Annotated in this window: 50 protein-coding genes (2 of these 50 only partly in view); 21 read left to right on the forward strand and 29 right to left on the reverse strand. The window is 63.2% G+C overall.

Going from position 1 to position 57,109, the window contains the following annotated elements:
* From gltB to AC07T0_RS22740, 16 genes are all read left to right on the forward strand, one after another.
* Positions 1-3,822: the 3' portion of a glutamate synthase large subunit gene (gene gltB / locus AC07T0_RS22665; RefSeq protein ID WP_495003282.1), read on the forward strand. Its footprint begins 627 nt before the window's first position; 3,822 of the gene's 4,449 nt are visible here — the last part of the coding sequence; its start codon lies beyond the left edge, outside the window; its stop codon occupies positions 3,820-3,822.
* Positions 3,823-3,853: 31 nt separating this feature from the next.
* Positions 3,854-5,272, forward strand: coding sequence for an FAD-dependent oxidoreductase (locus tag AC07T0_RS22670; RefSeq protein WP_495003283.1), 1,419 nt, complete (start codon positions 3,854-3,856; stop codon positions 5,270-5,272).
* 216 nt (positions 5,273-5,488) lie between these two features.
* Positions 5,489-6,556: a uroporphyrinogen decarboxylase gene (gene hemE, locus AC07T0_RS22675; protein ID WP_495003284.1), complete on the forward strand. Its 1,068-nt coding sequence runs from the start codon at positions 5,489-5,491 to the stop codon at positions 6,554-6,556.
* Between the two features lie 544 nt (positions 6,557-7,100).
* Positions 7,101-8,558 (forward strand): lytic polysaccharide monooxygenase, encoded by a 1,458-nt coding sequence (locus AC07T0_RS22680; RefSeq protein WP_495003285.1) that lies wholly within the window; start codon positions 7,101-7,103, stop codon positions 8,556-8,558.
* Positions 8,559-8,641: 83 nt separating this feature from the next.
* Positions 8,642-9,136, forward strand: coding sequence for a cytochrome b (locus tag AC07T0_RS22685; RefSeq protein WP_495003286.1), 495 nt, complete (start codon positions 8,642-8,644; stop codon positions 9,134-9,136).
* Positions 9,133-9,669: a type II secretion system protein N gene (locus tag AC07T0_RS22690; protein WP_495003287.1), complete on the forward strand. Its 537-nt coding sequence runs from the start codon at positions 9,133-9,135 to the stop codon at positions 9,667-9,669. The genes AC07T0_RS22685 and AC07T0_RS22690 overlap by 4 nt, the downstream gene beginning before the upstream one ends.
* Positions 9,670-11,580, forward strand: coding sequence for a type II secretion system secretin GspD (gspD, locus tag AC07T0_RS22695; RefSeq protein WP_495003288.1), 1,911 nt, complete (start codon positions 9,670-9,672; stop codon positions 11,578-11,580). It begins immediately after the preceding gene.
* Positions 11,577-13,040: a type II secretion system ATPase GspE gene (gspE, locus tag AC07T0_RS22700; RefSeq protein WP_495003289.1), complete on the forward strand. Its 1,464-nt coding sequence runs from the start codon at positions 11,577-11,579 to the stop codon at positions 13,038-13,040. The genes gspD and gspE overlap by 4 nt, the downstream gene beginning before the upstream one ends.
* A gap of 2 nt (positions 13,041-13,042) precedes the next feature.
* Positions 13,043-14,254, forward strand: coding sequence for a type II secretion system inner membrane protein GspF (gene gspF, locus AC07T0_RS22705; RefSeq protein ID WP_495003290.1), 1,212 nt, complete (start codon positions 13,043-13,045; stop codon positions 14,252-14,254).
* A gap of 4 nt (positions 14,255-14,258) precedes the next feature.
* Positions 14,259-14,699, forward strand: coding sequence for a type II secretion system major pseudopilin GspG (gspG, locus tag AC07T0_RS22710; RefSeq protein WP_152737747.1), 441 nt, complete (start codon positions 14,259-14,261; stop codon positions 14,697-14,699).
* A 3-nt stretch (positions 14,700-14,702) separates the two neighbouring features.
* Complete coding sequence (gene gspH, locus AC07T0_RS22715; protein ID WP_495003291.1) at positions 14,703-15,173, forward strand: type II secretion system minor pseudopilin GspH; 471 nt, start codon at positions 14,703-14,705, stop codon at positions 15,171-15,173.
* Complete coding sequence (gspI, locus tag AC07T0_RS22720; protein ID WP_495003292.1) at positions 15,163-15,528, forward strand: type II secretion system minor pseudopilin GspI; 366 nt, start codon at positions 15,163-15,165, stop codon at positions 15,526-15,528. The genes gspH and gspI overlap by 11 nt, the downstream gene beginning before the upstream one ends.
* Positions 15,521-16,078 carry a type II secretion system minor pseudopilin GspJ gene (gene gspJ, locus AC07T0_RS22725; protein ID WP_495003293.1) on the forward strand — a complete coding sequence of 186 codons (558 nt, stop codon included), beginning with the start codon at positions 15,521-15,523 and terminating at the stop codon, positions 16,076-16,078. Before gspI ends, gspJ begins: the two co-directional genes overlap by 8 nt.
* Positions 16,075-16,935: a type II secretion system protein GspK gene (locus tag AC07T0_RS22730; protein WP_495003294.1), complete on the forward strand. Its 861-nt coding sequence runs from the start codon at positions 16,075-16,077 to the stop codon at positions 16,933-16,935. Before gspJ ends, AC07T0_RS22730 begins: the two co-directional genes overlap by 4 nt.
* Positions 16,932-18,035 (forward strand): type II secretion system protein GspL, encoded by a 1,104-nt coding sequence (gene gspL / locus AC07T0_RS22735; protein ID WP_495003295.1) that lies wholly within the window; start codon positions 16,932-16,934, stop codon positions 18,033-18,035. The genes AC07T0_RS22730 and gspL overlap by 4 nt, the downstream gene beginning before the upstream one ends.
* Positions 18,032-18,496 carry a type II secretion system protein M gene (locus AC07T0_RS22740; protein ID WP_495003296.1) on the forward strand — a complete coding sequence of 155 codons (465 nt, stop codon included), beginning with the start codon at positions 18,032-18,034 and terminating at the stop codon, positions 18,494-18,496. Before gspL ends, AC07T0_RS22740 begins: the two co-directional genes overlap by 4 nt.
* Here the strand turns inward: AC07T0_RS22740 and AC07T0_RS22745 are convergent.
* Both AC07T0_RS22745 and AC07T0_RS22750 read right to left on the reverse strand, forming a co-directional pair.
* Positions 18,493-19,281 carry an AAA family ATPase gene (locus tag AC07T0_RS22745; RefSeq protein WP_495003297.1) on the reverse strand — a complete coding sequence of 263 codons (789 nt, stop codon included), beginning with the start codon at positions 19,279-19,281 and terminating at the stop codon, positions 18,493-18,495. The genes AC07T0_RS22740 and AC07T0_RS22745 overlap by 4 nt on opposite strands.
* A gap of 77 nt (positions 19,282-19,358) precedes the next feature.
* Positions 19,359-20,636: an MFS transporter gene (locus tag AC07T0_RS22750; protein ID WP_495003298.1), complete on the reverse strand. Its 1,278-nt coding sequence runs from the start codon at positions 20,634-20,636 to the stop codon at positions 19,359-19,361.
* A gap of 118 nt (positions 20,637-20,754) precedes the next feature.
* Between AC07T0_RS22750 and AC07T0_RS22755 the strand changes: the two genes are divergently transcribed.
* On the forward strand, positions 20,755-21,654 hold the full coding sequence (locus AC07T0_RS22755; protein ID WP_495003299.1) for a LysR family transcriptional regulator: 900 nt from the start codon (positions 20,755-20,757) through the stop codon (positions 21,652-21,654).
* 234 nt (positions 21,655-21,888) lie between these two features.
* On the opposite strand, the gene AC07T0_RS22760 is transcribed toward AC07T0_RS22755, so the two are convergent.
* The 21 genes from AC07T0_RS22760 to AC07T0_RS22860 form a co-directional block, all read right to left on the reverse strand.
* Entirely contained in the window at positions 21,889-22,194 is a 306-nt protein-coding gene (locus AC07T0_RS22760) for a DUF6124 family protein (protein WP_495003300.1), read from the reverse strand.
* A 282-nt stretch (positions 22,195-22,476) separates the two neighbouring features.
* Positions 22,477-22,920, reverse strand: coding sequence for a hypothetical protein (locus AC07T0_RS22765; protein WP_495003301.1), 444 nt, complete (start codon positions 22,918-22,920; stop codon positions 22,477-22,479).
* A gap of 28 nt (positions 22,921-22,948) precedes the next feature.
* Entirely contained in the window at positions 22,949-24,175 is a 1,227-nt protein-coding gene (locus AC07T0_RS22770) for a beta-ketoacyl-ACP synthase (RefSeq protein WP_495003302.1), read from the reverse strand.
* Positions 24,175-24,903 (reverse strand): 3-ketoacyl-ACP reductase FabG2, encoded by a 729-nt coding sequence (locus AC07T0_RS22775; RefSeq protein WP_495003303.1) that lies wholly within the window; start codon positions 24,901-24,903, stop codon positions 24,175-24,177. The genes AC07T0_RS22770 and AC07T0_RS22775 overlap by 1 nt, the downstream gene beginning before the upstream one ends.
* Positions 24,896-25,360: a hotdog family protein gene (locus tag AC07T0_RS22780; protein ID WP_495003304.1), complete on the reverse strand. Its 465-nt coding sequence runs from the start codon at positions 25,358-25,360 to the stop codon at positions 24,896-24,898. The genes AC07T0_RS22775 and AC07T0_RS22780 overlap by 8 nt, the downstream gene beginning before the upstream one ends.
* Positions 25,357-26,553 carry a beta-ketoacyl-[acyl-carrier-protein] synthase family protein gene (locus AC07T0_RS22785; protein WP_495003305.1) on the reverse strand — a complete coding sequence of 399 codons (1,197 nt, stop codon included), beginning with the start codon at positions 26,551-26,553 and terminating at the stop codon, positions 25,357-25,359. Before AC07T0_RS22785 ends, AC07T0_RS22780 begins: the two co-directional genes overlap by 4 nt.
* Complete coding sequence (locus AC07T0_RS22790; RefSeq protein ID WP_495003306.1) at positions 26,550-27,032, reverse strand: DUF3261 domain-containing protein; 483 nt, start codon at positions 27,030-27,032, stop codon at positions 26,550-26,552. The genes AC07T0_RS22785 and AC07T0_RS22790 overlap by 4 nt, the downstream gene beginning before the upstream one ends.
* On the reverse strand, positions 27,029-27,763 hold the full coding sequence (locus tag AC07T0_RS22795) for a class I SAM-dependent methyltransferase (protein ID WP_495003307.1): 735 nt from the start codon (positions 27,761-27,763) through the stop codon (positions 27,029-27,031). Before AC07T0_RS22795 ends, AC07T0_RS22790 begins: the two co-directional genes overlap by 4 nt.
* On the reverse strand, positions 27,760-29,007 hold the full coding sequence (locus AC07T0_RS22800) for an NAD(P)/FAD-dependent oxidoreductase (protein WP_495003308.1): 1,248 nt from the start codon (positions 29,005-29,007) through the stop codon (positions 27,760-27,762). Before AC07T0_RS22800 ends, AC07T0_RS22795 begins: the two co-directional genes overlap by 4 nt.
* Positions 28,994-31,402 carry an MMPL family transporter gene (locus AC07T0_RS22805; protein WP_495003309.1) on the reverse strand — a complete coding sequence of 803 codons (2,409 nt, stop codon included), beginning with the start codon at positions 31,400-31,402 and terminating at the stop codon, positions 28,994-28,996. Before AC07T0_RS22805 ends, AC07T0_RS22800 begins: the two co-directional genes overlap by 14 nt.
* Positions 31,392-32,105, reverse strand: coding sequence for an outer membrane lipoprotein carrier protein LolA (locus tag AC07T0_RS22810; protein ID WP_495003310.1), 714 nt, complete (start codon positions 32,103-32,105; stop codon positions 31,392-31,394). The genes AC07T0_RS22805 and AC07T0_RS22810 overlap by 11 nt, the downstream gene beginning before the upstream one ends.
* Positions 32,102-32,527: an acyl-CoA thioesterase gene (locus AC07T0_RS22815; RefSeq protein ID WP_495003311.1), complete on the reverse strand. Its 426-nt coding sequence runs from the start codon at positions 32,525-32,527 to the stop codon at positions 32,102-32,104. Before AC07T0_RS22815 ends, AC07T0_RS22810 begins: the two co-directional genes overlap by 4 nt.
* Positions 32,520-34,064 carry an HAL/PAL/TAL family ammonia-lyase gene (locus AC07T0_RS22820; RefSeq protein WP_495003312.1) on the reverse strand — a complete coding sequence of 515 codons (1,545 nt, stop codon included), beginning with the start codon at positions 34,062-34,064 and terminating at the stop codon, positions 32,520-32,522. The genes AC07T0_RS22815 and AC07T0_RS22820 overlap by 8 nt, the downstream gene beginning before the upstream one ends.
* Positions 34,045-34,983, reverse strand: coding sequence for a lysophospholipid acyltransferase family protein (locus AC07T0_RS22825; protein ID WP_495003313.1), 939 nt, complete (start codon positions 34,981-34,983; stop codon positions 34,045-34,047). The genes AC07T0_RS22820 and AC07T0_RS22825 overlap by 20 nt, the downstream gene beginning before the upstream one ends.
* Positions 34,980-35,714 carry a glycosyltransferase family 2 protein gene (locus AC07T0_RS22830; RefSeq protein ID WP_495003314.1) on the reverse strand — a complete coding sequence of 245 codons (735 nt, stop codon included), beginning with the start codon at positions 35,712-35,714 and terminating at the stop codon, positions 34,980-34,982. The genes AC07T0_RS22825 and AC07T0_RS22830 overlap by 4 nt, the downstream gene beginning before the upstream one ends.
* Complete coding sequence (locus AC07T0_RS22835; protein WP_495003315.1) at positions 35,707-37,377, reverse strand: ApeI family dehydratase; 1,671 nt, start codon at positions 37,375-37,377, stop codon at positions 35,707-35,709. The genes AC07T0_RS22830 and AC07T0_RS22835 overlap by 8 nt, the downstream gene beginning before the upstream one ends.
* A complete protein-coding gene (locus AC07T0_RS22840) occupies positions 37,374-37,919 on the reverse strand; it encodes a COG4648 family protein (protein ID WP_495003316.1) in 546 nt (181 codons plus the stop codon). Before AC07T0_RS22840 ends, AC07T0_RS22835 begins: the two co-directional genes overlap by 4 nt.
* Complete coding sequence (locus tag AC07T0_RS22845) at positions 37,916-38,170, reverse strand: acyl carrier protein (protein ID WP_121136121.1); 255 nt, start codon at positions 38,168-38,170, stop codon at positions 37,916-37,918. Before AC07T0_RS22845 ends, AC07T0_RS22840 begins: the two co-directional genes overlap by 4 nt.
* Before the next feature lie 9 nt (positions 38,171-38,179).
* Positions 38,180-38,452, reverse strand: a complete 273-nt coding sequence (locus tag AC07T0_RS22850; protein ID WP_495003317.1) for a phosphopantetheine-binding protein — start codon at positions 38,450-38,452, stop codon at positions 38,180-38,182.
* Positions 38,421-39,239 (reverse strand): lysophospholipid acyltransferase family protein, encoded by an 819-nt coding sequence (locus tag AC07T0_RS22855; RefSeq protein WP_495003318.1) that lies wholly within the window; start codon positions 39,237-39,239, stop codon positions 38,421-38,423. Before AC07T0_RS22855 ends, AC07T0_RS22850 begins: the two co-directional genes overlap by 32 nt.
* Entirely contained in the window at positions 39,215-39,934 is a 720-nt protein-coding gene (locus tag AC07T0_RS22860) for a beta-ketoacyl synthase chain length factor (protein ID WP_495003319.1), read from the reverse strand. The genes AC07T0_RS22855 and AC07T0_RS22860 overlap by 25 nt, the downstream gene beginning before the upstream one ends.
* A gap of 361 nt (positions 39,935-40,295) precedes the next feature.
* On the opposite strand from AC07T0_RS22860, the gene AC07T0_RS22865 reads away from it, so the two are divergent.
* Entirely contained in the window at positions 40,296-41,069 is a 774-nt protein-coding gene (locus tag AC07T0_RS22865; protein ID WP_495003320.1) for a ParA family protein, read from the forward strand.
* A gap of 38 nt (positions 41,070-41,107) precedes the next feature.
* On the opposite strand, the gene trxC is transcribed toward AC07T0_RS22865, so the two are convergent.
* Complete coding sequence (gene trxC, locus AC07T0_RS22870) at positions 41,108-41,542, reverse strand: thioredoxin TrxC (protein ID WP_495003321.1); 435 nt, start codon at positions 41,540-41,542, stop codon at positions 41,108-41,110.
* 226 nt (positions 41,543-41,768) lie between these two features.
* Here trxC and AC07T0_RS22875 point away from each other — a divergent pair, with 226 nt between their 5' ends.
* Both AC07T0_RS22875 and AC07T0_RS22880 read left to right on the forward strand, forming a co-directional pair.
* On the forward strand, positions 41,769-42,062 hold the full coding sequence (locus tag AC07T0_RS22875) for a type II toxin-antitoxin system HigB family toxin (protein ID WP_495003322.1): 294 nt from the start codon (positions 41,769-41,771) through the stop codon (positions 42,060-42,062).
* Entirely contained in the window at positions 42,062-42,463 is a 402-nt protein-coding gene (locus AC07T0_RS22880) for a helix-turn-helix domain-containing protein (RefSeq protein ID WP_495003323.1), read from the forward strand. Before AC07T0_RS22875 ends, AC07T0_RS22880 begins: the two co-directional genes overlap by 1 nt.
* 6 nt (positions 42,464-42,469) lie before the next feature.
* On the opposite strand, the gene selO is transcribed toward AC07T0_RS22880, so the two are convergent.
* The 5 genes from selO to putA all read right to left on the reverse strand — a co-directional run bounded on the left by selO (position 42,470) and on the right by putA (position 55,354).
* Positions 42,470-43,933: a protein adenylyltransferase SelO gene (gene selO, locus AC07T0_RS22885; RefSeq protein WP_495003324.1), complete on the reverse strand. Its 1,464-nt coding sequence runs from the start codon at positions 43,931-43,933 to the stop codon at positions 42,470-42,472.
* A gap of 98 nt (positions 43,934-44,031) precedes the next feature.
* Positions 44,032-47,382 carry a mechanosensitive channel MscK gene (mscK, locus tag AC07T0_RS22890; protein WP_495003325.1) on the reverse strand — a complete coding sequence of 1,117 codons (3,351 nt, stop codon included), beginning with the start codon at positions 47,380-47,382 and terminating at the stop codon, positions 44,032-44,034.
* Between the two features lie 36 nt (positions 47,383-47,418).
* Positions 47,419-49,161 carry a potassium/proton antiporter gene (locus AC07T0_RS22895; protein WP_495003326.1) on the reverse strand — a complete coding sequence of 581 codons (1,743 nt, stop codon included), beginning with the start codon at positions 49,159-49,161 and terminating at the stop codon, positions 47,419-47,421.
* A gap of 102 nt (positions 49,162-49,263) precedes the next feature.
* Positions 49,264-51,066, reverse strand: coding sequence for an acyl-CoA dehydrogenase (locus tag AC07T0_RS22900; protein WP_495003327.1), 1,803 nt, complete (start codon positions 51,064-51,066; stop codon positions 49,264-49,266).
* Between the two features lie 334 nt (positions 51,067-51,400).
* Positions 51,401-55,354, reverse strand: a complete 3,954-nt coding sequence (gene putA / locus AC07T0_RS22905; protein WP_495003328.1) for a trifunctional transcriptional regulator/proline dehydrogenase/L-glutamate gamma-semialdehyde dehydrogenase — start codon at positions 55,352-55,354, stop codon at positions 51,401-51,403.
* Positions 55,355-55,808: 454 nt separating this feature from the next.
* Between putA and putP the strand changes: the two genes are divergently transcribed.
* Positions 55,809-57,109 carry the 5' portion of a sodium/proline symporter PutP gene (gene putP, locus AC07T0_RS22910; RefSeq protein WP_495003329.1) on the forward strand. The gene runs 184 nt beyond the window's last position, so 1,301 of the gene's 1,485 nt are visible here — the first part of the coding sequence; its start codon is at positions 55,809-55,811; its stop codon lies off the right edge, out of view.

Genomic DNA, 57,109 nt, shown 5'->3' on the forward strand with positions numbered 1-57,109 from the left:
CTGAAAACCGCGATCTGCGTGTTCCACCAGCGCTTTTCCACCAACACCCTGCCGAAATGGCCGTTGGCGCAACCGTTCCGCTTCCTGGCGCACAACGGCGAGATCAACACCATCACCGGCAACCGCAACTGGGCCCAGGCCCGGCGCACCAAATTCGCCAACGACCTGATCCCCGATCTCGACGAGTTGGGCCCGCTGGTCAACCGCGTCGGTTCCGACTCCTCGAGCATGGACAACATGCTCGAGCTGATGGTGACCGGCGGCATCGACCTGTTCCGTGGCGTGCGCATGCTGATTCCGCCGGCGTGGCAGAACGTCGACACCATGGACGCCGACCTGCGCGCGTTCTATGAATTCAACTCCATGCACATGGAACCGTGGGACGGCCCGGCGGGTGTGGTGATGACCGAAGGTCGTCACGCGGTCTGCCTGCTCGACCGCAACGGCCTGCGTCCGGCCCGTTGGGTAACCACCAAGAACGGCTATATCACCCTGGCGTCGGAAATCGGCGTGTGGAACTACCAGCCGGAAGACGTGATCGCCAAAGGCCGTGTCGGCCCTGGGCAGATCTTTGCCGTGGACACCGAAACCGGCCAGATCCTCGACACCGATGCCATCGATAACCGCCTGAAGTCGCGTCACCCGTACAAGCAGTGGCTGCGCAAGAACGCCTTGCGCATCCAGGCGACCATGGAAGACAACGACCACGGTTCGGCGTTCTACAACGTCGAGCAGCTCAAGCAATACATGAAGATGTACCAGGTCACGTTCGAAGAGCGCGACCAGGTGCTGCGTCCGTTGGGCGAGCAGGGCTACGAGGCGGTCGGCTCGATGGGCGATGACACGCCGATGGCCGTGCTGTCCCAGCGCGTGCGCACGCCGTACGACTATTTCCGCCAGCAGTTCGCCCAGGTGACCAACCCGCCGATCGACCCGCTGCGTGAAGCCATCGTCATGTCGCTGGAGATCTGCCTCGGTGCCGAGCGCAACATCTTCGAAGAGTCGCCGGAGCACGCCTCGCGGGTGATCCTCAGCTCGCCGGTGATCTCCCCGGCCAAGTGGCGCTCGCTGATGAACCTGGAGCGTCCGGGCTTCGGTCGCCAGGTCATCGACCTGAACTACGACGAGAGCGTCGGGCTGGAAGCGGCGGTGCGCAACATCGCCGACCAGGCTGAAGAAGCGGTACGCGCCGGTCGGACCCAGATCGTCCTCAGCGACCGCCATATCGCCCCGGGCAAGCTGCCGGTGCATGCGTCCCTGGCGACCGGTGCGGTGCACCATCGCCTGACCGAAAAAGGCCTGCGCTGCGACAGCAACATCCTCGTGGAAACCGCCACCGCGCGCGATCCGCACCACTTTGCCGTGCTGATCGGTTTCGGTGCCTCGGCGGTCTATCCGTTCCTGGCCTATGAAGTGCTGGGCGACCTGATCCGTACCGGCGAAGTGCTGGGCGATCTCTATGAAGTGTTCAAGAACTACCGCAAGGGCATCACCAAGGGCCTGCTGAAGATCCTCTCGAAAATGGGGATTTCCACCATCGCTTCGTACCGTGGTGCGCAGTTGTTCGAAGCCATTGGCCTGTCCGAGGAAGTGGTCAACCTGAGCTTCCGTGGCGTGCCGAGCCGGATCAAGGGCGCGCGTTTCGTCGACCTCGAAGCCGAACAGAAACTGCTGGCCAGCGAAGCCTGGAGCGCGCGCAAGCCGATCCAGCAAGGCGGCCTGCTGAAGTTCGTCTACGGCGGCGAATACCACGCCTACAACCCGGATGTGGTCAGCACCCTGCAAGCCGCCGTGCAGCAGGGCGACTACGCCAAGTTCAAGGAATACACCGCGCTGGTGGACAACCGTCCGGTGTCGATGATCCGCGACCTGTTCCAGGTGAAAACCCTGGAAACGCCGCTGTCGATCAGCGACATCGAACCGCTGGAGTCGATCCTCAAGCGCTTCGACTCGGCGGGTATTTCCCTGGGGGCCTTGTCGCCAGAAGCTCACGAAGCCCTGGCCGAAGCCATGAACCGCCTGGGTGCGCGTTCCAACTCCGGCGAAGGCGGCGAAGACCCGGCGCGCTACGGCACCATCAAGAGCTCGAAAATCAAGCAAGTGGCGACCGGCCGTTTCGGTGTGACCCCGGAGTATCTGGTCAACGCCGAAGTGCTGCAGATCAAGGTGGCCCAGGGTGCCAAGCCTGGTGAGGGTGGCCAGTTGCCTGGCGGCAAGGTCAACGGCCTGATCGCCAAGCTGCGTTATGCGGTACCGGGCGTGACCCTGATCTCGCCACCGCCTCACCACGACATCTACTCCATCGAAGACTTGTCGCAGCTGATCTTCGACCTGAAGCAGGTCAACCCGCTGGCGTTGGTCTCGGTGAAACTGGTGGCGGAAGCCGGCGTTGGTACCATCGCCGCCGGTGTGGCGAAAGCCTATGCCGACCTGATCACCATTTCCGGTTATGACGGCGGTACCGGTGCCTCACCGCTGACCTCGATCAAGTATGCCGGCGCGCCATGGGAACTCGGCCTGGCCGAAACCCACCAGACCCTGCGTGGCAACGACCTGCGCGGCAAGGTCCGGGTGCAGACCGACGGCGGCCTGAAAACCGGCCTCGACGTGATCAAGGCGGCCATCCTCGGCGCCGAGAGCTTCGGCTTCGGCACCGCGCCGATGATCGCCCTGGGCTGCAAGTACCTGCGCATCTGCCACCTGAACAACTGCGCCACTGGCGTCGCGACCCAGAACGAGAAGCTGCGCAAGGACCACTACATCGGCACCGTCGACATGGTGGTGAACTTCTTCACCTACGTCGCCGAGGAGACCCGTGAGTGGCTGGCCAAGCTTGGTGTGCGCACCCTTGAGGAGCTGATCGGGCGTACCGATCTGCTGGAAATCCTCAAAGGCGAAACCGCCAAGCAGAACCACTTGGACCTGACGCCGCTGTTGGGCAGCGATCACATCCCGGCGGACAAGCCGCAGTTTTGCCAGGTCGAGCGCAACCCGCCATTCGACAAGGGCCTGCTGGCCGAGAAGATGGTCGAGATGGCCCTGCCTGCGATCAACGATCTCAGCGGCGCCGAGTTCGCTTTGGATATCTGTAACTGCGACCGTTCCATCGGCGCGCGGATCTCCGGTGAAATCGCCCGTCGTCACGGCAACCAAGGCATGGCCAAGGCACCGATCACCTTCCGCTTCAAGGGCACCGCGGGTCAGAGCTTCGGCGTCTGGAACGCCGGCGGCCTGGACATGTACCTGGAAGGCGACGCCAACGACTACGTGGGCAAGGGCATGACCGGCGGCAAGCTGGTGATCGTTCCACCCAAGGGCAGCGCCTACAAGACCCAGGACAGCGCCATTATCGGCAACACCTGCCTGTACGGCGCCACGGGCGGCAAGCTGTTCGCCGCCGGCACCGCGGGCGAACGTTTCGCCGTGCGTAACTCCGGGGCCCACACCGTGGTGGAAGGCACCGGCGATCACTGCTGCGAGTACATGACCGGCGGTTTCGTCTGTGTACTGGGCAAGACCGGGTACAACTTCGGTTCGGGCATGACCGGCGGTTTCGCCTACGTGCTCGACCAGGACAATACCTTTGTCGACAAGGTGAACCACGAGTTGGTGGAGATCCAGCGGATCAGCGGCGAAGCGATGGAAGCCTATCGCAGCCATCTGCAACGTGTGCTGGACGAGTATGTTGCGGAGACCGACAGCGAGTGGGGGCGTAACCTCGCCGAGAACTTGGATGACTATCTGCGGCGCTTCTGGCTGGTCAAGCCGAAGGCGGCCACCTTGAAGTCGTTGCTGTCCAGCACCCGTGCCAATCCGCAGTGATGCGCCTGAAGAGTTTGATGAGGTTTTTGTAATGGCTGAACGTCTGAGTAACGACTTCCAGTTCATCGATGTCGGGCGCAAGGATCCGAAGAAGAAACTGTTGCGTCAGCGCAAGAAAGAGTTCGTGGAGATCTACGAACCCTTCAAACCCCAGCAGTCGGCCGACCAGGCCCACCGCTGCCTGGGTTGCGGTAACCCGTATTGCGAGTGGAAGTGCCCGGTGCACAACTTCATTCCCAACTGGCTGAAGCTGGTGGCCGAGGGCAATATCCTCGCCGCCGCCGAGCTGTCCCACCAGACCAACACCCTGCCGGAAGTCTGTGGCCGGGTGTGTCCGCAGGATCGTCTGTGCGAGGGTGCCTGCACCCTCAACGACGGTTTCGGCGCGGTGACCATCGGTTCGGTGGAGAAGTACATCACCGACACCGCGTTCGCCATGGGCTGGCGTCCGGACATGTCCAAGGTCAAGCCGACCGGCAAGCGAGTCGCGATCATCGGTGCGGGCCCTGCGGGCCTGGGTTGTGCCGACGTGCTGGTACGTGGTGGGGTGACCCCGGTGGTGTTCGACAAGAACCCGGAAATCGGTGGTCTGCTGACCTTCGGCATCCCCGAGTTCAAGCTGGAAAAGACCGTGCTGAGCAACCGTCGCGAAGTCTTCAGCGGTATGGGCATCGAGTTCCGCCTCAACACCGAGGTCGGCAAGGACGTGACCATGGAGCAGTTGCTCGCCGAATACGATGCCGTGTTCATGGGCATGGGCACCTACACCTACATGAAGGGCGGCTTTGCCGGCGAGGATCTGCCGGGCGTTTACGATGCCCTGGATTTCCTTATCGCCAACGTCAACCGCAACCTGGGCTTTGAAAAGTCGCCGGAAGATTTCGTCGACATGAAGGGCAAGAAGGTCGTGGTGCTCGGTGGTGGCGATACGGCGATGGACTGCAACCGCACCTCGATCCGCCAGGGCGCCAAGTCGGTGACCTGTGCCTATCGGCGTGACGAGGCGAACATGCCCGGCTCGCGCAAAGAGGTGAAGAACGCTAAGGAAGAAGGGGTGAAATTCCTCTACAACCGCCAGCCGATTGCGATTGTCGGTGAAGACAAGGTCGAAGGCGTGAAGGTGGTCGAGACCCGTCTCGGCGAACCGGATGCCCGTGGCCGCCGCAGCCCCGAGCCGATCCCGGGCTCCGAGGAGATCATCCCGGCTGATGCCGTGGTCATCGCCTTCGGTTTCCGTCCGAGCCCGGCGCCGTGGTTCGAGCAGTTCAGCATCCAGACCGACAACCAGGGCCGCGTGGTGGCTCCGGAACAGGCTCAGTTCAAGCACCAGACCAGCAATCCGAAGATTTTTGCCGGTGGCGATATGGTGCGCGGTTCCGACCTGGTGGTGACCGCGATCTTCGAAGGGCGCAATGCTGCTGAAGGGATCCTGGACTACCTCGGTGTCTGATCTGCGCGCCCCTCTGTAGGAGCGAGCTTGCTCGCGATGGTGGTTCAGGCGCCGTGGGGTATCAGGTGCCCCGCGTCATCGTTGACGTCCATCGCGAGCAAGCTCGCTCCTACATGTCCGCGACAAATTGACCCGATAGACAAAAGGCACGGCTCTTGCCGTGCCTTTTGCGTCGCGCTCTGAGAAAATGCCCGCACTTTTTTTCCGGATGCCGACATGACTGCCCTGAAGAACGACCGTTTCCTTCGTGCCCTGCTCAAGCAACCCGTGGACGTCACCCCTGTGTGGATGATGCGCCAGGCCGGTCGCTACCTGCCGGAATACCGCGCCAGTCGCGCCAAGGCCGGCGACTTCATGAGCCTGTGCATGAACCCGTCGTTCGCCTGCGAAGTCACGATGCAGCCCCTGGACCGCTACCCGGGCCTGGACGCCGCGATCCTGTTCTCCGATATCCTGACCATCCCCGACGCCATGGGCCAGGGCCTGTATTTCGAAACCGGTGAAGGCCCGCGTTTCAGGAAAGTCATCAGCACCCTGGCCGACATCGAGGCGCTGCCGATCCCCGATCCGCAGAAGGACCTGGGTTATGTCATGGACGCGGTCAGCACCATTCGCCGTGAGCTCAATGGCCGTGTGCCGTTGATCGGCTTCTCCGGCAGCCCCTGGACCCTGGCCACCTACATGGTCGAAGGCGGTTCGTCGAAAGACTTCCGCAAGACCAAGGCGATGCTCTACGACAATCCCCAGGCCATGCACCTGCTGTTGGACAAACTGGCGCAATCGGTTACTTCCTACCTCAACGGGCAGATCCTCGCCGGTGCCCAGGCCGTGCAGATTTTCGACACCTGGGGTGGCAACCTCTCGGCGGCGGCCTACCAGGAGTTTTCCCTGGCCTATATGCGCAAGATCGTCAGCGGCCTGCTCCGCGAGCACGAGGGGCGCAAGGTTCCGGTGATCCTGTTCACCAAGAACGGTGGCCTGTGGCTGGAAAGCATCGCCGAGTCGGGAGCCGATGCCCTGGGCCTGGACTGGACCTGCGACCTGGGCGAAGCCCGTCGTCGGGTCGGCCATCAGGTCGCCTTGCAAGGCAACATGGATCCGACCGTGCTCTATGCCAAGCCCGAGGCCATCCGTACCGAAGTGGCGCGGATTCTTGCCAGCTACGGCGAAGGTTCCGGCCATGTGTTCAACCTTGGCCACGGCATCACGCCGGAAGTCGATCCGGAACATGCCGGTGTGTTTATCAACGCCGTGCACGAATTTTCCGCGCAGTATCATCGCTGATCCTCCCTCCGCTTCCTCAATGACCCCGCCTCGGCGGGGTTTTTGCGTTTTAGCCCTTCGTAGTTTTCCTTTTCTTGATGCGACTGATTAATTCGTCGCCACATATTCGGATCGCCGTCCGGATAACCACCAGCTTGTCGAGGTGTCCGTACAGCCTTCCTCGCCTGGATGTCGGAGTATTCTTTTTCTGAACGTTAATACGGAGACATTTGCTCGATGTCTTGGGGAATGGTTGTGTCTCGTTACAAATTACTAGACAAAAATCCAGCGCTTGGATGAATAACTGAAGTGAAGAGCTGTCGCGCATCTTCACAGGACCTTTCCTACATATAAAAAAATGCAAGTTCGTACAATGCGTACTCCGAAACTCAATTGTTTTGTAAGAAGTGACGCCTTTGATGAGGCATGGAACTTTCGCGGTTGATCTTTGCGGTCAGGATGGCGGCGTAGATCGATTGAGCATCGATGGAAGTAAAAAGGGGCCGTTCATCTTGGAGGGATGTCGGGTAACCCGATAAATAGGATAAGTCTGGAGTTGAATCGAATGAAAAGAAAGATGTCGGCACTTGGCAAGGCGTCGGGGTGTGTTTCTTCCCTGGCGGTGATCGCGACGTTGGTCGCTTCGCCGCCTGTCGCCGCGCACGGTTACCTGAATGATCCACCGTCGCGGGCCTTTGCTTGTCAGAAGGGCTTGAACAAGGATTGCGGTCAAGCGCAGTACGAGCCGCAAAGTGTCGGTGAAACCACCAAGGGTTTCCCCAATGGTGGGGTGGCTGACGGCAAGATTGCCAGTGGTGCGATAGCCAGCTTCGCCGCGATGGATGTGCAGTCGGCCAGTCGCTGGTACAAGACCGAAATCCGTGATCGGACGATCAACTTTGACTGGTACTACAGGGCTACCCATCCGGCGACCAAGTATGAGTACTTCATTACCAAAAACGGCTGGAACCCCAACCTGCCCCTGGCTCGCGCGTCCTTCGACCTGACCCCGTTCTGCTTCGTCGACGCCGGCGGCCGCCTGCCCACCGACCAACCCCAGGGCAGCGACGGCGCGGCCCGTGAGAAGCATGAGTGCCAGATTCCCGCCGACAAGAGCGGACACCACGTGATTCTGGGCATGTGGACCGTGCATGACACGGGGGGGGCGTTCCATAACGTGGTCGACGTGAATATCGTCGCCGAGGAACAGGCGCCGGATGGCTGGAGAACCGTCGGTAACATCACCCCGAACCAGGCCCTGCTGGCCGGTGACAAGGTCAAGGCCCGCGCCATGACCGGCGAGGGTGAAAGCGCCGCCTACAGCACCGAAATCACCATCGCCGATAACGAGGATGGCAAGCCTGAGAACTGGTCGTTCAAGCTGGCCGAGGCGGTCAATCAGACCCAAACGCTGGTACGCGCCGGTGTCCGTGGCGAGGAGGGCGCCATCGCGCCGATCAAGGGCGTGAACAACCTGTTCGCCAAGGCCGAAAGCGCTGTGAATCGTTTCGAGCTCGATGTGCAGATGCAGGAAGACAGCGGCGCCGAGATGAAAATCTCCGCCATGGGTACCGATCTTGAACTCAAGGAAGGGCGCTTGACGATGCCGTTCCCGGTGCTTACCAACCGGAAAATGAATATCGAGGCCACGCTCTTCGATGCTGCCAACAAGCCGGTGGGTAGCATGACGCAACTCGTGGAAGCCGGTAGTACCTGGCTGAATGTGGATGTACGCAGCGAGCCGGGTGCTCATGAACTCAAGCTGGTCGGTGTGACCGTCGACGGTCGCACCACCCGTCAGGACCTGGCATCCGTGGAACTCGGCGGCGAGGGCGGCGCTCAGGAATACGATTTCGTCTATCCACAAGGCATCGCCAACTACCAGACCGGGACCAAGGTCCTGTCCAACGGTAACGTTTACGAATGCCTGCCGTTCCCCGCAGGTGCCTGGTGCAAGATCAACAGCCACCACTATGTGCCCGGTGTCGGAGCGAACTGGTCGGATGCCTGGATCGCTAAATAATTGACGTTGTGCGCCGGGCTGTTGGGCCGCCCGGCGTGTTCGGTTTATCGGCGATATTGTTGCCTGGTTTTGGGTGAGCGTAATTGTTTTACTCTAGAACACAAATTTTTCTTCACTGGTTGTCGGCCGCCGTTATTTTATGGGCGTTGCTCAGTGGCTTCTATATGGCGTTCCTTGGCACGTCACCCGTGCTTAAAGAGGCCGTCAGTTTTTTCAATGTGTCGATGACGGCACTCTTTATTCCGTTTTTTGTTATTCGGGTTTTTCTTTCTTTTTTCTCAGGGAAACAGGCTGTCCGAACGCTCGCGCAGTGGACGGTTTTTTGGGTTCATAAAGTTATCTATCTGGTGACCGCCGTGGTCTTGGCGAGCGGGGTCATGATGATGGATCGGGCGATCAATGTATTTGGCGTTCTCCTTATATCCGCGCCGATTGAAAGTGCCGGGCTCGTTGCTGTTTTCAAAAAGACCCATGATGTTTCCTGCGTTGTTCTGGCCGTCCTGGTGATTTTGCATATTGGCGCGGTTATTCGTCATGAAGTTTCCGGTTACCGAATACTCAGGCGGATGCTCTGGTGAGTGCGCGAATCCTCAGGGACGGCATGGGTTTGCCGAGCCTTGCGTTGTGTGTGTTGCCGCTGGGTTATGCGGCACTGTCGTTGTGGGGCGAATGGGGCTTTCGTCAGGCATTGCCGGTGCCGCCCACGGTGCAGGCGATTAGCCGGTCGACGGCGGCCGAGCGCACGCCGCTCAACCACGCTGCGCTGGCCACGGTGATGGGCTTGGTGGCCCAGGGGCCGTTGGCCCGCAGCGCCGAACCCTTGAAGCTGCAGGCCAGCTTTGTCTCCAGCATGGGCGACTCCCGTGCGTTGTTGGCAGGGGCCAGTGGCCAGCGGATCTACCGGGTGGGGGAAAAGCTGCCGGGTGGCAGCGTCCTGCGCCGGGTCGAGAGCGGCCGGGTGGTGCTCTGGCGCAATGGCCGCGAGGAGCTGTTGGCGCTGGAGCCGCCGGCTCGTACCACCTTGCGGGCGCTCAACGGGCCCGGCCCTGAGAGCGCCGCCGCTTCCTCCCTTTATCTTCGACCGACGGCCAGGCAACGTCAGAGTGAGTAAATGAATAGATCCTTCAAATCCGGCCGGCGCAACATGACGCTCTTGAGCCTGATCGCCAGCCTGATGCTGGCGTCGAGCCTGTGGGCCGATGAGCGGCAATGGCAGCTGGCGATGAACGATGCCGAGTTGCGTGATGTGGTGCGGGAAATGTCCTCGATTCTCGGCACCACCGTGGTGCTCGACCCCCGGGTGCAGGGACGGATCACCGTCCTCTCCGAGCAGGCCCTGGACCGCGAAGGGGTACGCCGGCTGTTCTATTCGGTGCTCGATGCGCATAACTTCACAGTGATCGACGAAGGCGACCGTATTCTCATCGCCCCCGTGGCCGATGCCCGTACCCGTGCCAGCAGTGCCGACAGCGCCAGCGCCCAGGGCGGCCAGTTCATCACCGAAGTGGTGGCGCTCGGCAGCAGCGTCGCCAGCGATATCGCCGGGCTCGTGCGGCCGCTGGTCTCGGTCAACGGCTATATCGGTCCGTCGGCGTCGGCCAATGCCCTGGTCATCACCGACAGCGCGGCCAATGTCCGGCGTATCGCGAAGATCGTCCGGCAGTTGGACCTGGGGCAGAAGAATGCCCATGACGTCATCCAGTTGCGCCACGGGCTGGCGAATGAGCTGGCGCGGATGATGGAGCAATCCCTGGGCCGGCAGGGGGCCGAGTCCGGCAGCCAGGTTATCGCCGATTCACGCAACAACCGCCTGGTGATCATCGGTACCCAGGACGTGCGCAAGCGCCTCGGCGAACTGGCTCGTTCCCTCGATACCCCGGCGGCGGCGGTGGCCGACAATGCCCGGGTGATCCACCTGCGTCACAGCGATGCCAAGCAGTTGGCCGAGGTGCTGGATGCCATGGGCCAGGGACTCGGCCAGGAAACCGCTGCCGCCGCCAGCCGGGACGCGGTTTCCAGCAAGGCGGTGGTCAAGGCCGATGAAAGCCAGAACGCCCTGGTGCTGATCGCCGAGCCGGCCCAGGTCCGCACCCTGGAAAACATTGTTCGGCAACTCGACCTGCCGCGTTCGCAGGTGTTGATCCATGCGGCCATTGTCGAGATTTCCGGGGATATCAACGAAGCCCTGGGCGTGCAGTGGGGCGGCGAGTCGGGCAGCGCCCAGGGCGGGGTGCTGTTTGCCGGCGCCGGTATTACCCTGCCCAAGCTCAGTGAGCCCAAGGCCACGCTTCCCGATGGTGCCGTGCTGCGCGTCGGTAACGATCGCTTCGGCATGCTGGTCTCCGCCCTGGCGAGCAACACCCACAACAACGTGCTGTCCACTCCCAGCCTGCTGACCCTGGACAACCAGGAGGCCGAGATCCTGGTGGGGCAGAACGTGCCGTTCCAGAGCGGCTCCTACCAGACCTCCGGCACAGGCACCGACCGGCCCTTCACCACGGTCACGCGCCATGATATCGGGATCAAGCTGAAGATCCGCCCGCATATCAACGAAGGCTCGACCCTGCGCCTGCAGGTCGAGCAGGAAAACTCCGAACTGGCCAAGAGTGCGGAGATTACCAATGACCTGATCACCAACAAGCGTTCCCTGAAGAGCACCATCCTCGCCGATGACGGCGAAATCATCGTGATTGGCGGGCTGATCAAGGACAGTGTCCGTGTTCAGGAAAGCGGCGTTCCGCTGCTGCGCGATATTCCGTACCTGGGGGCCTTGTTTCGCTGGAGCAGCGAAAAGCACGAAAAAACCAATTTGATGGTGTTCCTGCGTCCGACCATCGTCCGCTCCAGGGAGGATATCGCCGAGGTCAGCGAGAATCGCTACGACGCCCTGCGCAAGCTCAGCCAGCCCGCTGCCGGGAAGAGCAACTCACTGCTGTTGCCACGTGAGGCCCGGGAGCTGTTCGATGGTCTCGACCGCGAGCCGGCGATAGACCTGCGACGGCAGAAGGCCGGGGCGCCATGAAGCCGCGCCTGCCGTTCGGCTTTGCCCGTCGCCATGGGGTCTTGCTGGAACAGCAGGGTGAGGCGGTATGCCTGTCGATTCGCGCAGACACGCCGTTGAGCGCCGTGTCCGAGGCCCGACGGCTGGTTTCCGGAGAACCGCCGTTGCAGCTGCTCGACGAGCCGCTGTTCGCCGCGCGCCTCGCCGCCGCCTACAGCGATGGGCATAGCGCCGCGCAGCAGGTGGCCCAAGGCCTGGACGACGAACTCGACCTGATCAGCCTGGCCGAGCAATTGCCGCAGACCGCCGATCTGCTGGAGCAGGAAGGTGACGCGCCGATCATTCGGCTGATCAATGCGCTGCTCGGCGAGGCCGTGCGAGAGAAAGCCTCGGATGTCCATCTGGAGACCTTCGAGCACAGCCTCTCGGTGCGCATGCGCATCGACGGCCAGCTGCGTGAGGTACTCAAGCCCCGGCGGGAACTGGCGAACCTGTTGGTGTCGCGGATCAAGGTCATGGCCCGGCTGGATATCGCCGAGAAACGCGTGCCTCAGGACGGAAGGATCGCCTTGCGACTGGCCGGGCATGAAGTCGATGTGCGGGTCTCCACCTTGCCCTCGGCCCACGGTGAACGGGTGGTCCTGCGTCTGCTGGACAAGCAGGCCGGACGCCTGGATCTGCAACGCCTGGGCATGCCGGCGCAGACCCTGGAGCGCTTTCAGCGCATTCTCGGCAAACCCCATGGCATCTTCCTGGTCACCGGCCCCACCGGCTCGGGCAAGACCACCAGCCTGTACGCGGCGTTGAGCAGCCTCAACGACCAGACCCGCAATATCCTCACCGTCGAAGACCCTATCGAGTATCACCTGCCGGGCATCGGCCAGACGCCGGTCAATCCCAAGGTCGAGATGACCTTTGCCCGGGGTTTGCGGGCGATTTTACGACAGGACCCGGACGTGGTCATGGTCGGGGAGATCCGCGACCGCGAAACCGCCGAGATCGCCGTGCAGGCTTCGCTGACCGGGCACCTGGTGTTGTCGACCCTGCACACCAACAGTGCGGTGGGCGCAGTCACGCGGTTGTTGGACATGGGCGTGGATGCCTATCTGCTGGCGTCGTCCCTGGTCGGGGTGCTAGCCCAGCGTTTGCTGCGCACCCTGTGCCGTGAGTGCAAGAGCGCCTATGTGGCGGACGCGGCGGCCTGCCAGCGCCTGGGTGTCGAGCACGGCAACCCGCCCAGGCTGTTTCGGGCCATCGGTTGTGAACACTGCCAGCAAGGCTATCGCGGCCGTATCGGGCTCTACGAACTGATCGGCATCACCCCGGCCCTGGCGGTACTGATCCACAACGGCGCCAGCGAGCCCGAACTGGTCCGTGAAGCCCGGACGCTCTCGCCCAGCCTGTTCCAGGATGGTCAACGGCTGGTCCTCGAAGGCCACACCAGTCTCGACGAACTGCTGCGCGTCACCCAGGAGGATTGAGGATGCCGGCTTTCGATTACCAGGCCCAGGATGCCAGCGGTCGTCGCTGTCGCGGTCAGCAGGAGGCCGACAGCCCGCGTCACGCCCGCCAGTTGCTGCGTGAGCGCGGCCTGTTGCCCACGCAGCTGAAAAGCGCTCGCGGCCAGCCCGGCACAGGTCCGGGTGCCAACCGCTCCGCCCGCTTGAAGGCCAGCGAGCTGGCGTTGTTGACGCTGCAGCTCTCGACCCTGATCCAGGCCGGTTTGCCGTTGGAGGAGGCATTGCGGGCGGTGGCGGCGCAGAGTGAGAAACGCCGGGTCGGCAACCTGCTGGCGGCGCTGCGCAGCCGGGTCATGGAAGGTTATGACCTGGCCTCGGCACTGGCGAGCTATCCCAAGGCTTTTCCGGACATGTTCCGCGCGAGCATCGCCGCGGGTGAATGCTCCGGGCACCTGGGCCCGGTGCTTGAGCAGCTTGCCGAGTACACCGAGGCCCGCCAGCAGGCCCGCCAGCAGATCCAGATGGCGTTGGTCTATCCGCTGATCCTGCTGTGCTCTTCACTGGCTATCGTCGCCGGGTTGCTCGGCTATGTGGTGCCGGATGTGGTGAAAGTCTTTATCAACAATGGTCAGGCCTTGCCCCTGCTGACCCAGGGGCTGATCGGCCTGAGTAGTGGTCTGCAGCGTTACGGCTGGCTGCTGTTGCTGGGTCTGGCGGGGCTGGCTTTGTTCGTGCGCTGGGCGCTGGCTCGTCCCGCCGTGCGCTGGCGCTGGCATGCCTGGCTGCTGCGCGCACCTCTGATCGGCGGTGTGCTCAAGGCGATGGAAGCGTCCCGTTTCGCCAGCACCCTGGCGCTGCTCGGCAAGAGCGCGGTGCCCCTGGTGGATGCCCTGGAAATCGCCGCGGCGGTGATCGCCAACCTGCCGATACGCGCGCGGATGGGCGAGGTCGCGCGCTCGGTGCGCGAGGGCGGGACCCTGGCCCGTGGCCTGGAGCGCAGCGGCGATATCCCGCCGCTGATGCTGCACATGATCGCCAGCGGCGAACGCGCGGGCGAACTCGACAGCATGCTTGCCCGCGCCGCCGAGCAGCAGGAGAAAACCCTCGCGGCGCGTATCGCCCTGGTGGTGAGCTTGTTCGAGCCGGCGATGCTGGTGGTCATGGGCGCCATCGTGCTGCTGATTGTCATGGCGATTCTGTTACCGATTCTTAGCCTCAACCAACTGGTGAATTGATCTTATGAAAACCTCGGGAACACAGCGACAAGGTGGTTTCACCCTGATCGAAATCATGGTCGTGGTGGTGATTATCGGTGTGCTCGGCGCGATGGTGCTGCCGCAGTTCATGAGCCGCCCGGACCAGGCCAAGGTCACCGCGGCCCGGGCCGATATCAAGGCCATCGGCACCGCCCTGGAAATGTACCGGCTCGACAACTTCCAGTATCCCTCGACCCAGCAGGGCCTGGAGGCGTTGGTCAAGCGGCCGCTGGGGGTGCCGGAGCCGCGCAACTGGAACCCCCAGGGCTACTTGAAAAGCCTGCCGGTGGATCCCTGGGGCACGCCATACCAATACCTGAGCCCGGGTACCCGGACCAAGGGCTATGACCTGTATTCCTTTGGCTCCGACGGCGTGTCCGGTGGTGAAGAGTTTGCCGCCGATATCGGCAACTGGAGCGATTGATCCATGCCCGGACGTTCCCATGGTTTCACCTTGCTGGAGTTGCTGGTGTCCATGGTGGTGATCGGCGTGCTGGCCGGCATGATCGCCGTGGGCATGAACCCCAGCCCGGTACGTCAGGCCCGCCAGGAAGCCGCTGCCCTGGTGCACCTGCTGCAGCAGTTGCGTGAATACGCGGTGGTCAACAGCCAGGAATATGGCCTGCGGATCGGTGCCGAGGGTTATCAGGTGATGGTCTTCGAACGCCCCGACTGGCGCCCGGCGGGGGCGGCCTATCGCTTGCCCGAGGGCCTGTATTTTCGCCTGGAGCTGGAAGGCCGTCCGCTGAAACTGGGTGACCGGGTGAACCAGCCGCAACTGCTGGTGCTGAGCAGCGATGAAATGAGTGCCTTCACCCTGCATTACGAATCCGCGCAGCGGCGCTGGTTGAGTGTGTCCGGTGACGGCCTCGGTGATCCGGCCATCGATGAAAGCTGAGTCGGGGTTTACCTTGCTGGAGGTGATGATCGCCCTGGCGATCTTCGCCGTGCTGGCGGCCACGGTGCTGTCCGCCAGCCAGTTCGTGGTGCGCCAGAGTGGCACGTTGCAGGAGCGTTTGTTCGCCACCTGGCTGGCGGACAATCAGTTGAATGAACTGCGCCTGCAGGTACCTCCGGCCCAGGGACGACAAACGCAACGTCGGCGTTTCGACCAGCGTGAATGGCGTCTGGAACAGGTGGTCACGCAGGCCGCCGACTCGCGCTTGCTCAAGGTCGAGATCGAGGTGCGGTTGGCTGACGGCGGGCCGCTGCTGCACCACGCCAGTGCCTGGCTACGAGCCCGGGATGAATAGACAGATTGGCTTCACCCTGGTCGAACTGGTGATTGCCCTGGCGATTTTCAGTCTGATCGGCCTGGCCAGTTATCGTTTGTATGAAGGGGTGCTGATGACTCAGGCCCGGGTCAGCGCGCATGAACAGGGTTTGCGCAGCCTGCAGCGGGCGATAGCACTACTGGAACGCGATGTGATGCAGGCGACGATCCCGAAAGAGGGTACGGCCGTGACGCTGAGCGCGGGACAGTTGAACCTGCAACGGGGGAATGCGCGCAATCCACTGGATGAGCCCCGCAGCGAGCGCCAGGAGGTTGCCTATCGTCTCGAAGAGGGCACCTTGTGGCGCTATCACCGCAGCCTCGATCTGCCCGAGACCTACAAACAGCCGGTGCTCAAGGAGGTGCGTGCCTTGCAGTGGCGGCTGTATGTGGACAAGGTCGGTTGGCGCGGTGATGGGCCGTCGACTCCGGGGCGCTCCCCGGTACACCCGCGCGCGTTGGAAATTACCCTGTCCGCTGGCCGCTTCGCGCAGATTCGCCGTGTCATCCTGCTGCCGGAGGGGACATGAACCGCTCGGGTCAACGCGGTGTGGCGCTGATCAGCGTGCTGCTGATCATGACCCTGGCCCTGTTCGTGGTTGGCGGCTTGTTGCGCAGTCATACGCGAGCCTTGCAGAGTAGCGCGCAGCATATTCATCAGGTGCAACTGCGGCAGTGGGCGATTGCCGCGGAGAGCTGGGCGCGAGCGTTGTTGCTGTCGTCTGATCCGCTTGAGACGAAGACGATCAATCTGCTCCAGCCCTGGGCGCATCCATCGCTGCCGTTTGAGTTGTCGGGTGTCGAGGTGCGGATCGAGATCGAAGACCTCGCCGCGCGCTTCAACCTGACCCGCCTGCTCCTGCCTGGCAAGGCCGATGAAATCAGCCTGGAGCGCTGGAGCCGGCTGCTTGCGGCGCTGGAGATCCCGGCGTTCGACCTGGCGCCGCTACGTGGCACCGAGGTCACCGACACCAGCCAGTTGCGCCTGTTGCCGGGTGTCGACCAGGCTCTTTTACAACGCCTGCAACCCTTCGTCGCCTTGCTGCCGGCCGAGGCGATGCTGAACGTCAATACGGCGTCGGCCACGCTGCTGGCGACCCTGGAAGGTATGACGCCTGCCAGTGCCCGGGACGTTGTCGCCCAGCGTCCGCCAGCGGGTTATGCCGATGCCCATGAATTTACCCGTGCCCCGGGGCTGGATGGGCTGGGTATCGCCAGTCATGGCCTGGGTGTCGACAGTCGCTGGTTCCGGGTCACGGTCGAGGTCGGCGCGGGCTCGGCGCGACTGCGGCTGGTCAGCGATCTGGAGCGGCCTCGCGACAGCCGTCGGCTGCGCGTCCTGCAACGCCGCTTCCTGGCTCCGATTCAAGGTGAATCCCCGTTATGAACAACTGGCTTTATCTCACGGCCGCAGGCCTCGCGGCTTGCGACGCTACCTGGCCGGTCGGCTGCTGGCAGGCGGACGGCGAGTACCGCAACGTCACCCTGGCTGAGGCGGTGACGTTACTCTCGGGACAATCGGTGCGGGTGATTCTGCCGGTGGAAATCTGTAGCGGTTTGCGCAGCGAGCCCTGGCCCGGTCGACGCAAGCCCACGGCCCAGGCACTGGCCTATACCGTCGAGGATCGCTTGGCCGAGGAGCTTGATGGGTTGCATATTGCGGTCGGCGCGGCGGCCAGGGATTCGCGCTATCCGCTGCTGGCGATTAACAAGGAACGCTTCGAGGCGATCCTGGCGTTGTTGCGGGACTCGGGGTTGCGGGTCGTCAGCGTCAAGGTGGATGCCGACTTGTTGCCGGATGATCAGGCTTATGGCGTCTGGTGGGCTGGAAGATGGTTGTTGGGTGGAGCCTGCGAGGCTCGGCTGGCACTGTCGCCCGAAGATCTGGAGGTGCTGCGACCGAGGTTGCCGGACGAGCTGTGCTGGATGGGCGCTGATCGACAGGGCGATACCGCGGCGTTGCTGATTGCCGGTCATTCGCGCGGGCTGGACTTGTTGCAGGGTGAGTTTCGTCAGGTGCGGGCGCGTTGGCCGTGGGGAATGTTGCTGTTGTCGGTGTTGGCGCTGTTCGCGCTGTCCTGGGGCTTTACCTTGGCGCGTGCCCACTATCTGGAAAGTGCCGCCGGGCAGTTGTACGAGCAGAGCGTGCGGCGCTTTCAGAGCCTTTATCCCGAACAGACCCGCATTGTCGACCTGGCGGCCCAGCTCAAGGCCTTGCAGGGGCGCACGGACCCGCCGGGGAGTCAGATGGGCCGTCTGCTGCAACTTGTCGAGCAGGTGATTGGCGGTAGCAACGTTGAAGTTCAGCGTATTGAATATCGCGTCGGCACGGGTTGGACGCTGTTGCTGACGGCCGGCAGCTTCAGCGAGCTTGAGCGTTTGCGCGAGCGTGGTCAGGGCAGCGGCTTGCCGATCAGGTTGGGCAGTGCCAGCAAGGATCGCGAGCGGGTGCAGGCGGTACTGATGTTGGAGGAGAAAAACGGATGATCAGGTCATGGGCGTTACCGGCGGCGCTCACTCAAAGGTGGCAGGGCCTGGGGCTTCGGGAGCGACGGATGTTGGTCGGTCTGGGGATTTTCTTGTTGGTCGTGAGCTTGTTCAGCGGTGTCTGGCAACCTGTGCAACAACGTCTGGAAAAGGCCGAGCGCTTGTATCAGCAACGCTTGTTGCTGGCGGTTGAAGTCCAGCGCGCCCAGCCTGCGAGCCTGCGCTCAACCCCCTCGCAGCCCCTGTCGAGCCGGCTGAGTGAAACGGTGACGGCGGCGGGGTTGGAATTACAGCAACTGGACCAGGACGGTCAGTCGCTGCGGGTTACCCTCAGCGGCAATGCATTGGCCTTGTTGCAGTGGCTGGACCAGACCGAGCAATCGGGCGCGGTGTTGCAGTCGTTGAGCCTGGAGAAACGCGATCAGCACTTGGGGGCACAGGTAGCGTGGCGTGCTGATTAATGGGCGAGCAACTGCTCCGCGTAGCGAGCGATCAGGCCGCGCTGGCCGTCGCTGAGGTCGTTGAAGGGGATGGTTTTCCCCGAATCAATATCAACCAATAGGCGTTGTAGTCTCAGGTCGTAACGCAAATTTTCCGACTGAGGCAGGGCTATTTGAATTGCTTGGTTCACCCAGGCCAGTTCGTCATCAAAAATTAGTGGTGCTGTCCCAGCATCCAGAAGGTTCTGCATGCGTTCTAGGGTTTTTCCGATCAGCCAGCTTTCAAAGTCCTGGAGGTCGGTAACAGCCTCTGACCAGTTTGTATAACCAGCTACGCGAGAGACCTTTTGTTGTGCTGCAAACTCGGCAGAAACTCCTGCGCCTCTCCAACGACGGTTCGCGCGATAGAAGGCAAGAACGGGAAGGTCTACATGGCTTTCCACATTCAAAATGCCGAAAGACTCCTCCGATGCTCTGCTGCCAGCCTTCAATAAATGAATCATCCATTGGCTTAATCCCAGCGCATCCCCTTCTGCAGCAAGGAAGATGGGGAGACGGCGTTCTGAGCGAATCCGGCCATCGTGGTTTTCGATAACAAAACGAGTATCGTCCTCAAGAATCGGCGAACTAAAGCTAGCCATAACATCATCGCCGCTGAGGCCGTTAAAAGACGCCGCCACCGCCTGCAACAACGAAGTCTTCCCGCTCCCATTGACCCCCACCACCAGATTGAATCCCGGCTGGAAATCAAAGTGGGCATCTTCGTAGCAACGAAAATTCTGAATATGCAGGTGGTCCAGGCGCATGCCGGCTTCCTTTTGCCAACCGAACGATGCGCCCTGTGTACCTTGGCCGGCGTCAACCGCCAGCCGCTCAATCGTGACTAGGCTTTTGCATTACCTGGCAACACCTGCAACCGCGCCAGCTTCAACGCCACCAGCAAGGCCACCACCAGCAGTGCGCCGATAAACAGGCCGATGCCGTTCCAGCCGCCGTAGTGCCAGAACACCCCGCCCAGAGTCCCGGCCACGCTGGAACCGACGTAGTAGCAGAACAGATAGAGCGACGAGGCTTGGCCCTTGGCCTTCAGCGCCCGACGGCCGATCCAGCTGCTGGCCACCGAGTGGGCGCCGAAGAAGCCGAAGGTGAACAGCAGGATGCCGAGCACCACCACCGGCAGCGGGGTCACCAGGGTCAGGGCGATGCCCACGAGCATCATCAGGATCATGCCCCAGAGCACTTTGCGCCGGCCCAGCTTGTCGGCCAGGGCGCCGATCTGCGCGGAGCTGTAGATGCCCGACAGGTAGACGATCGACAGCAAACCGACGAACGCCTGGCTCATGCCGTAGGGTTCGGCCAGCAGGCGGTAGCCGATGTAGTTGAACAGGGTGACGAAGCTGCCCATCAGCAGGAAGCCTTCGAGGAACAGCCACGGCAGGCCGGCGTCGCGAAAGTGCACGGTGAAACCGTCGATCAGGCTGCGAGTATTGAATTGGCTGGCGCGGAAGTTGCGCGATGGCGGCAGGATCTTCCAGAACACCGTCGCCGCGATCAGCGCCAGGACACCGATCACCAGCATCGCCGTGTGCCAGCTGACGAAGTCGATCAGCACGCCGGTGATCAGCCGCCCGCTCATCCCGCCGATGGCGTTGCCGCCGATATACAGGCCCATCGCCAGGCCAATATGACTGGGGTGGATTTCCTCGCTCAGGTAGGTCATGCCGACCGCCGCCAGGCCGCTGAGGGAGAGCCCCACCAGGGCCCGCATCAGCAGCACGCCCTGCCAGTTTGGCATCATGGCGCCAAGGAGGGTGAACAGGGCCGCGCCGAACAGTGCCACCACCATCACCGGCTTGCGCCCGAGGCTGTCGGAGATCGGTCCGGTAATCAGCAGGCCGATGGCGAGCAGGGCGGTGGCCACCGAGAGGATCAGGCTGCTCTGGGCGGCATTGATCCCATACTCCTTGGACAGCACCGGCATCATCGGCTGGACGCAGTACAACAGGGCAAAGGTCGCAAAGCCGCCGGAGAACAGCGCCAGCACCGTGCGCATAAACGCCGGGGTACCTTTTTCGATATAGGTGTCGTTGAGTGGGGCGACCCCATCGTCCAGCGCAGTGGGGGGAATCTCGTGGGCGAGGGAAGCGACAGCAGTTTTCACGGGGGACCTCGGGGGGAGCAGCCGGTCAGGCAATGGAAAAAGCATATAGCTGGCTAACGATTCTTTCCAATATATTATTCGACCTGTTTGATAGGTTTTACGACTTGATGAGGTGTTTATGGAATTGCGGCATTTGCGCTACTTCATCGCAGTGGCCGAAGAACTGCATTTTGGCCGCGCCGCCGAGGTGCTGGGGATTTCCCAGCCGCCGTTGAGCCAGCAGATCCAGGCGCTGGAGCAGGAGCTGGGCGCGCGGTTGTTCGACCGGACCAATCGGCGGGTCGAGTTGAGCGAGGCGGGTCGCCTGTTTCTGCAAGAGGCGCGGTTGGTGCTGGCGCAGGTGGACAAGGCGGCGGATGTGGCGCGGCGGGCGCAGTTGGGGGAACTGGGGGAATTGAAGATCGGCTTTACCTCCTCGGCACCGTTCAACTCGACCATTCCCCAGGCGATCTTTGCCTTTCGCCAGGCGTTCCCGGCGGTGCACTTGAGCCTGCGGGAGATGAGCAGCAAGACGGTTGCCGATGGTTTGATGGATGAGTCCATCGAGGTCGGTTTGATGCGGCCTTTGCCGTTGCCGGAGGCCTTGAGTGTCGTGGAGTTGATGCGTGAGCCGCTGGTGGCGGTGCTCAGTGCCAAGCATCCTCTGGCCAGTGGCAGTGAGGCCGGGATGTATTTGTCCGAGTTGGCGCTGGAGCCCTTTGTGTTTTTCCCGCGCAGTTACGGCAGTGGTTTGTATGCGCAGTTGCTGACCTTGGCGCGGCAGGCCGGGTTCAGTCCGCACTTTGCCCAGGAGGCGGGGGAGGCGATGACCATTATCGGTTTGGTTGCGGCGGGGTTGGGGGTGTCGGTGTTGCCTGCGTCTTATCAGCGGATTCGGATTGATGGTGTGGTCTATCGACCGTTGCTTGATCCGGATGCGGTGTCGGCGGTGTGGCTGGTTCAGCGCAAGGACCAGAAGTCGCCGATGGCCAAGGCGTTTATCGAGTTGTTGACACGTCGGACGGTGCCGCAGGTCTAAGGCGGTTTGAAGCTGAACGCGGGGTTGTTCCGATGCCGTTCAGCGAAGGACATGGGATATTGAGAACACCACTTAACCTGTGGGAGCGGAGCTTGTCGGATCGCCGCACCGCCGCGAAGCTTTTAGCGGCCTCAAGGGCCTCTTCGCGAGCAAGCTCTGCTCCCACAGGGACCGTGTTCGGCCTTAAGTGAACGGCATCAGGGCAAGCCCGTTCACCACAAGCGAGTGCACCGTCTAGTGCAGCGGCAGTTTATCCAGCGACTGATCCAGCTCGGCTTTCGCCATTTCCACCAGGTGCATGGCCGAGAACGCCAGCGCCCGTTTGGAGCCGCTGAGACCATCGCCGGATTCGTAAGCGGTGGCCGCCGCGCAGGTCAGCAGTTCGGAGAGGTGAACCAGGGATTCTTCCAGGCTTCGACCGGATTTGGGGTTGGGCAGATAGTGATCCAGAGCACGCTGGATGGCGGCCTGATCCTTGAATCGGTCAGCAGAAGGGAAAGCGTTGGGATCCTGGACAGGTGGTGCAGGGGGGGGGCTCATGATTGAGTCCCTATATCAATAATTGGAACTGCAACCCATCGCTTGCACGCAGAAGGGTGGCAGCTGTGCGCAGGTGTGCAAGACCGAGGATATAGGACTCGGCAGACCCGAAGGTCTCCCACGCACAGCCACCATAGCAATCCAGCGTCGAACACCAGTCTACTGAACGACGCGAATATTGTGGGAGCGGAGCTTGCCCGCGAAGAGACCCCTGAGGCCGCTAAAAGCTTCGCGGGCAAGCACCGCTCCCACAGACTCTTGTGATGCAGGGACTAAGCGCCGTTACTGGGCCAGCGGCTGCGCCTCGCCAACCCCAATGGCACGTGCCGTCGGCTCTTCATGATGAGCACGCAGTTCGGCGAGGATGTCCTGGTCCAGCAGGGTTACCCAGCGGATGTAGTTCCGGTGGATCTTGCCGTCCTGGTAACCCATGCCGCTGCTGTCACGGTAGGCGATGGTGTAGCCGCCGGCACTGTAGTTGATGTCGATCTCGACATGGAATTTCTCACGCACGGTGATCTCGGCCTGGACCTGGGCCGGGTTGACGCGCTGCACGCTCCATTTACGCTTGGTCAGGGCAGTGACAATTGCTTGTTTCACCTCGTCCTGGCTGGCCTGGACCTGCGGGGCGAGGGTGCGGCTTGGGTTGACGATGGGCTTGCTGGTACAGCCCGCCATCGTCAGCAGGGCCAGGGTGACAAGTGCAACACGAAGCAGGGAAGACATTCCGTTTTCTCCAGGGGTTTTCAAAAGATCAGCGCCAGCGCCGGAACACCAGGGAGGTGTTGACGCCGCCAAAGGCAAAGTTGTTGTTCATCACATATTCGTTGCTCATCTGCCGGAACTCGCCGCGCAGGTAATCCAGCTCACCGCACTGCGGGTCGATCTGGTCGAGGTTCAAGGTGTGGATGTAGTGGTCACGGTTCAGCATCTCGATGCTGAACCAGGATTCCAGCGCCCCGCAGGCGCCCAGGGTGTGGCCGAGGAAACTCTTCTGCGAACTGATGGGCATGCGGCTGCCGAACAGGCTGCTGGTGGCCAGGGTTTCGGCGATATCGCCCTGCTCGGTGGCGGTGCCATGGCCGTTCACATAGCCGATGGCGTCCGCCGTCAGGCCGGCATCTTCCAGGGCCAGTTCCATGGCCCGGCGCATGGTGCTCTGCTCCGGACGGGTGGCGTGCTGGCCGTCGGCGTTGCTGCCGAAACCGACGATCTCCGCATGAATATGCGCACCCCGGGCCAGGGCATGTTCCAGCTCTTCGAGCACCAGCATGCCGCCGCCTTCACCGATCACCAGACCATCGCGGCCGCTGTCATAGGGCCGCGGGCTGCTCTGCGGCGCATCGTTTTTCAGGCTGGTGGCATAGAGCGCGTCGAACACCATGGCTTCAGTGGGACACAGCTCCTCGGCACCGCCGGCGAGCATCAGCGGCAGGCGCCCGAATTTGATCGCCTCGTAGGCATAGCCGATGCCCTGGCTGCCGCTGGTGCAGGCGCTGGAGGTGGGGATCAGGCGTCCGGTCAGGCCGAAGAAGATGCTGATATTCGCCGCCGTGGTGTGCGGCATCATACGCACGTAGGAGTTGGCGTTGAGCCCCTCGGCCACCGAGTTGATCAGCATCATGCCGAAGGCCTTGATCTCGTCGGTGCTGCCGGTGGAGGAACCGCAGGCCACGCCCATGCGCCCGTCACGGATGATTTCGTTGCCCAGCAGGCCGGCATCGGCCAGGGCCATTTCCGCCGCGCCGACGGCGAAGCGCGAGACCCGGCCCATGCTGCGCAATTGCTTGCGGGTCCAGTGCGACGGCACCGCATAATCATCGATTGGCCCGGCCAGGCGGGTGTTCAACTCGGTGAAACGCTCCCACTCGGCCATGTAGCGGATGCCGCTGCGGTTGGCGCGGAAGTTGGCTTCGATGCTGGCCCAATCGTTGCCCAGGGAGGTGATACCGGCCATGCCGGTGACGACGACGCGCTTCATCAGCACAGGCCTCCGTTGACGGCCAGCACTTGCCGGGTGATATAGGACGCTTCCGCGGACATCAGGAAATTCACCGCGCTGGCGACTTCTTCCGGGGTGCCCATGCGTTGCGCCGGGATCATTTTCAGCAGTTCTTCCACGGGCACGTTTTCGTCGAGCATGGCGGTGTCGATCAGCCCCGGGGCGACGCAGTTGACGGTGATCCTGCGTTTGCCCAGCTCGATGGCCAGGGCCTTGGCGGCGCCGATCAGGCCAGCTTTCGAGGCACTGTAGTTGACCTGCCCGCGGTTGCCGATCAGCCCGGACACCGAGGTGATGCAGACGATCCGTCCGGGTGCGCGCCGACGGATCATCGACATCATCACCGGGTGCAGGACGTTGTAGAAACCGTCGAGGTTGGTGCGCAGGACCAGATCCCAGTCTTCCTCGGAGAGGGCCGGGAAAGCGCCGTCACGGGTCAGACCGGCGTTGAGCACCACGCCGTAGTAGGCGCCATGTTCCTCAACGTCGGCTTCCAGGCGGGTGCGACAGGCTTCACGGTCGGACACATCGAATTGCAGCACCCGGGCCTGGCGACCCAAGGCTTGGATTTCGACCCGCACGGCTTCGGCGTCGGCGCGACCGCTACGGCAATGCAGCACCAGATCAAAACCGGCGCGGGCCAGGCGCAGAGCGATTGCACGGCCGATACCGCGGCTGGAGCCGGTGACCAGGATGGATTCAGTCATGACGCGACTCCTGTGATTCGGATAAGTAAGCGGCGGCCTGGGGTGGCCGGAACACGTTCAGGCGCGCGCTGGCCTGGATGTCGGGACCGGTCAGGTGGCATTCGAACACGCCCATGCCATTGTCGTCTTCCAGCGAGCGCAGGGCGTGGATACGCAGTTCGCTACCAGCCGGAAAATGCTCCACGTTGCAGTTGAATTTGCGCGTGCCGAGCAGGAACCCCAGCTCCACCGGCCGGCCTTCGCCACGGGCGCGGCAACCGGCATAGGCGGCGACGCTCTGGGCCATCAGCTCGATACCGATCCAGGCCGGCAGGCTGCCGTCCTCGCGGTTGAACAGGCCCTCCGGGCGCACGGTGAGGCGGGTGTGGATCTGTTCTTCGTCGCAGGACAGGACCTGATCGATCAGGATCATGTCCCCGGCATGGGGCAGCAGTTCGGCGAGCGGCCAATCGATCATGGGGCGTCTCCGATAATCAGGCTGACGTTGTTGCCGCCGAAGGCAAAGGAGTTGCTCATCAGGCGGCGTGGTGGATGAGGGGGGAGGCGGTCGCCCGGCTTGACCCAGTTCAGGGGCGGCAGTGCCGGGTCGGCCTGGCCATCCCAGACGTGTGGTGGCAAGGCGGCGGATGGGTTGTCGGCACTCAGGCTCAACCAGCAGAACGCCGCTTCCAGTGCGCCGGCGGCGCCGAGGGTGTGGCCGGTCATGGGTTTGGTCGAAGAGCAGGGCAGGCTCGCCGGGAACAGCTTGGACACCGCCAGGCTTTCCATGGCGTCGTTGTGCTGGGTCGCGGTGCCATGCAGGTTCATATAGCCGATGTCTTGCGGTTGCAGGCCAGCCTGTTTCAGCGCTTTGCTCATAGCCAGCACAGCGCCCTGGCCGGTGGGGTCGGGGGCGGAAATATGGTGGGCGTCGCAACTGGCGCCCGCGCCGAGCAGGGCAATGGCCGGGCCGGCGTCGGCGCGTTTGCTCATCAGGAACAGCACTGCCGCTTCACCAATATTGATGCCGTTGCGATTCCGCGAAAATGGGTTGCAACGCTGCCCGGACACCGCTTCCAGCGAGCTGAACCCGCGGAGCGTCAGCTGGCACAGGCTGTCGACCCCGCCGCACAACACGGCGTCGCACAGGCCCAGGTCGAGCAGGCGCCGGGCACTCATCAGCGCCCGCGCACTGGAGGTGCAAGCGGTGGAGATCACGTAGGCCGGGCCGCGCAGTTGCAGCCAGTCGGCGAGGAAGGTCGCCGGGGCGCTCAGTTCCTGTTGCTGATAGTCATAGCCCTCGGGAAAGTGACCCTCGTGCAGGTAGCTGGTGATACCGTGGCAGGCCTCGTCGATGCCCGAGGTGCTGGTGCCCAGGACGATGCCGATGCGTTCGCGGCCATAGGTGTCGATGGCGCACTGGATCGGCTCGGCGATTTGCCGCGTGGCTTCCATCAGCAGTTGATTGTTGCGGCTGGCCTGGGCGCTCAGTTCGGCCGGGATCGCTACCAGTGCTCCGCGCACGGCGGCCACCGGCAGGCTGCGCTCCGGCACCCAGCCACTTGCTTCGCGCATGCCCGAGCAGTCGCCGGCAAACAGCTTGCGCGCCACGCTCCGCTTGTCGCGACCCAGCGCGCAGATCACACCGAGGGCGTTCAGGTAGGCGGTCATGGGGCGGTCTCGCTCAACGGACTGATTCGGTACTGCAGAGTGTCCGGCAGGCTCAGGGTGAATTCCAGCGGCTGGCGATAGCTGACTCGCCAGCGGGCGTCAAGGACACGTTCCCTGGCTTGGCGTTGCGCGCTCGGGTAGTTGCCCGCCAGTTCGGCATCCGGAGTCAGGGCGAACAGCAACGCCGCGAACAGTTCGCGAGCCTGGGGATTGGGAGGCAGCAGGCCGTCGGCCTGCCATTCACCGTCTTGCAGGCGCTGGCGGGCCAGGGGGATGCCCAGCGGGTCCATCAGCGACCAGCGCAGAGCGTTCGCTTCGCGCTGGATCACCAGCAGCCAGTCCTGGCGTTGTCCGGCCTGTTCACGCTCGATGTGCAATTGCAGCGGCAAAGCCAGGGTCGGTGCGTGCACGGGCAACGGCACGCGGCTGGCGCAGGCGCTCAGCAGCAGGAGGCAGCCCAGCAACAGGGCGCGAATCATTCGGCAGCCCCGCCGAATGGTTTGCGCGCGACCACGTTGACCAGGGTTTCCTCACGCTGGCCCGCTGGCGGCGGGTTCTTCAGGCGCAGGCGCTCCAGCAGCCCGAAGTCCTTGGCCCGGCTCCACCACAGATACGGGTAGGAGACGTTCCGCGGGGTGAACTCGAAGCCCTGGTCGCGAAGCATGTCCAGGTACTGCGCCGCGCTTTTCTGCACGTGCATCGGGTGACGGAACAGCCAACGAATCACCCAGGTGTCGATATAGGCTTCGGTGGACTCGGCGAACAGCAGGTAGCCGCCTGGCTTGAGCACCCGATAGAACTCGGCCAGGGCGCGGTCCTGCTGCACCAGGTGATGGAAGGTCTGGTGGCAGAAGAGGATATCGACGCTTTGCGAGGGCACGTCGAGGATCGCGCAGTCGCTGCCGATCAACTCGACTTCCAGGCCACGACGCTGCGCTTCTTCGCTACTCAGCTTGAGACTGTGGGGATCGGCGTCAAGGCCGATCAGCCGCGCCGGGGCGAAGGTCTGCTGCAGGTACTGGAAGGATCTGCCCTGGCCGCAACCGGCGTCGAGTATCACCGGGTTGGCTGGCGGGGCCTCGCTGAACAGGCCGCGCAGGTCGTTGATCGCCACTCGCAGCACATGGTGCTGCCAGGTGTGGCTGCGCAGGAACCAGAAGCCGAAACGGGTCTCCTCGACATAGGTATCGCTCAGGTATGGATGGCTCATGTCGGGGTGCTCGCACAGATTTCCGACAGCATCCGCAGACGCCGTCGGGGTTCGCTGACAAAGGGGTTGCGCTCGTCCCAGGCATAGCCGGCGAGGATTGCACTGATCATGGCGCGGATTTCCGGCGAACTGCCGGGATGGAAGATCACATCCTGGAAGGTGCCGGCGTACCAGCCTTCGACATAGCAGCGGAAGGTGTCGACACCGCGTTTGAGCGGTTCGGCGAACTGGCTCTGCCAGTCGACGTTTTCGCCTTGCAACTGGCGATGCAGCAGTCCGGCGGCCATGCTCGCCGAACGCATGGCGATGGTCACGCCGGAGGAGAACACCGGGTCGAGGAATTCCGCCGCGTTGCCGAGCAAGGCGAAGCCCGGTCCGTGCAGGGTCTTCACATTGGCCGAGTAGCCGCCGATGGTCCGTGCCGGGGTGTCCCACACGGCGTTCTCCATCACGGTTTGCAGGCTCGGGGTTTCGGCGACGAAACCCTTGAGGCAGGCATCCAGGTCCTCGGTGCGCCCGGCAAAGTGCTCGGCAGCGGCGACCACGCCGATGGAGCAGCGGCCGTTGCTGAACGGGATGGTCCAGAACCAGATATCGCGCTGTTGCGGATGGGTGGTGATGAGGATCTTTTCCCGCTCGAAACCGGGATGTTCGATACGGTCTTCGACATGGGTGAAGACCGCCTGGCGCACCGGGAAATTCGACGCTGCTTCAAGGTCGAGCAGGCGCGGCAGCACCCGGCCGTAGCCGCTGGCATCGAGGACGAAGCGTGCTTCGATCAGGTACTCGCTGCCGTCTTCGCGTCGGGCCCGCAGTTGCGGTTGTGGAAGGTCGAAATCAACGCTGACGATTTCCTCGCCGTAGCGGATTTCCACGCCTTGCAGGGCGGCCTGGTCCGCCAGCAGTTTGTCGAAGTCGGCGCGCTGGACCTGGAAGGTAGTCGGCTTGCCATTGCTGAAGGTCTTGCCGAAATCGAAGGTGCTGTAGTGTTCGCCCCAAGCGAAGGCCGCGCCGTTTTTCAATTGGAACCCGGCGGCATTGACGGCGTCGAGCATGCCGGCTTCTTCGACGAAGTCCAGGCAGTGCGAGAGCAGGCTTTCACCGATGGAAAAGCGCGGGAAGTGCTGGCGCTCGACGATCAGCACGTCGTGGCCGTTGCGTTTGAGCAAGGCGGCGGCGATGGCGCCAGAAGGGCCCGCGCCAATCACCACGACTTCTCGATGTTCCATTTCAATCGCTGGCACACAGGCTCCTTGTGGGGGTCGACGGTTTCGAAGGGGTAGGATTCGGCTCGGTAGCCGTGACCGAGTGCTCGGCCTGCGGTGTCGCGGCCTTGTCGGTCGGACGGGCGGCCCAGGGCGCGAGGAGGAAGCTGAAGGCCAGCCCCAGGCTCACCGCCAGACCGAAGTTGCTCACCGCCGGGGTACTGGAAATCGCCAGCAGGCCGAACGACAGCCAGGTGGTCAGGGCTGCCAGCAAGGTCCCCAGCAGGCTGACGGCGGCGCCGCCGATCTGCTCGCGCATCAGGATCGCGTAGTCGACGCTGATGGCGGTCACCAGCAGCAGGCCGAACAGGCTGAACAGCGTCAGCGGCTGGCCCAGCCAGCCGAGGCTGGCCAGGCTGCAGAGGGCCGCCAGCAGCGGCAGGGCGATGATCCGCAAGGCGCCGCGAAGGCCGAACGGCAGGATCAGAAACAGCACGATCAGCACGCAGGAAGCCAGTTTCAGTTCGGCGGCGCTGACCTGGGTGGCGGCAAAGACCTTGTTCAACTCGCCCAGCCGGTCCACCAGTTGGACCCCTGGCAGATCCACGGCTTGCGCCCGCAACAGCTCGGGGTCGTTCAGACCGCGCAGGCTGACCATGCCGGCCACGCCGTTGGTCTGCGGGCCCAGCCAGAGCAGACGCCAGGGTTCGGACAGCGGGCCCTTGAGGGCGCTGTCGATATCCTGGATCGGCAGGGCTTGCAGCTGGGTCAATTCGTTTTGCAGGGCCGCGGCCGGCACGCCGAGGTCGAGCAGGGGTTGCCAGAAGTCCGGCAGTTGCTTGAGCGAGTCATGCAGTTGCTGCTGTTCCCGGGGCAGACTGACCACCTGGTCCAGCGACTGATAGCCCTGCAGTTTGCCCTGGCTCACCAGTTGCGCGAGGCGCTCGCCGAGTGCGGCCTGGCGCTCCAGCAGTTGTTGTTGATCGGCACCGCGCACCAGGAAGAATTGGCTGGTGGGCTGGTAGCCAGTGATCCGCGCGACCGCCTGGGCGTCGGCCAGCAGTTGCGGCGGCGCCCCGACCCATTGGCGGATATCGTTCTTGCTGGTCAGGTGCCACAGGCCACCGGCACAGAACAGCACCAGCAGCGCCAGCAGCAGCCGGCTGCCGACCTTGCGCAGTAGCGCTTCACGCACGTTCAGCAAAACTTCGCAGACCCGTAGCGGCCATTGCGCCGGACGCAGGTCGGTGCCCTTGAGCAGCGCCGGCAGCAGGCACACGGCGGTCAGGTAGGCCCCCAGCAGGCCGGCGGCGGAGAACACGGCGATCTGGGTCAGGGCCGGAAACGGTGTCCAGGCCAGGGCCAGGTAACCAATGCAACTGGTGGCCAGGCTCAGGCTCAGCCCGGGCAGGGTGATGCGCAGGGCCGGCCAGCTGTGCCAGGGTTTCAGGCTCCAGCTCTTGGACAGGTAATGCAGCGGGTAGTCCACGGCCACGCCGATCAGGCTGGCCCCCAGCACCAGGGTCATCACATGCAGATGGCCGAACAGCAGCACGCAGGCCACCGTACCGAACAGCATGCCCACCAGCACCGGGACGAAGGCCAGCAACACCCGCCAACGGCGGAAGGCCAGCAACAGCAGCAGGAGAATGCCGAAGGTGGCGCCACCGCCGACCCAGGTGATTTCCCGGGTCGCCTGTTGCTGGCCGGCGGCGGCATACAGCAGGCCGCTGGCCGCGAGCAGTTGCGCGTCGTCCTGCGCGGCTTCCTCGCGGCTGTGTTTGAGCAGTTCGGCGACCTGCACCGGCAACTTCATGTCGAAGGCGTTGCCGCGGGTCCGGGCGCGCAACAGCACCCAACTTTTGCCGTCGGCCTCGGCGATCAGCGCGCCGCTGCCGAGATCGAATTGCACCGCGCCAGGTTTTGGCCGGCTATCCTGGATGCGTCCGGTCAAGCCGAGCCAGTCGTCCTGGCTCGGCACCAGGCTGACTCCGGCAAAGGGATCGAACAGGGACTGGACCCGTTGCTGGATAAACGCCGCCGGGTGGTCGATCAGTTGTTGCCGGTCAGCGCGGGTGAGCATCGCTAAACGGCTGGCCAACAGTTGTTGGCGCAGGGCTGGCAGGTCGGCCTGCAAGCTCCATTGCACGGTTTCGAACAACCCGCTGGCCTGCCAACGCTCACCCAGGCGTTGCGCCAGGGCAATGGCTTTCTGGCGATCGGCCTGACCCACCAGCACCAGCATTTCCCGGTTCAAGGGTTCCTGCATGCGCTGTTCGGCCTTGAGTTCCAGGGCATTCGGCGCTGAACCCGGCACCAGTTCCATCAGGTCGGCCGACAGCGGCGCGCCATGGCGCCACTGCCAGCCGGCGAGTGTCAGCATCGCCAGCAGCAGGATCAGGAACAGGCGCGGGAGCAGGCGTTCACTCGGCAAAGTCGTGTTGCTCCGCATCGCTCAGGGGGAGGACAGCGCTGCTGTCCTGCATGCGCAGGACCGTGCTGTCACCCTGGGTTTCCAGCAGTTCGATGCGCTGCACCAGCTCGCCGCCGTCGATATTGATCCGGGTGAAGATCTGCTTGAGCAGCACCGAGCGTGGCACCAGGGTCAGTTGCCAGTGCTGGGCGTCGCCTTGCAGTTGCAGTTCGAAATCCCGTTGCAGGCCGCTGCTGTCGCCTTGCAGCACGGCGATGAACAGGCGGTTCTGTTCGGCCCCGGCGCTTTTGTTCGGGACCATTTGCCAGCCACTCGGGTCGCGGCGGGCGATACCCTTGGCGCTGATGCGGTAGTCCTGCTGCAACGGTGTCTTGAGCAGCCAGAGCAGGCCGTGGTCCTTGGCGAGGACGAAGCTGCCCTTGCTGGTCAGCGGTTGCGGCAGGGCGCGCAGGTGTTTTTCCTGGATAAAGCTGCCGTGGATTACCGTGGGCTTGGCCAGTTGCTCGCTCAGCTGTTGCAGGTCGAAGGCCGAAGCGTGGGCGGACAGGCCCAGGCCGAACAGAAGGCTTAGCCGGCGCACGAACCTTGTAGGAGCGAGCTTGCTCGCGATGAGGGCCGTGAGGTTTGCAACGATCTTGCGGACGCTATCGCGAGCAAGCTCGCTCCTACAGGGGTTGTGTCGTACCCGGGTCAGGAGGGTCATGCCAGCACCTTCTCGACAGCGGCGACGAAGACCTTGGGCGAAGCCAACAGCATTTCCCGGCTCTGCATATCCACCGCCACCTGCACGCTGCTGGCGCGGGTCAGGCGTTCGCCGCTGGCCAGGTCGGTGATCAGGTAGTTGACCTTCAAGCGGTTCTCCCACTCCACCAGGTTGGCCCGTACATTGATCTTCTGGCCGAACACCGCCCCGCGCACATAGCGCAGTTGCAGGTCGATCACCGGCCAGGAGTAGCCGGATTCGAGCATCTGCGTGTAATTGTGGCCGATATGGTCCAGCAACGCGCAGCGGGCGACTTCCAGGTACTTCACGTAATGGCCGTGCCAGACCACATGCATGGTGTCGACGTCGAAGAACGGCACCAGGATCTCGGTATCGACATGCAACACGCCGCGGCTACGCATGCAGCCTCCAGTGTTGCTCGGCGATACGTTTCAGGCACAGGCGCAGTTCGGCTTCGAGGGCGCGGTCTTCGATCACCGGGGCGAAATCCTCGGCCAGGGCTTTATGCATCGCCGCCAGGGCCGGCGACAGTGGTCGTGCATCGCTGGCCTGGCTGCGCAGCCAGACGCCCTGGTTGGCGGCAAGCAAGGTGGCGGCGGCGACCTGTTCGGTCAGCTCCAGCACACGGATCGCGTCGCGGGCGGCGATGGTGCCCATGCTCACCTTGTCCTGGTTGTGGCATTCGGTGGAGCGCGAGAACACGCTGGCCGGCATGGTGTTTTTCAGGGCTTCGGCGGTCCAGGCGCTGGCGCCGATCTGCACGGCCTTGAAACCATGGTTGAGCATCGCGCGTTCGGCACTGGCCCCGGAGAGGTTGCTCGGCAGGCCGTGGTTGTAGCGTACGTCCACCAGCAGGGCGAGCTGGCGATCGAGCAGGTCGGCGACGTTGGCCACCAGGGTCTTGAGGCTGTCCATGGCAAAGGCGATATGCCCGCCGTAGAAGTGCCCGCCGTGAAGCACGCGCTCTTCTTCGGCGTCGATGATCGGGTTGTCGTTGGCGCTGTTCAGTTCGGTCTCGATAAACGCGCGCAACCAGCCCAGGCTGTCGGCCAGCACGCCGAGGACGTGCGGTGCGCAGCGCAGCGAGTAGCGATCCTGTAAACGGTGCAGCGGCGCGGTCGGCGCGTCGATGGCGAGGTCTTTGCGCAACCACGCGGCCACCTGCATCTGTCCCGGGTGCGGCTTGGCGGCGAACAGGCGCTCGTCGAAATGCTCCGGGTTGCCTTGCAGCGCCACCACATTGAGGGCGGTGATGCGGGTTGCCAGTTGCAGCAGGTAGTCGGCGCGAGCAAAAGCCAGGCAGGCCAGTCCAGTCATCACCGCGGTGCCATTCATCAGCGCCAGGGCTTCCTTGGGCCGCAGCACCAGCGGGTCCCAACCGAGTTCACGGTGCACATCGCAGGACTGGCGGCGTTCGCCGCGAAACAGCACTTCGCGTTCGCCGGAGAGGGTCGCGGCCACGTAGGACAGCGGCGTCAGGTCGCCGCTGGCGCCGACTGAGCCCTCTTCGGGAATCTGCGGCAGGATGTCCAGGTCGAGGAAGGCCTGCAGGCGTTCCAGTAATTCCACGCGCACGCCGGACACGCCATGGCACAGCGACTGCAAACGCGCCGCCAACACCGCCCGGGTCGCCTGCGGGTCGAGCAACTGGCCGAGGCCGCAGCCGTGGAAGGTGTAGAGGTGCCGCGGCAGCGCTTCGACATGTTGCAGCGGCACCGCCACCACGCAGGAATCGCCGTAGCCGGTGGTGACGCCGTAGATCACGCCTTCCTTGTCCAGCAGCGAATCAAGGAACTGCGCGCCCTTGGCAATGCGCCGGCGGAACGCCGGGTCGCCTTGCAGTTGCGTGGGCACCTGACGGTTGGCCAGGGCCAGCACGTCTTCGATGCGCAGCGGGAGTTCGCCGAAGGTGACCGGCTCAAGCGGATGCGTTGTCATCGGATTTCCAGAAAGGGTAGAAATTGAACCATTGGTGCGGTGCCAGCAGACAGTACTGGCCCAGGCGCTCGGCGTAACGGCTTGCCCACTGGGCAATCACCTGTTCGCGGTCGCTGCGTTTCCACTGCACCGCCTCGGTGAAGGGTTCGAGGGTGATGCGATAGCGGCCCTGGAGTTTCACGCAGAACAGCAGATTGACCGGGCATTTCAACAGTCCGGCCAGGAGCCATGGACCTTGCGGGAATGCGGCGGGCTGGCCGAGGAAATCCACTCGCACGTGGCGCCCACCATGCAGCGGCACGCGGTCGCCGGCAATCGCCAGCCACTCGCCACGGTCCAGGCGCTGGCTCAGTTGCAGCATGATCGCCGGGTCCAGCTCGCTGACCTGGATCAGCCGCAGGTTGCTCGCGCCGGCCTCGCCCAGCAGGCGGTTGAAACGCTCGGCGTGCTTGGTGTGCACCAGCACGTTCATGGTGACCTTTTCGCCCAACTCGGCGAGGGCGCGGCAGACTTCCAGGTTGCCCAGGTGCGCGCCCACCAGCATTTGCCCGCGTTCGCCGCGCAGTTGATCACGCAGCCGGGCCGGGTCGACGATCTCGAGCTGCTCGAGGCGCAGCTTGCCGTTCCACACGTCGAGTTTGTCCAGCAGCGAGTCGGCAAAGGCCATGAACTGTCGGAAGACCTTCATCCAGGTCGGCCGCAGGGCGCTCTGACCGCTCCAGTCGGCCAGGCGCTGCTGGTAGTGCCAGGCGCTCTGCCGGGCGCTGCGACCGAACAGGAAGAAGTACAGGACGATACCGTGCAGCACCGGGCTGAGGACTCGACGGCCGAGGAGCTTGACGCCGACGGCGGTGAGCTTCATCAGCCAGAAGCTGCCGCGCTCCTGATGGTCGGCCCAGTGCTTGGGGGTGTCGTTCATGCCCGCCACCGTCGCCAGAGGATGCTCGGCAAGCGCACCAGCATGCCGAAGAACAGCCGGGTATGCATGCTGGAAATCAGTGCGTTGTCGTGGAACATCCGAAAGTGCGAGAGGCCGTCCTGGGGGTAGTGGACCTTGGTCGGCAACCAGCGCATGGGCTGGTTGCGCCAGGACAGGCGCACGAGGATGTCCGAGTCGAAGTCCATGCGCTTGCCCACCTTCACCGAGTCGATCAGCGCCAGCACCGGTGGCAGCGGGTAGACCCGGAAGCCGCACATGGAGTCGCGGATCTGCAGCGACAGACTGTTGATCCAGACCCAGACGTGGGTCAGATAGCGGGCGTAGAGCCGGCCCTTGGGCACGCTCTCATCGTATTGCGGGTAGCCGCAGATCAGCGCTTCGGGATGGCGGCGCGAGAGCTCGAGAAAGACGGCGATGTCCCGCAGGTCGTGCTGGCCGTCGGCGTCCACCTGCAGGACATGGGTGAAGCCCTGCCGCGCGGCCTCCCGCATCCCGGTCATGACCGCGCCGCCCTTGCCCTGGTTGACGGGGAGCCTCACCAGAGAGACCCGTTCGTGCTCGGCGAGTTGTTTCAGTACCGTCGCGCAGGCCGGGCTGCTGCCATCGTCCACCAGCACACAGGGCAGGCCGGCGCCGAGCAAGGCTTCGAGGACCGCGGGCACGGCGGCTTCGTGGTTGTAGACCGGAATGACGGCGCAGGGCTTATGCATGAGCGGCCTCCAGCACAATGCGGCCGCTGGAGCAGGCAGCCTTGGTATTGCGAAAGGCGAAGTGCAGTTTGCTGCGTTCATGGTCGAAGCGCAGGCTCAGCTCGAGTTGATCGCCCGGACGCACCAGTTGCTGGAACTTCAGCACCTCCATGCCGGCGAACTTCGACGGCAGTTCGAGTCGCTCGCGGCCCAGCGCCAGAGCCCAATCCACTTGCACCACGCCCGGCAGAACCGGAGTGGCCGGGAAGTGGCCGCTGAAATAGGCCAGGTCCGGCGGTACGGCCAACTGCAACAGCCATTCGCCATCCGTTTCGTGTTGCGCCAGCACCTCCGGGCCTTTCGGGCGCGGGGCTCGCAACAGGGCCTGGATTTCGGCTTGTGGCAGTTTGCCTTGGGCGTTCAGCGGCAGTTGCCGCAGCAAACGCCAGCGGCGCGGCAGCGCCAGGGTTTCACAATGGCCGAGCAAATGTTTGCGCAGGGCCTCGGTCAGCGCGCGTCGCCCCTGGTTACGCAGGCTATACAGCCCTTGTTCGGAGAGCACCAGCAGCGCGCCAAGGTAGGCGCGGTTTTCCTGCACGACCCCGAGGCGCGCTTCGGCGACCCAGTCGTGTTCCATCAGGGCCTGTTCCAGCATCGGCAGGGAGATGCGTTTTTCTTCCAGCTTGACGATACGGTCCAGTCGGCCCAGCAGTTCGAAGCGGCCATCGGCGGCGAAGCGCACCGCGTCGGCGGTGTGTTCGACATGCCCGGCCGGCAGGTAAGGCGAGGCCACGCTCAGGGCGCCGTCGCTGTCCTGGCTCAAGTGCACATTGGCGAACGGCTGCCACAGCGGGTCACCCTGGCGCCAGGCGATGCCGCCGGTTTCCGAGCTGCCGAGGATTTCCGTCGGCCATTGCCGCAAGCGTTGTCGCAGGCTGGCCGCGGCTTCGGGGGGCAGTGCGCCACCTGAGGAAAATACCCGGCGCACCTGACTCAGGGCCGGCCAGTCGAGGTTGTCGCCCATGCGCTTGAGCAGGGCCGGACTCGCCACCCAGGCAAACTGCGGGTGTTCACGGCTGGCGCGCTGCAGGTCTTCCGGGAAGGCCAGTTGCTTGCGCACGAAGGTTCGACCGGCACATAACGGCCAGAGCACGCGGAACAGCAAACCATAGATATGTTGGGTGGCGACGCTGCCGATGATGCAGGCCTGGTCGAGGTCGGCGCCCCACAGGTGTTCCAGGGCCAGCACTTCATTGGCCAGTTGGCGCAGGCTTTTGTCGATGCGCTTGGGCTCGCCGCTGGAGCCGGAGGTGCACAGGCTCAGGCGGCAGTCATCGAGATCGAGCGCGGCCGGGCTCAGCGCTTCGCTGCCGAGGTCTTCGAGGGCGTGGCGGTCGGTCAGCCACAGGTCGACATCCGCCGCCCAGCGCTGGCGAGTCTGCTCTTGCAGGTCGGCGGGCAACAGTACCCGGACACCGGCTCGCCAGGCACCGAGCAGGGCGATGGCCAGTTCGCCGGCATCTTCCAGATGCACGGCGATGTGCTTCACGCCACGCGCCTGCAAGCCGGCCGCCAGGCTCAACGCCCGCTGCGACAGCCCGGCATGATCCAGCGGTGGGTCCAGGGTGATCGCACGCGGTCCATGCGACTTGAGCAACAACTGCTCAAGGTTTATCCAGTTCATGCGCGGCCTCTTACCCGTTGTCGTACCAGCCACTCAATGGCGAACAGCAAACCCATCAGCCCATAGGAGATCAGGCCGGTGTACAGCGTCCACCAGCTCAGCGGCGCCCAGAGAGTCAGGGCGGCGGCGATCAGACCGTTACAGAGAAAGAACAGGCTCCAGACGCGGGTCACCTGCCTCGTATAGTTAATGGCCACATCCGGCAGTTGCGGCTCGCGCAGGCGGGCCAGTCGCTCGACCATCGGTGGGCCGAATTTCAGGCTCAGGCCGAACAGGCCAAGCATGAACGCGCTGATCAGCACCGGGTACCAGCGCAGCAGCAGCGGGCTGTTGAGCAACGCCAGCAAGCCGCAGAACGCGATGGCGCAGAGGGCCATCCACAGGCTGCCGGGTCGCCGTTTGCTGGTCAGGGCCCGGGCCAGCCACAGGCCACCGAGCAACAGTCCGAACTGCCAGGGGGCGAAATGCTCCATGCCGAAATACACCGCAAACGGGTACAGCAGGCCCGCCAGCAGCAGGCCGAGGCCGATCAGGCGCTTCATGCGGCCGGTTGCACCAGGCGAAAGACCGCCTCGACCACATCGTTGACGGTACGCACCGACTTGAATTCATCGGCGGCGATTTTCTTGCCGGTTTGACGCTTGATATGGTCGATCAGGTCAACGGCATCGATGCTGTCGATTTCCAGGTCCTGGTACAGGTTGCTGTCCAGGGTGACGCGTTCGGGTTCCAGTTCAAAGAGTTCGACCAGGGCATCGCGCAGGGTGTTGAAGATGTCGTCACGGGTTTGCATGGTACGGCCTCACGCTGCCTGTTTTGCCGTGACGAAAGCCGCAAGGCTGGCCACGTTGGAGAAATGGTCGCGGGTGTCCTTGGCGTCTGCATCGATCTTGATGCCATAGCGCTTCTGGATCGCCAGGCCGAGTTCGAGGGCATCCACCGAATCCAGGCCCAGGCCTTCGCCGAACAGGGTTTGCTCGTTGCCGATGTCTTGCGCGCTGATGTCTTCCAGGCCCAGGGCCTCGATGATCAGCTCTTTGATCTCAAGGTGCAGGGCGGCGGTTGGATCGCTCATCTGAGGCGAGCTCCTTAATAAAGTAATGGTGCAGATAATCGTTGAGTTTGCGCGAGGCCTGAGGCGCGGGGCCCAGCGCGGCAAAGCTTTGTGGGTCTATATCGGCACCGACACGGAAACTGAAGTGCACCCGGCGGTGCGGAATGCGATACCAGGGTTCGGCCTTGGTCAGGGTGGTAGGGCTGACCTTGATCACGACCGGGGTGATGATTCTCGCACCCCGCAGGGCAATCGCGGCGGCGCCGCGATGAAAGGCGGGTGCCGTGCCCGGTGTGGTCCGGGTGCCTTCGGGGAAGACGATCAGGGTCTGGCCTTGTTGCAGGGCGCTGGCGGCGGCGTCGAGCATGTCCATGCTGCCGTCGTTGCTGATGTATTCGGTGGCGCGTAGCGGCCCGCGGGTGAAAGGGTTTTGCCAGAGGCTCTGCTTGACCACGCAGTTGGCATGGCGCACCAGGCCGATCAGGAACACCACGTCGATCAGCGACGGGTGGTTGGCAATGATCATCTGCCCGGGGCGGCCGAGCTTTTCCGCGCCATCGACTTCATAGGTCAGTACGCCGCTGCGGGCCATGAACCGGATGAACCGCCAGAGCAACCGGCTGACCGTTTGTCGCGCGCGCAGACGCTGACGCTCGGCATTGCCTGGCAGGCAGCCGAGCAGCGGGAAGACTGCCAGTCGCAGGCACAGGCCGCCCAGCCCGAACAGGGCGAAGCTCAAGGCGGTGGCCAGCAAGCGCCAGTAATAGGCGTCGCGGCGCTTGGTCATGGTCGGCGCTGCCAGTTCCATACCCGGGTCTTCCATTGGTGTCGGCAGGTGGCGTGTTGGCCCAGCAGGGTACGCAATAGATCGAGGGCATGGGGCCACTCGGTTGGGGACTGTTCGTCCGCGGCGCTTTCGAGGGACAGTTGCCATTCGTCGCCTGGGGTCAGCAGCAGGCCGAGGGCATAGGGGAAGGGGACGTCGTCGATCCAGTGGCGGTAGGCCTCGGGCGGTTGCTCCTCGGTGATCACCAGCAAGACCGCGGGGGCGCCTTCATCGAGCAGCGCGGCGGCTTCGAGCATGCCGTGCTCGAGACCGTCGCCATTGGCGGCCAACGCGGTCATTTCGCAGGTCGAGCCGCGCAGGATCGACCACAGGCCAATCACCGCGTTGTGCACCGACAGGCTGAACTGGGTGGGCGACAGCGGTTGGTCGGCGGCCAGGTCGCAGAGGATCTCGAAGGTGCGCGGGGTTTCGCCGTGCCGGGAGATGAACACCAGCGGCAACTGCGCGTGCCCCTCGGCCAGTGGCCAGCCGACGCTGAACGCCATGCGTGCCAGGCGGCTGAGGCGGCGGCGCTGCATGGCCGGCAGAAAGGATACATCCGGTGCCGCATCGCTGGGCTCGGGGACACTGGGCTGGCGGCTCCAGGCCTGCCAGTCGTCCGCACTTTCCAGGCCCGTAGCCCAGGCGCGCCATTGGGCGATGTTGAAGTTGATCACTGAATGTCTTCCCGCCCCTGCGGGCTTCCTTGAACGCTACGGTTGATCCCTGAACCTCTACCAACCCTGGCGTGGCACGATGGCCGAATGACTCGCATTATCCCGGTGCACAAGGCCTGTAGCAAATTTTTGGTCACATTTTGCACGATTAAATTTGCGAAATGCGAAGAGGTTGCTAGCAACTGGCTATTGTTCGTATTTTTTTTGATACGTATGCCGGACATTTCCCGGGTTAAAGGGAAATTACCTCGTGCCAGTGCAGTTATTGCGATATGAGAGGTAGTCCTAGTCCCGGCGAGGTGGCGCGGCAGCGGTCAAGCCCTCTACACTCGGTGATCCATTGATACACGGAGGTTTTGTCATGCGGCGTGTGGTGTTCAATCAGAAGGGCGGGGTCGGCAAGTCGAGCATTGCCTGTAACTTGGCGGCGGTCAGCGCCAGCGAGGGCTATCGGACCCTGTTGGTGGATCTCGATGCCCAGGCCAACTCCACGCAATACCTCACCGGGCTCACCGGCGAGGACATCCCCATGGGCATCGCTGATTTCTTCAAGCAGATCCTTTCGTCCGGGCCGTTCTCGAAGAAAAACCAGGTGGATATCTATGAGACGCCGTTCGACAACCTGCATCTGATCACCGCCACGGCCGAGCTGGCTGACCTGCAGCCCAAGCTCGAGGCCAAGCACAAGATCAACAAGCTGCGCAAACTGCTGGATGAGTTGTCGGAAGATTACGATCGCATCTATCTGGATACGCCGCCGGCGCTGAACTTCTACGCTGTGTCGGCGTTGATTGCCGCCGATCGCGTGTTGATTCCCTTCGATTGCGACAGTTTTTCCCGGCAGGCGCTGTATGGCCTGCTAGCCGAGATCGAGGAGTTGAAGGAAGACCACAATGAAGGCTTGCAAGTGGAAGGGATCGTGGTCAACCAGTTCCAGGCCCGGGCGAGTCTGCCGCAGCAGATGCTCGACAGCCTGATCGCCGAGGGTTTGCCGGTATTGCCGGTGTATCTGGCCAGTTCGGTGAAGATGCGCGAGTCCCATGAGGCGAGCCGGCCGCTGATCCACTTCGATCCGCGGCACAAGCTGACCCAGCAGTTCGTCGAGTTGCACGCCCTGCTGGAGAACAACGCTTAATTCGCTTTTTTTGCCTGCTCCTGGCGGCTGAGCCCGCCTCAGATACCTTGGCTGCGCAGCCAGGCCATCAACTGCGGTAGGGGAAAGGCGCCGCTCTGGCGCGCCACTTCCTGGCCATTTCTGAACAGGATCAGGCTGGGAATCGAACGAATCCCCAGCTGTGCCGAGAGTTGCTGGTTGGCTTCGCTGTCGAGCTTGGCCAGGCGGCACTTGCCGGCCAACTGGGCCGCCGCCTGTTCGAACACCGGAGCAAAGGATTTGCACGGCCCGCACCAGTCCGCCCACACGTCCACCAGCAATGGCAGATCGCCCTTGATCTGGCTGGCGTAGTCGCCCTGTTTCAATTCGAACGGTTTATCCAGCAAGACCGCGGCTTTGCAGCGTCCGCATTTCGGCTGGTCGCCCAGGCGCTCGGCGGGGATGCGGTTGAGGCCGTTGCAATGAGGGCAGGGGATCAACAGGGGATCGGACATGGAAGGGTTCCTGGGAAGTGGCCAATGAACTTGAACTGGAGTCTGGGGCGCACTTTATCAAGGGGGGCCAAAGGTGTGTTGCATGTCCTCACATGTTCAAGCGACGCGTTTTGCCTTCAGGATCTAGCCTCAAGGAACGAGCCGGCGGTCAGATTTTGGCAATAGCAAATTGCGATAATCTGGCTTGGCGGATAATCTTCATAGCAAGATGCGATAAGGATGTTGCATGCGTGTGATTACCGAGAAGCGGATTCGGGAAGCCAAGGCAAGATGGCCTGACACCGCCAGTGCGTTGGATGCCTGGTGCCGAAGGATCAAGGGGAGCAGTCCTGAAAGCTTTTCGGCGCTCAAGGCGATGTTCCCAGCGACAGACACGGTGGGTAGCTTGCATGTGTTTGATATTGGCGGGAACAAGCTGCGGCTGATTGCGGGTGTGCATTACGGTGCCCAGCAGTTATATATCAAGCATGTGCTGGATCATCGCGAATATGACAAGGGTAAATGGAAGGAGAGGTGTTGATGAATGCTGTCATCAAGCAGGCTTCCGAGCACTGGCCGTTCGTGGAGCCACTGCTGCGCAAACCAAAAAACGAGGCTGATTACGATGCCCTGGTGGGTATTCTCGACGAGTTGCTGGGCGTCATTGGTGAAGACGAATCGAATCCGCTCATGAGCCTGGTGAATATCATCAGTGATTACATAGAGGCCTATGACAAGGAGCACTGGCCGATGCCGGTGGCCAGTGGGGCCGATGTGCTGCGGGAGATGATGCGTGAACATGGCTTGACCCAGAGCGACCTGCCCGGGGTCGGGCCACAATCGGTGGTTTCCGAGATCCTCAGCGGCAAGCGCCAGCTCAACCTGCGCCAGATCCGCTGGCTGGCCGAGCGTTTTGGGGTCCGGGAGCAAACCTTTATCTGAGCCGGCTCACGACGAACAACTGATCTCCAGATGCTTGCCCCACTCCGGTGGTCGTTCGGCGTAGCGCTCCAGGCCTGGTTGTTCCTCGAATGGCTTGCTCAGTACCGTATGGAGTTGCCGCACCTCTGAGTAATCACCACTTTCCGCCGCATCGATGGCCTTCTGCGCCAGGTAGTTGCGCAGAATATACAGCGGGTTGAGCGCGTGCATCCGCGCTTTGCGCCGGGACTCGTCCTGATCGGTTTCGCGGGCGACCCGTGCCTTGTAGCGATCGGCCCAGGCGTCGAAACCCTTGAGATCGATAAAGTCATCCCGCAGGCGCGCCGTGGCCAATGCCGCTGACTCATCCCCCAGGCGGCGGAAGAACAGGGTGTAGTCGACTCCTCCGGCCTGCATCAGTTGCAGCAGGTTTTCCACCAGCTTCTGGTCGTCGTCTTCGGCGCTGGTCAGGCCGAGGCGGCGACGCATCAGGTCGAGGTAGTGGGTCTGGTACAGCGGCAGGAACAAGGCCAGGGTTTCACGCAAGGCCTCGACACTGATGAACGGCGTCAGGGCCTGAGCCAGCGCACTGAGGTTCCACTGGCCGATGGGCACCTGGTTGCTGAACGAGTAGCGCCCTTGGTCATCGGAGTGGTTGCAGATGAAGTGCGCATCGAAATCATCGAGAAAGGCGAACGGGCCGAAGTCGAAGGTGATGCCCAGGATCGACATGTTGTCGGTGTTCATCACGCCATGGCAGAAACCGTAGGCTTGCCACTTGGCGATCAGTTCGGCATTGCGCTCGACGATCTCGCGGAACATCGTCAGGTAAGGTTCCGGCTGTTCCAGGCACTCGGGGAAATGCAGTGCCAGCACGTGCTCGCCGAGCTGCTTCTGCTGCTCTGGTTGCTTGGTGTAGTAGAAGTACTCGAAATGACCGAAGCGCACATGGCTGGGCGCCATGCGCAGGACCATGGCGCCGCGCTCCTGTTTCTCGCGCCAGACCGGCGTGTCGGAACCGATCACGCAGAGCGCGCGGCTACTGGGAATGCCCAGGGCATGCAGGGCTTCGGAGGCGAGGAACTCGCGGATCGAGGAGCGCAACACCGCGCGTCCGTCGCCCATGCGCGAGTAGGGCGTTTGCCCGGCGCCCTTGAGGTGCAGGTCCCAATGCTCGCCCGCGGCGTTGTAGACCTCGCCCAGCAACAGTCCGCGACCGTCACCCAGGCGCGGGTTGTAGGAGCCGAACTGATGCCCTGAATAGACCATCGCTCGAGGCTCTGCCTCGGCCCAGAGCTTGTGGCCGCCGAACAGCTCGGCGAACACCGGTTCCTCGGCAATGGCCGGGTCGAGGTCGAGCAGGGCCATGGCCGCCGGACTCACCGCCACCAGGCGCGGGTTGTCGAGGGGCTCGGGCAAGATATGGGTGGAAAACGCGTCGCCCAAACGGGCGAAGCGGTTATCGAAGGTCAGTTCGTCGAGGGCTTTCAACGGCCGGCTCCAGCAGAATGTCCGAGTATTCTGCTGGGATTAGCCGGCAGACACCAGCGGCGGCATGCAAACGGCATGATTGCCGCGGTTGTGCAGTCTCAGTCGAGCTTGCCCGGCGGCGGTAGCTGTTCTGGTTTGGCCGCTGCCATCGGCAACGGGCCGGGCGCTTGGCCTTCCACCGGCACCAGCTTGTATTCCTGGCCATGCAGGTTCTTGAGATAGACCTCCATCTGCCGGAACGAGATGTTGATGTGCTCTTTCTTGAACTCGCGGTTGATGAAGCGGTTGACCTCGTCGACCACCGGGTTGCGGTCGCCCAGGTCGCGCACGTGCATGCGCAGTTCGTGGTCCAGGGTACTTTCGCCGAAGTTCAGGAAGTACACGTGGGGCTCGGGCTCCTTCAGCACCCGCGGATTGTCCCGGGCGGCCTTGAGCAGCAGCTCCTTGACCCGGTCCAGGTCCGAACCGTAGTCGACGCCGAGCTTGAGGGTCACGCGGGTAACCGTGTCGGTCAGCGACCAGTTGATCAACTGCCCGGTGATAAAGGTCTTGTTCGGGACAATGATGTCCTTGCGGTCGAAGTCGGTGATGGTGGTGGCGCGGATGCGGATCTTGCTGACCGTGCCCGACAGGGTACCGATGGTGATGGTGTCGCCGATCCGCACCGGACGTTCGAACAGGATCATGATGCCGGAGATGAAGTTGGCGAAGATTTCCTGCATGCCGAAACCCAGGCCGACCGACAGCGCCGCCACCAGCCATTGCAACTTGTCCCAGCTCACACCGAGGGTCGAGAGGGTGGAGACGAAGCCGATGCCGGCGATCACGTAGGAGAGCAAGGTGGTGGTGGCGTAGGCGCTGCCCTGGGCCAGATCGAGCTTGGACAGCACCAGCACTTCCAGCAGGCCCGGCAGGTTGCGCGCCAGGGCGAAGGTGATGCCGATGATCGCCAGTGCGCCGATGACGTTGCCGATGCTGATCGGCACCATGCTCATGGTCGCGCCGGTGCCGCTGGTGTATTCGTAGAGGGTGATGTTGTCCAGGTAGGAGAACACGCTGATCAGGTCCGCCCAGACCCAGTACAGCGCCGCGACGAAGCCGCCGAGCAGGGCCAGGCGAATCAGGCGCATGGATTGTTCGTTGACCTGTTCGATGTCCAGGGTCGGCTCTTCGATCAGTGGTTCGCCATCGCCGGCTTCCTTGGCCGCCTGGCGTTTGCTCAGGGCGCGCTGGTAGGCCAGGCGGCGGGCCGCGACCCCGAGGCCGCGCGCGAAGGTCGCCTCGATCACCAGCCACAACATCAGCAGGTAAAGGGTCTCGATCAGCCGATCGCTGAGTTTCAGGGCGGTGTAGTAGTAGCCGAAGCACACGGCGATAAACAGCGCGATGGGCATGGCGGTGAAGAGCACGCCGATCAGTTTGCGGAACAGCGAGGCGCCGCCGTGGTTCGGCGTGCCCAGCAACAGGCGGCTGAGCAGCCAGGCCATCAGGCCGTAGCAGGTCAGGACCACGGCAATACCCAGTACGTCATCGGCCAGCGAGGCCGGCTGCAGCTCGGCGACGGAGACAATCGCCACCAGCGCCAGGACCACGAAGCCGAGCCGGCGAATCCAGCCCTGGAGAAACTCGACCTGGGGTTTTTCCCAGCGGAAATGCAGCTCGGCCACGCCGCCCGGCGCCAGAATCCGGTAGGCGGTGTAGAACACCAGCCAGGCCAGGGAGATTTGCAGCAGCGCGGCACCGAGGCTGGCGTTCTGGCCGCGGGCATCGATCTGCAGGGCATAGCCGCACAGCGCCAAGCCCAGGGTGATCGGCATCGCCAGGGCGACGTTGACCAGGATCGCCAGCGGCGTGTGCCATTGGCTGTCACGCTTGAAGTGGCCGATGTCCTTGTGGACCTTGCTCAGGCGCGCATACAGCGACTTGCGCCGCCACAGCAGGGCGCCGATCAACAGCAGCAAGGGCAGGAACAGCAGTGGATGTTGGGCCAGGCCATCGGTCAGTTCACTGAGGCTGGAGGCCCAGGGCAGGGTGGTCACCTGCTTTTGCAGGCGCGCGGGTACGCTTTCGATCCATTCCAGATCCAGGGGCTTGTTGCTCGGGATCCAGAACATCTGCTCGTCCAGGGTCGCGCGCAGGCTCTGGGCTGTGCTGAGCAGTTGCTTCTGGTTCAGTTGCAGGGTGATGGACTCGTTGAGCAGGGCGCTCAGTTCGCGGTTCAGGCGTTCCAGCAGGTCGCTGCGGGTTACCGCCAGGTCCAGCAGGGTCTTGCGCAACTGCGCGTTGACCTGGTCCGGCGGCTGGGTCGCCAGCAGGTTGTCGACATAGGTGGCCGGGCTGCTGATCAATTCCCGCTGTTGGTTGACTTCGAACTGGTAGAGGCGGATATCGGCGATTTCATCGGCCAGGTTCTTGTCCACCTGCAGGCGCGGCAGAGCCTGTTTCTGCTTGTAGAGAATCTTCGACAGCAACAGGCTGCCCTTGAGCACGCTGATCTGCTCGTCCAGGGCCTGGTCGCTCTGGGTCACGCTGTCGAGCTGCTGTTTGGTCTGCAGGTTCTGCTGGGTCAGCTCGTTGAGGCGGTCGGTGCTCTTGAGCAGGTAGTCGGAGAGCTTGAGGTTGGTGGCGCTTTCGGTCGCCAGCACGCTGCTGTCGCCGGCCTTCTGCACTTCGATGGATTGCTGGGTGACGGTCTGCTGGGACTGGGCCAGGCGCTTCTGGTTGATCAGCGACTGCATGTCCTGGATTTCCTGCTCCAGGCGCGCGGTTTTTTCCATCAGCAGGTCGTGCTGGCTGTTGCCCAGGTCCTGCAACTGGCTGTTGCCGGCCAGTTCCTGGCGGCGCAGCAGGATCAGCGCGTTGATCGAGGCCAATTCGGCGTTCAACTGGTTGCGCTGGTCGGCGTTGAGGGTCTTGCCGTTGTCCTTGCCCAGCTTGAGGATGCCGTTGATCTGCTGAATGCGGGTCTGGCTGCTGCTGATTTCCGACTGTGCGCGCTCGGGGCGGGTCTGGGCGGTAATGATCAGGCTGTTGGCATCGGCCAGGGCTTTTTGCAGGTCGCCCTGTTGGGCGGTGCGCTCGGTCAGCAATTGTTCCAGTTGCGGCACCGACTGGCTGGCATACCGCTGGGTCACCGGGATCACTTTGGTGACCTTCAACCGGGCCAGTTCACGCTGGTTTTCGACGGTCTGGCGCGGCGCATCGGCGACCTGCTGCTTGGTCGTGGCCAGGCGTTTTTCATAGTCGTCCTGGTTCGACATCCAGGTCAGCGTCTGTTGCAGCACCGCTTGCAGGGCCTTTTGATCGGCGTCGGCGAGCTTGCGGTCGGCGATCTTGTCCAGGCTTTGCTGGACAGATTCACGGGTGGGCGGTTCGGCCGCTTGCAACGCGCCGACGGAAAGACTCAGGCCCAGCAGGGCCATGGCAAGAAAAGTGCGCAAAGAAGACATAAGTACCGGTCAAGCAGCGTGAAGAAAGTGGGCAGTTTAGAGGAAGAGACCCGGACCCGGGCGACTTCCTTCGGGAAATCTGACGCCGACTTTGCCGATCTTGTTCCCGTCCATGACCGCGACAGTCCAGAGCGTGTTGTTCCACTCTACCTGGTCGCCGACGATAGGCGCGCCACCGACCTTGTGGGCGATGAAACTGCCCAGCGGGGTATTCGGGTCGACGCCTTCGAGTTTCAGGCCATAGAGCGCCGAGACCGCGCCCAGCTGGGCGTCGCCTTCGAGCACGAAGTCGCCGAAGAAGCGCAGATCGAGCCCGCGTTGCGGTGCCTGGCTGAAGAGTTTACCGAGGGCCGGGAGGTTGTGTTCGTGGCCGATCACGCAGAGCAGATCATCGACTTCCAGGGTGGTACTACCCGACGGATGGAGCAGTTGTTGGTGCCGGAACAGCGCGGCGATACGGGTGCCTTCGGGCATTTTCAGCTCGCGCAGGGCAGCGCCGATGCACCATTTTTCAGCGCCCAGGCGATAAACGAACAGCTCCCATTCGCTGGTGACATGCACTTCCAGGGCGGATCGGGAGATCGGTGCGGGTTCCGGCGGGACCGTGACTTTCAGCAGTTTGGCCACCCACGGCAGGCTGGTGCCTTGCACCAGCAGCGAGACCAGCACGATAAAGAACGCCAGGTTGAAGTACAGCTGCGCATGGGGCAGGCCGGCCATCAGCGGGAACACCGCGAGAATGATCGGCACCGCGCCGCGCAGGCCGACCCAGGAAATAAACGCCTTTTCCCGGCCATGGAAGGCCTTGAATGGCAGCAGGCCGATCAACACCGACAGCGGTCGGGCGAACAGGATCATCCACAGCGCCAGGCCCAGGGCCGGCAGGGCGATGGGCAGCAGGTCATGGGGCGTGACCAGCAGGCCCAGCACCAGGAACATGCCAATCTGCGCCAGCCAGGCCATGCCGTCGAGCATGTGCAGGATGCCGTGGCGACTGCGCACCGGACGGTTGCCGATCACCAGGCCGCACAGGTACACGGCGAGGAAGCCGCTGCTGTGCAGCGCGTTGGCCAGGGCGAAGACCACCAGGCCGCCGCTGATCACCAGGATCGGATACAGGCCGTTGGCCAGGTTGATCCGGTTGACCAGTTGCAGCATCAGCCAGCCGCCGGCCAGGCCGATGATGCCGCCGATGCCGAATTCGCGAAGCAGGTGGCCGAGCAGGCTCCAGTGCAGGCCGGTCTGGCCGCTGGCGAGCATGTCGATCAGGGTCACGGTGAGGAACACCGCCATCGGGTCGTTACTGCCGGACTCGATCTCCAGGCTGGCGGTGACCCGTTCGTTCAGGCCCTTGCCGCCCAACAACGAGAACACCGCGGCGGCGTCCGTGGAACCGACGATGGCGCCGATCAGCAGGCCCTGGATGATGTTCAGGTTGAACAGCCAGGCGGCGGCCATGCCGGTCAGGCCGGTGGTGATCAGCACCCCGACGGTGGCCAGCGACAGTGCCGGCCACAGTGCCACGCGGAAACTCGCGACCCGCGTGCGCAGACCGCCGTCGAGCAGGATCACGGCGAGGGCGAGGTTGCCCACCAGGTAGGCGGTGGGGTAGTTGTCGAAGATGATGCCGCCGCCGTCAACGCCGGCGGTCATGCCCACCGCGAGGATGATCACCAGGATCGGGATACCGAGACGCGAGGACAGCGAGCTCACCAGGATACTTGCGCCTACCAGCAACGCGCCGATCAAGAACAGGCTGTTGATGGTCGTCGCATTCAAAGGCAGTACTCCAGGAAAGCTTGCAAAGGCTGGGCGCAGACTGACCATGCAGTCTGCGTGCCAGCGATTCTAACCTGTTGAAATGTACCGCTGTCAAAAGCTTTAGAACCAGGCGTCCTGCATCGACAGGCAGGTATCGTCGCGTGCTTCGAGAATGGCCAGTTCATGATGGCAGCCGGGGACTTCCCAGGTCAGGAAGTAGCGTGCGGCTTGCAGCTTGCCTTTGTAGAAGGGCAGGTCCGCCGGATTGTCCCTGGCCAGACCTTCCTCGGCGCGCACCGCCTGTTCCAGCCAGCGCCAGCCGATGACCGTATGCCCGAAGGCCTTGAGGTACAGCGCCGAGTTGGCGAGGCTGCTGTTGACCTTGCCTTGGGCCAGGTCGGTCAGCAGGCCCAGGGTCACGCTTTGCAGGCGTGCGACCAGATCCTCCAGCGGTTGGCGCAGGGCATCCAGGGAGGCATAGGCGGCGGCGCGTGTTGCCGTGTCGGCGATCAGTCGGATCAGTTGCTTCAAGCCCGCTCCGTCGTTCTGCGCCAGCTTGCGCCCCAGCAGGTCGAGGGACTGAATGCCGTGGGTGCCTTCGTGAATCGGGTTCAGCCGGTTGTCGCGGTAGTACTGCTCCACCGGGTATTCGCGGGTGTAGCCGTGGCCGCCGAGAATCTGGATCGCCAGTTCGTTGGCCTTCAGGCAGAACTCCGAGGGCCAGGATTTGACGATGGGTGTCAGCAGGTCGAGCAGTTCATGGGCCTGTCGGCGTTCTGTCTCGGAGGTCAGTGTGTTGGTGTCATCGAACAGCCGCGCGGCGTACAGGCCGAGGTCGAAGGCGCCTTCGACATAGGCCTTCTGGGTCAGCAGCATGCGTTTGACGTCGGCGTGCTGGATGATCGAAACCGGCGCGGTAGTCGGGTCCTTGCTGTCGGGCAGGCGGCCCTGCGGGCGTTCCCGGGCGTATTCCAGGGAGTACAGGTAACCGGCATAGCCAAGCATCACCGCGCCCATGCCGACGCCGATCCGTGCTTCGTTCATCATCTGGAACATATAGCTCAGGCCCTGGTGCGGCTTGCCTACCAGATAGCCGACGCAGTTGCCGTTATCACCGAAGTTCAGCGCCGTGGAGGTGGTGCCACGCCAGCCCATCTTGTGGAACAGCCCGGCCAGCAGGACATCGTTGCGCGGGCCGAGGCTGCCGTCGTCGTTGACCAGGAGCTTGGGCACGATAAACAGCGAAATGCCCTTCACCCCGGGTGGTGCGTCTGGCAGCTTGGCCAGGACCATGTGCACGATGTTTTCCGACAGTGGGTGGTCGCCGCCGGAAATGAAGATCTTGTTGCCCTTGAGTCGGTAGCTGCCGTCGGCGGCCGGTTCGGCGCGGGTGCGGATATCGGACAGTGAAGAGCCGGCGTGGGGCTCGGTCAGGGCCATGGTGCCGAAGAAGCGCCCGTCGATCATCGGTTGCAGGAAGCGGCGCTTTTGCTCGTCGCTGCCGAAGCTTTCGATCAGGTTCGCCGCGCCCATGGTCAGGAACGGGTAGGAGGTCGAGGCGGCGTTGGCCGATTGGAAATGGGCGAAACAGGCTTGCGACAGCAGGGTCGGCAGCTGCATGCCGCCATCCTCGAAGCTGCGTGCGGCGTTGAGAAAGCCGGCTTCGAGAAAGGCGTCGACGGCCGGTTTTACTTCCGGGATCAGGATGGCTTCGCCGTTTTCGTAGCGCGGTTCGTTTTCGTCGTTCTTGCGGTTGTGCGGGGCGAAGAACTTTTCGGCGATGCTGCGGGCGGTACCGATGGCTGCGTCGAAGGTTTCCCGGGAATGTTCGGCGAATCGCTCGCGCTGGGTCAGGCCCTCGGCATCGAGGACTTCGTACAGCTCGAAAGCCAGATTGCGGGAACTGAGCAGCATCTCGGACATGGCGGCCTACCTGTGGGGGAGTCGGCCGAGTCTAGGCGGCTGAATAAGCGCTGCCTAGCAAGATTGATGTGGGTGATGGAGGGGCAGAATTCAGGGAGGTGTGGTGTCTGGGCGGGCCTCTTCGCGGGCAAGCTCCGCTCCCACAGGATTTTTGTCGTGCCAGAGAAAGGGATGACTGATCACAAAATCCTGTGAGAGCAAGACTCTGTCGTACCACCGATGAGTGGTCGAGCACTGAACCTGTGGGAGCGGAGCTTGCCCGCGAAGGCCGTTTTCCCGCCGACGAAATCGTCAGGCCTGGCGCCCATTGTGGGGGCCAGGCCTTCCGCTCGCCTTAACCGATGGTCATCAGGCTGGCGTTACCGCCCGCCGCTGCGGTGTTGACGCTCAACGCCCGCTCAATCACCAGACGCTCCAGCGCAATGCCGGTTTCGCCCTGGGACAGTCCATGCACGCCGACAATAGCGCCGCTACGTTGGGCGATTTGCTGGCAGACCCCACGCAACTGGTCGGAATGCCCGTGATGCAGCACTGCGTCGAACAGCACCTCGTCCTTGGTCCAGTCGGCCACACGCTGGATGCGCGCCTGCACCTCTTTTGGCAAGCGCCCGTAGAGCGCCTTGGCCGATTCGCCTTCCAGCCAGACCGCCGAGCCGCCCACGGCCAACACCGCCGCCAGTTGCGTCAACAGGTCGGCTTCGATCTCCGCGAGGCACAGCACATGCTCGCGGGGCAGGATGGCGTAGCTGTTGCGCTCGCCCGTCGGGCCGTTGAGCACCCGGGTAATGCCGCTTTGCGACTGCACCGCGAAGGTCGTGCACAGCGTCCCGAGGTCCGCCAGCTTCTGACCGTCGGCCCAGGCTTGCAGGGCGTTGAGCGGTTTGAGCAGGGCTTCGCGCAGGCGCAGATCCGGTGCGGCCAGGGCGTCGCCGCGAGCGAAGCATTGTTCGATGGCATCCGCCGGCCGGGTCGACAGCAGACGATACAGGTACAGCGGTCCACCGGCTTTCGGCCCGGTCCCCGACAAGCCTTCGCCACCGAACGGTTGCACGCCGACCACGGCGCCGACGATGTTGCGGTTCACATAGACGTTACCGGCGTGAACATTGTCGATCACTTTGGCAATGGTCTCGTCGATGCGGGTGTGCACGCCGAGGGTCAGGCCGTAGCCGGAGGCATTGATCTGCGCGATCAGCTGGTCGATGTCCTTGCGTTTGTAGCGCACCACGTGCAGCACTGGGCCGAAGATCTCCCGCTGCAGTTCGTCGAGGCTTTCCAGTTCGATCAGGGTCGGCATCACGAAGGTGCCGCGCTTGCATTCCTCGCCTTCGGCGATGGCCACCTGATAGACCGTGCGCCCTTTGTCGCGCAGGGCCTGGATATGTTTCTCGATGCCGGCCTTGGCTTCGGCATCGATCACCGGGCCGATATCCACCGACAGGCGTTCCGGGTTGCCCAGGCGGCATTCGGCCATGGCGCCCTTGAGCATTTCGATCACGCGGTCGGCGGAATCTTCCTGCAGGCACAGCACGCGCAGAGCCGAACAACGTTGGCCGGCGCTGTCGAAGGCCGAGGACACGACATCGATCACCACCTGTTCGGTCAGCGCCGAGGAGTCGACGATCATCGCGTTCTGCCCGCCGGTTTCGGCGATCAGCGGAATCGGCCGACCCTGGCTGTCCAGGCGCCCGGCGACATTGCGTTGCAGCAGGCGCGCCACTTCGGTGGAGCCGGTGAACATCACGCCCTTGACCCGATCGTCGCCGACCAGGCGCGCGCCGACGGTTTCACCGCGTCCCGGCAGCAGTTGCACCACGCCTTCGGGAATCCCGGCTTCGAGCAGCAGGCGCACGGCCTGGGCGGCGATCAGCGGGGTCTGTTCGGCGGGCTTGGCGAGTACCGGGTTGCCGGCCGCCAGTGCCGCGGCGACCTGGCCGCTGAAGATTGCCAGTGGGAAGTTCCACGGGCTGATGCAGACCACCGGACCCAGCGGGCGGTGGGCGTCGTTGCTGAAATCGTTGCGCGCCTGCACCGCGTAGTAACGCAGGAAGTCCACGGCCTCACGCACTTCGGCAATGGCATTGGCGAAGGTCTTGCCGGCTTCGCGGACCAGCAGGCCCATCAGCGGCTGGATCTCGCCTTCCATCAGGTCGGCGGCGCGCTCCAGGATTGCCGCGCGTTCGCTCGGCGGAGTGGCCTGCCAGATCGGCGCGGCGTTCAGAGCGCACTGGATCGCGTTGTCGGCGTCTTCGGCGGTGGCTTCCTGGACATAGCCGACCAGGTCGCGATGGTCCGATGGGTTGAGCACCGGCACCGGGGCTTCGGTGCTGGCGACACAACCCAGCAGCGGCACGGCTTTCCAGTCATTGTGGGCGCTCGCCAGCAGGGCGCAGGAAAGCGATGCCAGACGGTGTTCGTTGGCCATGTCGATACCGGCGGAGTTGACCCGGTCACGACCGTAAAGGTCGCGTGGCAGCGGAATCCGTGGGTGTGGCAGACCGAAGCCGCCTTCCAGCGTCGCCATCTGCTCGATGCTGGCCACTGGATCGGCCACCAACTCCTGGATCGAGATGGACTGGTCGGCAATGCGGTTGACGAAGGAGGTGTTGGCGCCGTTTTCCAGCAGGCGCCGGACCAGGTAGGCCAGCAGGGTTTCATGGGTGCCGACCGGGGCGTACACCCGGCACGGACGGTTCAGCTTGCCGTCGGAAACCTTGCCTACTACTTGTTCGTACAACGGTTCGCCCATGCCGTGGAGACACTGGAACTCGTACTGGCCCGGGTAATAGTTCTGCCCGGCGATATGGTAGATGGCCGACAGGGTGTGGGCATTGTGGGTGGCAAACTGTGGGTAGATGACTTCCGGCACCGACAGCAGCTTGCGTGCGCAGGCGATGTAGGAAACGTCGGTGTAGACCTTGCGGGTGTAGACCGGATAGCCCTCCAGGCCTTCGACCTGGGCGCGTTTGATTTCGCTGTCCCAGTACGCGCCCTTGACCAGACGGATCATCAGACGATGCCGGCTGCGGCGGGCCAGGTCGATGACGTAGTCGATGACATACGGGCAGCGTTTCTGGTAGGCCTGGATCACGAAGCCGATGCCGTTCCAGCCGCTCAGTTGGGGTTCGAAGCACAGGCGTTCGAGCAGGTCCAGGGATAGCTCGAGGCGGTCGGCCTCTTCGGCGTCGATGTTCAGGCCGATGTCGTATTGCTTGGCCAGCAGGGTCAGCGCCAGCAGGCGCGGATACAGTTCGTCCATCACCCGTTCGTACTGGGCACGGCTGTAGCGCGGGTGCAGGGCCGAGAGCTTGATGGAGATGCCCGGGCCTTCGTAGATGCCACGACCGTGGGAGGCCTTGCCGATGGCGTGGATGGCCTGCTCGTAGGACGCCAGGTATTTCTGTGCGTCGTGCTCGGTCAGTGCGGCTTCGCCGAGCATGTCGTAGGAATAGCGGAAACCCTTGGCTTCGAAGCGGCTGGCGTTGGCCAGGGCCTCGGCGATGGTTTCGCCGGTGACGAACTGTTCGCCCATCAGGCGCATGGCCATGTCGACGCCCTTGCGGATCATCGGCTCGCCGCTCTTGCCGATGATGCGGCTCAGGGACGAAGTCAGGCCGGTCTCGTTATGGGTGGCGACCAGCTTGCCAGTCAACAGCAGGCCCCAGGTGGCGGCATTGACGAACAGCGACGGGCTGTTGCCCAGGTGCGGTTGCCAGTTGCCGGTGCTGATCTTGTCGCGGATCAGGGCGTCGCGGGTGCCTTTGTCGGGGATGCGCAGCAGGGCTTCGGCCAGGCACATCAGCGCCACGCCTTCCTGGGACGATAGGGAGAATTCCTGTAGCAACCCCTGGACGATGCCCGCACGGCCGCCGGCGCTCTTCTGGTTGCGCAGCTTTTCGGCAATCGAGGCGGCCAGCTTGTGACTGGCTTCGGCCATGGCTGCCGGCAGGCGCGCCTGCTCCAGCAGCATCGGCACCACTTCCGGTTCCGGGCGGCGGTAGGCGGCGGTGATGGCGGCCCGCAACACCGATTGCGGGAGGATGCTTTCGGCGAATTCGAGGAAGCACTGATGGGCGTGGTCGCTCGGGGCTTCGCCGCTGTCTTCGGCGTCGCTACGGGACGAGCCGTTGATTTCACCCAGGGTTGCACCGCTCTCGAGCTTTTCCAGGTAGTTGAAAATGGCCTGCTTGATCAGCCAATGGGGGGTGCGGTCAATCGAGTGGGCCGCGGCCTTCAGGCGCTCGCGGGTCGGGTCGTCGAGTTTGACCCCAAGGGTGGTCGTAGCCATTTTCTTATCCTCATGGTTACCACGATCGCGTGGCATCAGCTGGCGGAAAGAGTAGCGCTGGCTCCGCTTAGGTGCAACCGGGTGCAACCTATTTTTTGCAAGAAAAAACGGCGGTAGATCAGGAATTATTTTCCCGCTTGTGTTTATGGTCTCAAGCCTGGGGGTTTCAGAGTGTCACGAGCATTTCCCGCACTGAAAAGGGGCGGGAAAGCGTCGGAAAATACGCAAAATTCAATAGGTGCAACTTATTTGGGCGGAATGGGTTGCACCTTATTCGGTTTGTTGAATAGCATTCGCCACTGAAGTGCAACCTCCTGCGCGCCGTAGATGGCGGCTGACGATTTCCTGAGGAAATATCGGTCATAAATGCCTGCTGCGCTTAATCGTCTGACAAGCATCATTCTTTGCGTCGGTCGGACCGTCGCTCAATAAAAACAATGCCAGGGATTTTTCAATGAGTGTAAGCAATCCAACCCTGATCACGTTCGTGATCTATATCGCCGCCATGGTGCTGATTGGCCTGATGGCTTATCGCTCGACCAATAACCTCTCCGATTACATTCTCGGCGGCCGCAGCCTCGGCAGCGTGGTGACCGCGTTGTCGGCCGGTGCTTCCGATATGAGCGGCTGGTTGCTGATGGGCTTGCCCGGCGCGATCTACCTGTCGGGTCTGTCGGAAAGCTGGATCGCCATCGGCCTGATCGTCGGGGCTTACCTGAACTGGCTGTTCGTCGCCGGGCGCCTGCGGGTGCAGACCGAGCACAATGGCGATGCGCTGACCCTGCCGGACTATTTCTCCAGTCGCTTCGAGGACCACAGCGGCTTGTTGCGGATCATTGCCGCGGTGGTAATCCTGGTGTTCTTCACCATCTACTGCGCGTCGGGCATTGTCGCCGGTGCACGGCTGTTCGAAAGCACCTTTGGCATGTCCTATGAGACGGCGCTGTGGGCCGGTGCGGCGGCGACCATTGCCTACACCTTTATCGGCGGCTTCCTGGCAGTCAGTTGGACCGACACGGTGCAAGCCACTCTGATGATCTTTGCGCTGCTTCTCACGCCGATCATCGTGCTGCTGGCCACTGGCGGGGTCGACACCACTTTCCTGGCTATCGAAGCCAAGGATCCGGCCAACTTCGATATGCTCAAGGGCACCACCTTCGTCGGTATTCTCTCGCTGATGGGCTGGGGTCTGGGTTACTTCGGCCAGCCGCATATTCTCGCGCGTTTCATGGCGGCGGACTCGGTCAAGTCGATCGCCAAGGCCCGGCGCATCTCCATGACCTGGATGATTCTGTGCCTGGGCGGCACGGTGGCGGTGGGCTTCTTCGGCATCGCCTACTTCTCGGCGCACCCCGAGGTGGCCGGCCCCGTCGGTGAGAACCACGAGCGGGTGTTTATCGAACTGGCGAAGATCCTGTTCAACCCATGGGTTGCCGGGGTGTTGCTGTCGGCGATCCTGGCGGCGGTAATGAGCACCTTGAGCTGCCAGTTGCTGGTCTGCTCCAGTGCCCTGACCGAAGACTTCTACAAGACCTTCCTGCGTAAATCGGCTTCCCAGTTGGAGCTGGTCTGGGTCGGTCGCGCCATGGTGTTGCTGGTGGCACTGGTGGCTATCGCCCTGGCGGCCAATCCGGAAAACCGTGTGTTGGGTCTGGTGAGCTATGCCTGGGCCGGGTTTGGTGCGGCGTTCGGTCCGGTGGTGCTGATCTCGGTGATCTGGAAGGACATGACCCGTAATGGCGCATTGGCCGGGAT

Source organism: Pseudomonas sp. GW821-FHT04D07 (assembly GCF_059420225.1).

What these genes read in the sequence shown, in the direction of transcription:
- gspD (WP_495003288.1), top strand. Translation starts at nt 9,670, where the DNA reads ATGAATAGATCCTTCAAATCCGGCCGGCGCAACATGACGCTCTTGAGC.
- gspF (WP_495003290.1), top strand. Translation starts at nt 13,043, where the DNA reads ATGCCGGCTTTCGATTACCAGGCCCAGGATGCCAGCGGTCGTCGCTGT.
- gspJ (WP_495003293.1), top strand. Translation starts at nt 15,521, where the DNA reads ATGAATAGACAGATTGGCTTCACCCTGGTCGAACTGGTGATTGCCCTG.
- AC07T0_RS22780 (WP_495003304.1), bottom strand. Translation starts at nt 25,360, where the DNA reads ATGATCGATTGGCCGCTCGCCGAACTGCTGCCCCATGCCGGGGACATG.
- putA (WP_495003328.1), bottom strand. Translation starts at nt 55,354, where the DNA reads ATGGCTACGACCACCCTTGGGGTCAAACTCGACGACCCGACCCGCGAG.
- gspE (WP_495003289.1), top strand. Translation starts at nt 11,577, where the DNA reads ATGAAGCCGCGCCTGCCGTTCGGCTTTGCCCGTCGCCATGGGGTCTTG.
- AC07T0_RS22815 (WP_495003311.1), bottom strand. Translation starts at nt 32,527, where the DNA reads ATGCGTAGCCGCGGCGTGTTGCATGTCGATACCGAGATCCTGGTGCCG.
- gspG (WP_152737747.1), top strand. Translation starts at nt 14,259, where the DNA reads ATGAAAACCTCGGGAACACAGCGACAAGGTGGTTTCACCCTGATCGAA.
- AC07T0_RS22795 (WP_495003307.1), bottom strand. Translation starts at nt 27,763, where the DNA reads ATGAGCCATCCATACCTGAGCGATACCTATGTCGAGGAGACCCGTTTC.
- AC07T0_RS22760 (WP_495003300.1), bottom strand. Translation starts at nt 22,194, where the DNA reads ATGAGCCCCCCCCCTGCACCACCTGTCCAGGATCCCAACGCTTTCCCT.
- mscK (WP_495003325.1), bottom strand. Translation starts at nt 47,382, where the DNA reads ATGTCTTCTTTGCGCACTTTTCTTGCCATGGCCCTGCTGGGCCTGAGT.
- AC07T0_RS22785 (WP_495003305.1), bottom strand. Translation starts at nt 26,553, where the DNA reads ATGACCGCCTACCTGAACGCCCTCGGTGTGATCTGCGCGCTGGGTCGC.
- AC07T0_RS22900 (WP_495003327.1), bottom strand. Translation starts at nt 51,066, where the DNA reads ATGTCCGAGATGCTGCTCAGTTCCCGCAATCTGGCTTTCGAGCTGTAC.
- hemE (WP_495003284.1), top strand. Translation starts at nt 5,489, where the DNA reads ATGACTGCCCTGAAGAACGACCGTTTCCTTCGTGCCCTGCTCAAGCAA.
- AC07T0_RS22875 (WP_495003322.1), top strand. Translation starts at nt 41,769, where the DNA reads ATGCGTGTGATTACCGAGAAGCGGATTCGGGAAGCCAAGGCAAGATGG.
- AC07T0_RS22745 (WP_495003297.1), bottom strand. Translation starts at nt 19,281, where the DNA reads ATGCGCCTGGACCACCTGCATATTCAGAATTTTCGTTGCTACGAAGAT.
- AC07T0_RS22825 (WP_495003313.1), bottom strand. Translation starts at nt 34,983, where the DNA reads ATGAACGACACCCCCAAGCACTGGGCCGACCATCAGGAGCGCGGCAGC.
- AC07T0_RS22755 (WP_495003299.1), top strand. Translation starts at nt 20,755, where the DNA reads ATGGAATTGCGGCATTTGCGCTACTTCATCGCAGTGGCCGAAGAACTG.
- AC07T0_RS22680 (WP_495003285.1), top strand. Translation starts at nt 7,101, where the DNA reads ATGAAAAGAAAGATGTCGGCACTTGGCAAGGCGTCGGGGTGTGTTTCT.
- AC07T0_RS22670 (WP_495003283.1), top strand. Translation starts at nt 3,854, where the DNA reads ATGGCTGAACGTCTGAGTAACGACTTCCAGTTCATCGATGTCGGGCGC.
- AC07T0_RS22855 (WP_495003318.1), bottom strand. Translation starts at nt 39,239, where the DNA reads ATGGAACTGGCAGCGCCGACCATGACCAAGCGCCGCGACGCCTATTAC.
- AC07T0_RS22865 (WP_495003320.1), top strand. Translation starts at nt 40,296, where the DNA reads ATGCGGCGTGTGGTGTTCAATCAGAAGGGCGGGGTCGGCAAGTCGAGC.
- gspH (WP_495003291.1), top strand. Translation starts at nt 14,703, where the DNA reads ATGCCCGGACGTTCCCATGGTTTCACCTTGCTGGAGTTGCTGGTGTCC.
- AC07T0_RS22820 (WP_495003312.1), bottom strand. Translation starts at nt 34,064, where the DNA reads ATGACAACGCATCCGCTTGAGCCGGTCACCTTCGGCGAACTCCCGCTG.
- AC07T0_RS22845 (WP_121136121.1), bottom strand. Translation starts at nt 38,170, where the DNA reads ATGCAAACCCGTGACGACATCTTCAACACCCTGCGCGATGCCCTGGTC.
- AC07T0_RS22775 (WP_495003303.1), bottom strand. Translation starts at nt 24,903, where the DNA reads ATGACTGAATCCATCCTGGTCACCGGCTCCAGCCGCGGTATCGGCCGT.
- AC07T0_RS22850 (WP_495003317.1), bottom strand. Translation starts at nt 38,452, where the DNA reads ATGAGCGATCCAACCGCCGCCCTGCACCTTGAGATCAAAGAGCTGATC.
- AC07T0_RS22740 (WP_495003296.1), top strand. Translation starts at nt 18,032, where the DNA reads ATGATCAGGTCATGGGCGTTACCGGCGGCGCTCACTCAAAGGTGGCAG.
- AC07T0_RS22880 (WP_495003323.1), top strand. Translation starts at nt 42,062, where the DNA reads ATGAATGCTGTCATCAAGCAGGCTTCCGAGCACTGGCCGTTCGTGGAG.
- AC07T0_RS22790 (WP_495003306.1), bottom strand. Translation starts at nt 27,032, where the DNA reads ATGATTCGCGCCCTGTTGCTGGGCTGCCTCCTGCTGCTGAGCGCCTGC.
- AC07T0_RS22770 (WP_495003302.1), bottom strand. Translation starts at nt 24,175, where the DNA reads ATGAAGCGCGTCGTCGTCACCGGCATGGCCGGTATCACCTCCCTGGGC.
- AC07T0_RS22765 (WP_495003301.1), bottom strand. Translation starts at nt 22,920, where the DNA reads ATGTCTTCCCTGCTTCGTGTTGCACTTGTCACCCTGGCCCTGCTGACG.
- AC07T0_RS22810 (WP_495003310.1), bottom strand. Translation starts at nt 32,105, where the DNA reads ATGACCCTCCTGACCCGGGTACGACACAACCCCTGTAGGAGCGAGCTT.
- gspI (WP_495003292.1), top strand. Translation starts at nt 15,163, where the DNA reads ATGAAAGCTGAGTCGGGGTTTACCTTGCTGGAGGTGATGATCGCCCTG.
- gspL (WP_495003295.1), top strand. Translation starts at nt 16,932, where the DNA reads ATGAACAACTGGCTTTATCTCACGGCCGCAGGCCTCGCGGCTTGCGAC.
- AC07T0_RS22830 (WP_495003314.1), bottom strand. Translation starts at nt 35,714, where the DNA reads ATGCATAAGCCCTGCGCCGTCATTCCGGTCTACAACCACGAAGCCGCC.
- trxC (WP_495003321.1), bottom strand. Translation starts at nt 41,542, where the DNA reads ATGTCCGATCCCCTGTTGATCCCCTGCCCTCATTGCAACGGCCTCAAC.
- AC07T0_RS22730 (WP_495003294.1), top strand. Translation starts at nt 16,075, where the DNA reads ATGAACCGCTCGGGTCAACGCGGTGTGGCGCTGATCAGCGTGCTGCTG.
- AC07T0_RS22840 (WP_495003316.1), bottom strand. Translation starts at nt 37,919, where the DNA reads ATGAAGCGCCTGATCGGCCTCGGCCTGCTGCTGGCGGGCCTGCTGTAC.
- AC07T0_RS22835 (WP_495003315.1), bottom strand. Translation starts at nt 37,377, where the DNA reads ATGAACTGGATAAACCTTGAGCAGTTGTTGCTCAAGTCGCATGGACCG.